This window comes from Nostoc sp. PA-18-2419, from assembly GCF_005869855.1.
GTDB lineage: Bacteria > Cyanobacteriota > Cyanobacteriia > Cyanobacteriales > Nostocaceae > Nostoc.
The window spans coordinates 1-57671 of the sequence record NZ_SZNH01000006.1; the positions used below are offsets into that span (position 1 = coordinate 1).

The window sequence follows — 57671 nt, forward strand, 5'->3', positions numbered from 1 at the left end:
GGGAGGCGTGGCGGTAGGCGTGGCGGTAGGCGTGGCGTTAGGCGTAGCGGGAGGCGTAGCGGGAGGCGTAGCGGGAGGCGTGGCGGGAGGCGTGGCGGGAGGGGGAGGCGTGGCGGGAGGCGTGGCGGGAGGCGTGGCGGGAGGCGTGACGTTCGGCGTGGCGTTCGGCGTGGCGGGAGGCGTGACGACGGGAGGCGTGGCGGTAGGCGTGGCGGTAGGCGTGGCGTTCGGCGTAGTGGGAGGCGTAGCGGGAGGCGTAGCGGGAGGCGTGGCGGGAGGCGTGGCGGGAGGCGTGGCGGGAGGCGTGGGAGTCACGATCAATTCATGGCGACCTATTTTATCCTTTCCATTTCTCATTGTCTGGAATTATCTCCTCTATAGATTAGACAAAGGGCGTAATGGTAAAAACCCTTGTTTGTTGCACTATCACTCTGCCTTCTGGGATGAGTGGCAGCGTTCACATCTACCTGGTTTGGATAAGCATCTCCTGTTAATAATCGAAAATAACCCAGTTGAAGGCAAAGCTGCTTTAGAATATCTCAGTACCAGCCCCCAGCACTGGGCAGCACAAGCTGCACAGATTGAACTGGATGCACGTAGTCTACAAGCCTGTGCCGATGTAGAAGCTATCCGTGAAGCTCATCGCAGTCTGTTAATTGACGAACTAAGGAGTGAAATTAGCCCTCTATTACGAATCTTTAACCGTATCAGCGAAGATGTTGATGCTGCTCTCAATCAAGCAAGTGCTTATAACCAGCGTTTACTTCTCAGAGATGTTGCAGATAAATTAAATCTACAGTTGCAGAACTTTGCTCGTAGCAGCGACAAATATACAGTTCGTTTCCGCCCCATTATCAAAAGTTGGCGTGAGATAGTCACCAACTATATAGATGAACTGACTAAAATTACTGAACTCCACCAAGAAATTGACTCACCTTACATCATCGGCGTACCGCTGACACTAGAGCAAGAAATTTTCACAGGGCGTGATGACATTGGCTTACGCATTGAGCAGTTGCTTTTAGATCGCCGTCGTCCATCTCTGCTACTCTATGGTCAGCGACGTATGGGTAAAACTTCTCTCCTCAATAACATCGGAAAGTTACTACCCAATTCCATCATCCCCATGTTTGTGGACTTGCAAGGCGCACCTTCATCCGCCAGTGACCATGCAGGTTTTCTCTACAACCTTACTAAAGAGATGGAAAAGTCAGCAAAAAAGCAAGGTGTAACTCTCCCGTCCCTAACCCGCGAAGTGTTAAAATCTGACCCCTTCACCTATTTCTATGAATGGCTAGATAAAGTAGAACAGGCTCTAGAACAAAATACCGCCTTACTAGCGCTAGATGAATTCGAGGTGCTAGACAAGGCCATAGCCAAAGGTCGCTTTGATGAACAGGATGTTTTGGGGATGCTGCGTCACCTCATCCAACATCGTCCTCGCTTCAAGATTTTACTAGCTGGCTCCCATACCATCGAAGAATATCAACGCTGGGCTAGTTATCTCATTAATATTCAAGTAGTGCATATCTCCTACCTCAAAGAAGCGGAAGCACGACAATTAATTGAATATCCCGTCAAAGATTTTACCCTCCATTATGAACCTGATGCTGTTGAGCGAGTGCTACAACTCACCCGTTGTCACCCGTTCTTAGTACAACTACTCTGTGCGGAAATAATTGTCCTTAAAAACGAACAAGACCCCTGTATCCGGCGATTGGCAACTTTCGCAGATGTGGAAGCCGCGATACCAGAAGCTTTGCAAAGTGGGGGCTTTTTCTTTGCTGATATTCAAAACAACCAAGTAGACGCCACTGGACAAGCGATTCTACGTTTTATCGCCGCTCAAGGGGAAGGCGCTACAGTCAGTTGCCAAAGTTTATTACAACAGTTTCCTGATGCTGATATTACATTTAGTTTGCTGTTGCAACGGGAGTTAATTGAGGAAGTTGACGACGGCTATCGCTTCCAAGTAGAGTTAATTCGTCGCTGGTTTGTCTGAATTCACGCCTTACCCACATGATTTGTATCAGAATTTATTCAACCCAGCAGAACGACGATAAAGTAACCAGATAAAYAGYGGTGAACCSAGCAAGGCGGTRACGGAACCTACTGGTAGTTCTACTGCTCCTAATCTAGAGAGTAARTCTGCAAAGGTGAGTAACCATGCACCTGCAAGGGCGGAAAGTGGCAAAACAAAGCGGTGATCTGTACCAACGAGCAACCGGACAGCGTGAGGAACAACCAGGCCGACAAATCCAATTAAGCCGCTGATACTGACTGCACCTGCGGCTAATAATGTGGCGACAGCACCAATTAATAGGCGCGATCGCGTTAATGAAAGCCCCAATCCCACAGCCAAATCATCACCCAAAGCCAAAACGTTTACCGATCGCGCTAGCAAGCATCCGCCGATCAATGCAACGATGATGTAAGGACTTGCAGTAGAAATTTCTTGCCAACCCCGTCCGTTGAGGCTACCAATTAACCAACTCAGCGCAATTTGTATTTGGCCGTCTTCAGCTAAAAGCAGCAAGGTACTTTGCACAGCACCGAATAAAGAACTCACCGCCACGCCGCCTAATATCAACCGCTCAACTGAAATTCCCGACCCCGCGCGACCGAGTAAAATGACGATCGCCGAAGTTAAGATTGCACCTATCCACGCCGCTAAAGGAATGGCGATCGGAAATATATGCCAAACAATTGTTAAAATCACAATTAATCCTGCACCCGCAGAAATGCCAAGAATAAAAGGATCGGCAAGACTATTGCGTAACATTCCTTGCAGCAGAGCTCCTGACATACCTAAAGCTGCACCAACGATTAGAGCCGCACAAATCCGGGGGAGACGCAAATCCCAGAGAATTGTCTGTTTAACCGGATCGCCTTGTTGAAGAATGGCTTGCCAAAACTCAGACATACTCAAAGGTACTGCTCCTTGGGAAAGTGACAGCGCTACTGTGAACGCTAATCCTACACCTAACAGTAAAACAGCCCAAACTACACGGTATTCACTGAAAATTGTTTGAAATAGTCTTTTCATTAATCGACGGAAAGATTAGGGAACAGAGGAGTAAAGGGGCACAGGTGCAGGGGGGCAGAGAGGAGAATTTCTAACTCCTAACTCAGCACTCCTAATAGTCCCTCGATCAAATTAACCATAAGCACCGCTGGGAAGGAATCCTAACAGTTGCTTCAATTTTGGGTCTGCTTGTTCATAGCAGTGACTAGGCATTTGATAATTCATAAATGGTGCGTATTTATGCCCAACCAGCCTCTTGGCGTAAGTAATCTGGGTAATATAGCGAGCGAGTGAGGAAGAGTTTCTAGAACCTCTATGCCATACCTGATTGTTAAAACAAACCGCAGAACCCATTGCTCCCAAGCAGCTATAAACTCGCTCTTCATATCCTGAAATATCATCGTTGCACAACTTACCAAACAGATGAGATCCTGGAATCACCTGAGTTGGGCCATTTTCTTGAGATAATACATCTGTTAGGTAGTAATTCACCGTGAATGCAAGAACATTCAAGCGAATATTAGTTAAGGGTTTCCCATCAAGCGAAATTACATGCGGTGTATCGTCTTGATGCCATGCATTTTTGGCTAATCCGTCAGTTTCGGGAGGAATTTTAAATGAGTTATTGTGGATAACGTGAATTCTATTAGCATTAGGAATACCATCATCTATTGAGTAGCCTGTTCCATTTGCTCCACCAATTAAATATTCTGCAAATGTCACGATTGGCTCTAAAGCAAAAAGCTTCAAATTTTGCTGAGAATACTCAAACATTCGCTTGATTATTTTCTTTGATTTTTGATAATCTTTACCTTCTGTCTGCTTAAGAGTTTCATCTAAATCATTTCTTAATAGCTCACACTGCTCGGGTGTCAATACATTGTGAATCACCAGAAATCCATTAGTATGAAAATATTCAATCCATTCATTTAGTTGCTCTGTAGTTGGCTGCTTGCCAGTTAGATATTCAGACATTTTCTTACTTAACTTTTATTAATATTGATATCCAAAAGAGGCTTGATTTTTGAAGCTGTTACTTTAAGTTTGAAGAATAAATTTAAAATTAGCTTCACTATAATTATTAACTTTTATTCATAAAAATTCAGGATATAAGATGAATTACTGCCCAATTCTTTGATGAATATTGGTTAAAAATCTCGTTGATTCTTGGGTGAAACAAATCCTTTAAAGATAGCTGTACTCAGTAAACACTATTTTATAATGCCTAAAAAGATAAAGTGCGATCGCACTTTCGCTTGACCAGCTTCAAGATTTACAGCTTAAATCTTATTGACTGGTAATATTTACAGGCGGATTAGCGCGTATGGGCTATCAGTAGTGGTATTAGACTCGACAAGGCTGCCTTCCAAATTGGGGATGAAGTTTTAACAGTTATGCGTTACTACTGTCAGGTTAAACACTTGTCATTGCGTTCGCCTTTGGCCTTTGCTAAGGTAGGAGTTTTCGGTCTACTGAAATTAATTTAGTATCAAAAAATGCTTTAACTCTAGCTTATGCTTACCTATAAGTTTTGTAATGCTAATTTGAAAATTATTCGTTTTTTGCGTAAAGTTCAAAACTTGAAGTGAATAGTATTGTATAACGATATTAATTATGCATAAACGGGAGACAACACTAAAAGTCTCCCATATAATTTACTTCTATCAAACACTGCTCTAGCTTTCGTCTAGGGCAGTGTTATGTTATTAAGCCTTTATGATTAGCATTATAGACGCCTGTCAACCGCTTAAGACAGTTGTGATTTAGCATTTATGCATAATAAGCTCTCTTTATGAGAGTACTTCTACGTCTCAACAATATTCTTTTGTCGTTAAGTGTCAGTTGTTGCTTGCGCTATTGCAACTGCACAGTGGTAGTACTAGGCATCTATCTAATCCTACTCTCGCTCTTATTGTGCAAAATTCTAATGGGCTGCTGCATTAGTTGCTTTAACTTTTTTGCAGAATAACAAAGCTAGCCCGGTGAGCAACAGTGCAAAGCCAATCAGGTAAAAACAATCGTTGTACGCCATAATGTAAGCCTCGCGTCGCACAACGTTAGCGATTTGCTGAACTGCCTGATTGTAAGCAACACTTGCTTCTGAACCGTGACTAATAAAATATTGAGTCAGTTGGTCAATCTGCTGCTGAGTTTCCGGTCTATAAAGTGAAACGGCATCGCCAACGCGATTGGAGTGAAATTGTTCTCGTCGAGTTAGGAGTGTAGACAGTGCTGCAATTCCCATTGAACCGCCCAAGTTTCGCATCATATTAAACAGCCCAGAGGCGGAACCAGCTTGTTCTCTTTCAATATTGGCAGTTGCGATCGAGGTCAGTGGCAGAATCATCAGCGGTTGTCCAAGTGCGCGAACTAGCTGCGACCAGCGCAACTCGTTGATGCCAGTATACTGCGTCATGTGGGAGTTCATAAAACAACTGACAGCAAATAGACTGAATCCAACCGCAGCCATAAAGCGGACATCAAAGTGCTTCATCAGTCTGGGTACAAATGGGATGAGAAAAAGTTGCGGGATGCCAGACCACATTATCACTTCACCAATTTGCATGGCGGAATAGTTCTGGATTTGAGCAAGATACAGAGGCAGGATGTAGACAGAGCCATACAATCCTAATCCCAATGCCAAGCCTGCTATACTGCCAATACCAAAATTACGGCGAACTAATAAGCGCAAATTGATAAACGGTCTTTTGCCAGTAAGTTCAAGCCAGAGGAAAAGAGTGGTGAAAACGGCAGCAACGATCGCCAAACGGACAATCAAGGGCGAACCAAACCAATCTTTGCGGTTTCCTTCTTCTAATACTACTTCCAACGACCCTAAACCAAGCGCCATTGAGACAATGCCCAACCAGTCGCCTCCTTTAAGCCGATTCAATTGCAACGGTTGAGGCTCGATCGCATACCAGACCATTCCTATCAACAATATCCCTGGAATAATATTTAGATAAAAGTTATACTGCCAGGCAAAGTTATCGGTTAGCCAGCCTCCAATTGTCGGCCCAATCGATGGGGCAAAGGTGGCTGTAATCGAAAATAGCGCCAAACCGATTGTCTGTTTCGCAGCAGGTAAGGTTGTCAGCACAATGGTGAATGCCATCGGGATGAGTACGCCTCCGGTTAGTCCTTGTCCGGCTCGAAACACAATCATCGAGGGCAGGCTCCAGGCAAAGGCACAGCAGATAGAAAAGAAAATAAACAAAACAGCGTTCCCTAGCAAATACCATCGCACCGAAAACACCTGCGACAGCCAACCCGTCAACGGAATCACCACAATCTCCGCTACTAAATAAGCCGTCGAAATCCAGGAACCCTCTTCGAGCGTCGCACCTAGAGCGCCTCCAATTTCTTCGAGAGAGGAGCTGACAATCTGGATATCTAATACTGCCATGAACGCGCCCAGCATTGCTCCAAAAAGACCGATCCAGGTCTTAACAGGGACGTGATCGTCGGCAAAAGGTGGGCCGGAAGGAGGTTGCATTTGCCATTGTTTTTTAGAGTTTTTACTCACAGCGTTGTTTGTGTTTTTACTGGACTTATTTGATATTTACGGTGACTATGGCTGACATAGACAACTGATTTGTTTGAAAATAATAACCATTGGTTAATTTTACACCTTAACTATTTAGTGTAGGTATGAATAGGAGGTAAAAGGATTCAGTCTTTAGAGTGAATTTTTAATAAAAAATAATAAATATGTCAGTCACTAGAATAAGAAATTTAATTTATTGCAATTGCTCTTATATTACTTATTATTTACCACAAAATAAAACAGTTCCGCACTGCCATAAGGACGATTTTAAGTACTTCTGGCGATTAATTTTTTAATAAAAGAAGACCTAAATTCTGCTGAATAATATCATGTTTGCTTGAATACTTATGATATCTGTGAGGGTCGGCAATAGGTAATGGTTGATGGTGAAGAAAAATATAATTTTTCACCTCTTGGCAATTACCTATTACCTATTACCTTTTTCCCAATTACTAATGTTCACCTATCACGCATTACCAATTACTTTTTTCCAATTTCCAAAAAGACCAACCATATTGTAAGTAATTAGCCGAGCTTGATATTAGTGCCAAATACTGAGAGCTTAAAGTCTCTGCACTGAACAAAATTGTTGTGAAGGAATTTCCAAAAAATAAATTATTTCAAACTATTTCCATATTTATAGAAGCGGAAACCTTATGCTTCCGCGATGGAATATTTTTGTCACTAGAAGTCCCTAACTTCTGTTGTCATTGTTTTGTCTTCAAGTTTCTAGCTTACGACCAACCATATACCACAAACCGACAGCATAGGGAATGTATTTGAGTTCTGTAAAACCTGCTTTGGCAAACTCATACTCGAAGTTGAAATGGATAAAGTCATCCAACCACGGTTCTTGAAAAGAAGCGCTCAGAGCGTATTCACCACGATATGTGTCAGCGTATAGTATCCAACCTCCGGGTTTGGTTATCCGGTACATCTCCTTAAGAATCTTAGGCGTCCACTCTTTAGGCGTCTCGTGAAAGAGTAGTGATGATGTGACAACAGTAAATGAGTTGTCAGGGTAGCCAGTATAACGAGCGTCCACCTGCTCGAAGGAAGCCCGGTGACCAAATCCAAGCTTATTAAACTTGTGCTGAGCGATTACCAGCATGTAAGGCGAAACATCTGTAATGTGAAAAGTCGCTTGGGGAAATCGCTGTGCTAAGGCCAGCGCTCCGCCACCCGTACCTGCACCAAGCTCCAGCACCGTCTCAATTTCAATGTCTTGAGGAATTAGTTCAGCCATTTTTTCGCGCAACTGCTGGCAACTAACATTGTGGCTGAGGGGAATAATGGCATCCATAGCAGCATCCCAACTTAAGCAGGATTGAGAGTTGGTATAGGAATCGCTTATCCCATGAATAGGAGCGTGGATGTAGTCAGGGTAATATTCATGGTCGGTACGGTAGCCTTTGAGTTCCTCCGTCCAATTAATTGAGGCATATTCCTGCATTATTGAGGGCATTGCTGCGGTAATGCGTTGAATTACCTCGGTTCGATAGGCTTGTTTTTTCTCTGCGTTCCATCTCGGCATAAATCATCTCCTGCTTACATTCGTTACTGGCGTTTCTATACTCAAACTTGAGAACGAGAAATAAGCTGCAAATACAATATAGTGTAGCCTCAATTTATATAAGGTGCGATCGCAACAGGATTTACGGCTTGGCCAAGTACGAAAATAGCGATCACTGCCTATAAATTAGAAACTATGGGTCTGATAAAACTTGAAGTAAATCAGGCAATGCCTAGCTATGAATTGCAATTTGATAAAATTTTATTACCAATTTACCTTGTTAATTTGAGAAAAACTAGTACAGGCGCATATTATTAAAAAATGGGAAGCGAAGGATGAGCTAGAGCATTTGAAAACAATCCGCGATCGCTCTAGTAACGAATGCGTACTGAGTAAGATATCAGCTTTAAATACCTTGTGATTTTTCCTATTAGGAATATGGCTAAGTCTATACTGCGGATGAAGTAGATTCAACTAATTTTTTCAATTTCAGGTAAGCTTCTTCTGGTGTCAAAGGGACTGAACTTTTTTGGTCGGGGATGTAAAATTCCCAGCTATCAGGGAAATGATGAACAACAAATGAAGGAATTAGTCCCAACTTCATTGCTCTTGTTCCAAACTCTTCTGCTTTTTCTGCTAGGCTGATTTCGTCGTGAAATGAATGCTGGTTCATAGAAATAACTATTTAGTTAAGTGTTTTGATTAAAATCAGATACCTTAGAAGTACTAAAGTTTATTTATAGCTATTATTAAAAGCACGTTTCTAAAAGAGACTTGTTTGAGTCACTTAAACAAATACAATATTTATCCTCAATTATCAGTGAGTACTTAGATAATACCATGTGGTGTAACCTAAGACCAAAGCGGATATAGCGGTTCCCAATCAGATCAGTGCAGAAATTTGTCGGGGCACATAGCTATACCCCCTTTGAAAAGTTTTGATCAATCTTCTGTTCGCAATAACCAAAAGCCGCTGTAAGTCATTCCAGAATCATCAGGCTGCACTAACAAAAAATGTAATCCTTGGCTTTGCTGTTTACGTTGTTCGTATGCTTGGGCTGCTGTTGTAACTTCTGGATCTTCAAAAGTCGCAACAATCCATCTATCTACTAAGCCTGCTTCTAATACTAAGCCATTCGGTGCGCCAGAAATGTAGTTCAATGCTATGGGACGGGCTTGCTGTAACCAACGTGCTAAGTACATCGATCGCCGTCCACCATAAATTACCACACCGGGAACAGCTATCGTTGACGCCAAACCTAAATCGATTGGTTGAAGATATTCTGGGATGTGCAAAATGGGAATCGGGCGTTGTGCAAATACATCCACGAGTTCACCAGCTTGGAGTGTGGCAAAACGCCATTGTTCTCCCCAGAGGTTTTCTGGTAATGGTGCGGGGGGTGGTTTATCCAGCACTGAAGGATATTGCTTTTCCTGTAACCACTGTTTGAGTGCGAAAGTGCGGCGAGTCGGTTCGACATTAATATTTAAATTGCGTCCAGCCGCTTCAATTAAACTCAAAGACTGAGGACGAAACACCTGAATTATATCCGGCAATTTTTCATCAGCTGCTAGTTGAAGTTGAGTAGCAACCCAATTAGAATTTGCTGCTGACTGAAGACAAGTAGCTTCATATTCAAAGCTGCGAGTTGGATCACAAATCAACAACTCCCAGAAAACTTGTCCAGATGCATCTGGTAATGGACGACGATAAAAATCAGCCTGCCAAATTTTCATATCTGGGAAACGGGGAGGTGGGGAGATGAGGAGATGGAGAGATGAGGGAGAGTTAAAATTGAAAGTTTCAAGGTGAGAGGTTCAACTTTGAGCTTCAGAGGTTCAACTTTGAGCTTCAGAGGTTCAACTTTGAGCTTTAGAGGCTCAACTTTGAGCTTTAGAGGCTCAACTTTGACCTTCAAAGGTTCAACTTTGAGCTTCAGAGGTTCAACTTTGAGCTTCAGAGGTTCAACTTTGAGCTTTAGAGGTTCAACTTTGAGCTTCAGAGGTTCAACTTTGAGCTTTAGAGGTTCAACTTTGAGCTTCAGAGGCTCAACTTTGAGCTTCATCTCCCTCATCTCGGATACTTAATTCAAAAAGCCTGAATCCATTCTTTGATAGAATATTCAGTCCAGATGCCATTTTTCCAATATGGATCATTTTCTATTAATTCGCGGACAGTGGCTTCGTCTTCAGCTTCATAAAGTCCAAAAACTTTTGTAACATCTTTGGTGGGGCCAATGGTAATCAGCACACCAGATTCTTTCTGTTTTGCTAATCCGTCTAAATGAGCTTGACGGTGGGGGACGCGTTTTTCAAGAACGTCTTCGCAGTAAGTTCCCCAGAGTACATATTTAGGCATAGTCAATTAATTCAAAGTTCAAAAGGATTAATAAGGATTAATACAGAAATGGGGAGTGGGTAGAGACGCGATTCATCGCGTCTGTAAGCAGTGCGGGAGATGAGTGAGATGAGTGAGTGTCGGTAGATTATAAAAAGCTTTTCATACCTTCCACACTGCCAATGCCCCATGCCCAATGCCCACTCCCATAGCTAACTTCTCAGGTTAACGCCGAATTTTTCCACTAAGGCTTCGCGGACTTTATTGTGTACTGGTTCGACTTCAGCATCAGTGAGGGTACGATCGCTTGCCCGATAAACTAGGCGGAATGCTAGACTCCGCTGACCTTCGGGGACGTTTTCGCCACGATATTCATCAAACAATTCCACTGATTCGAGTAAATCTTTGCCAGCTTTGGTAATTGCTTTTTGCAGTTCGCCTACTGAGACTTTTATGGGTGCGAAAAAGGCGATATCGCGATCGCTTGCTGGGTAGGTAGAGTAGGGAGTAAATGTGGAGATAAGAATTCCATCTTCGTCTAAAGAATTTAAAAGTACATTTAAATCTAACTGGAAAACGTAGACTGAATCTGGTAAGCCTTTTTCGCGCCGCAGTTGGGGATGAATTTGTCCAAAAATACCTAGACTGTTACCTCTAATCCATAAGGAAGCGGTGCGTCCTGGATGTAAGCGTTCATCTCGGCGATCGGGTTGATATTCTACTTGCAAGCCGAGTTGGCGAAATACACTTTCTAAAATGCCTTTGGCTTCAAACCAAGTCAAGGGTTGTTCGCGACCACTTTTTGACCATTTGCCAACAGAGCGATCACCTCCCATAATACCAGCGAGGGCTTCTGCTTCTTGCAAACCGTCTTCTTGCCAGAAAATTTGCCCGATTTCAAAGCCGTTGAGGCCACCGTTACCCTGCTCTATATTATATTGATAGGCGTCAATTAACCCAGATATTAAATCAGTTCGCAGCGCTGAATATTCTACAAACAATGGGTTTGTTAATACTATTTGTCTGTCTTCTCCTGGTTTAACTAAAGAATAATGAATTAATTCTGTTAAACCTTCTGCTCGTAAAAAAGCTCGTAATTTGCGAATCACTTCCTGGTCTAAAGGCAGATAACCCGCTTCGGCTTTTTCTGGTAAGGTATCACAAAATCTGTTGTACCCATAAAGACGGGCGATTTCTTCAATTAAATCGATTTCCCGTTCTAAATCGCGGTAACGATAGGGTGGTACAGAAACAGACCACGTGGGTTGAGGTGTATTGTCTTGTCCTAAGACGTTGCCTGAAGGAGTCACCTGACATCCTAATGCAGTCAGAATCCTTTCAATGTCTTGTCCTTGGAGTTCTGCTGTCTCTTCTCCGAAATCGATTGGCCCAAGTACCTGATTAACTTTTTCTAAACGCAGTGCAATCGAACGACTCCAGGTAGATGGGTCGGGGCGAGTGTCGGCAATTTCCTGCTGGACAATAATTCCACTCGCTAATTCGCCAATTAAGGACAAGGCGCGGCGATTTGCAACTTCCAACTCAGCACGGTTAACTCCTCTTTCGTATCTACCAGAAGCTTCACTTCTTAAGCCAACACTGCGAGAAGAACGGCGAATTGCCACGGAATCAAATAAAGCGGCTTCTAAAACTAGGCTTTGAGTACCTTCATGGACTTCGGTTTCTTCTCCACCCATAACTCCTGCCAAGGCCACAGGTTTGTCGTTAGCAGTAATTAATAAATTTTGGGATGCTAAAGTGCGAGTTTGTCCATCCAGGGTTTTGAGGGATTCTCCAGCAGTGGCGAAGCGGACGCCGATGGTTAAACTTTCGCTAGTTGCAACTGATTTTAGGCGATCGCGATCAAAGGCGTGTAGTGGTTGTCCCCATTCCAACAACACGTAGTTAGTGATGTCCACCACATTATTTATTGGACGTACTCCAGCAGCCCGTAAGCGCTGTTGCAACCATTCAGGAGATGGGGCAATTTTAATTTGTTCGATTACTGTACCAATGTACGCGGGACAAGCTTGGGTATCGGCAATTTTTAAAGCTAAATTTCCTGGATTTTTGCTAATTGGCACTTCACCGGGTACAGGAATGCTAAGTTTTCCACCAGTTAAGGCTGCGACTTCCCGTGCTACGCCTACCATACATAGAGCATCAGCACGATTAGCGGTTGCTGTGAGATCTAAAATTACATCATCTAAACCCAACAATGGACGCACATCGCTACCCAAGGGTAAATTTTCTTGGGGAAAAATATGAATTCCCTCTACGTCAGTGGGCAAACCGAGTTCTTTTAAAGAACAAATCATGCCTTGAGAAGGGACACCGCGCAGTTTTGCAGGTTTAATTTTTAAATCAATGTTGGGTAAATAAGTACCTGTAGTTGCTACCGGCACATAGATATCAGCCTTGACATTAGCGGCACCACAGACAATATTTAAAGTCTCATCTGCGCCAATATCCACTTGACAAACACTTAATTTATCAGCATTAGGGTGTGGTTGACGCTCAAGCACTCTTCCCACAACTACGCCATTTGCCCAAGTACGGCGGTCTTCAATATCTTCTACTTCAAACCCCGCCATCGTCAGGGTTTCGGCCAATTCTTCTGGACTAAGTTTTATCTCTACTAGTTCGCGCAGCCAATTTAGAGAAATACGCATGGAATGTGCTTGTTTGAGGAATCGTCTGTTGCTCTCATTTTAGAGTGTTTGCTAGCAGCAGAAACAATCACCTGCAAAACACAGATGAATTTTTCTTTGACAAACTCAGCAATTACCGCAGAAGTTGTTTGATCACAAAAGTCTACTGTAAAACCTGTACCTTAAAACCGAGCTGTTTACCAGAGCGATCGCTTTAGCTTCCAGTTTAGCTACTTCCTCAAAGATTTTTTGTAGATAACAATATAACTACTTCCAGCAATTTTAAATTTTAAATAGATAGATAAAAGTCCGATTTTATAGCAGGAGGCAGAGGGCAGGAGGTAAAAACCTTACTATCACTGAGATTCACGCTTGTCATTATGTCCTAATCTACCTGGCAACTGCTATTTTTATGAAAAAATCTAAGTATCTGTGGTAGCGTATCAAAGCTAAAGTAGTACATGAGCTTGACTCTTGTGGGATGGGCGTCTCGCCCGTCTGAGGCAGGCTTTCCTGCCCACCCCACAATAAATTTTATTGCAATATTTAAGGCTTGCCACGCCACTATGTATATTTCAGAAATCAAATATGAGTCCTATAGTAAGTTCAAAATAAAAAAATTACTCCTACTTGAGTAATTTTTTATTGGTAATTTGTAACATTCCATCACTCCGATAAAAAATCAGACTCAATTTTTAAATTTTAGATGTATTAAGGGTTTGAGAGTTAATTTTTTGACTAAATAGCTAAAATCGATATTTTTTAAACCATTGTGGCACAATGATTTATAGATTATTATCTCTTTACATCCCTACTACTTACAAGTCTATATATCAATGAATTTAAGTTAAATGCATAAAAACTATTTTTAGTAATTCGGCGCGAGTAAACGGTTTTGTCAAATATCCAGATGATCCGACTAATCTCGCTCTTACTTTATCTACAATTCCTTTGCTACCAGTGACAAAGATAATAGGAGTCTGCTTAAACATGGAATTATTACGGATAATTCTGCACAATTCATAACCATCAATTCCTACCATGTTTAAATCCAGTAAAATTAAGTCTGGTTTGTGCCTAATAATTGACAAAACAGCTTTTAATGGATCGTTAATAGTCACTACAGAAAAATTTTCACTTTCTAAGAAATAGCTAATTTCTTTAAGAACTGTCGGGCTATCATCTACAGAAACGATTTTATGAACTTTTTGTGTAGTTACAGTAGCAGCAGTTACTTTTTGGGAAGCTGAATTTATGTTATCTGATATTGTTGGTTCCTGAAAGTCTGCTTTTGGAGGAGTAGAAATCTCTGGTAATTGCTCAACAGTACCTATGTTCTCTTCCGGAATATCTGAGTAAATATTGACTTTATCTTCGGTATCAATTGATTTTGTAGTCAATTTTGGGAAATGTGCTTGCTCTTCAAATATCTTTGGTAGTTTATCAAATGGTGGATCTGGTTCATGTAAGATAATTCTCCCTTTAACGATGTAAGGGTATAATTGGCGAGCCAGTTGAATTTCATCTTGATTTAAAATTGCCGCTAAATGACAAAGACTAAAACCTTTCATCCAGTTAATTAAATTCGGCTGGAGGTTTGATAAATCTTTTTCTTCCAACTGGCTGTTAGCCAACAGATATGGGCGTTGATATGGAGAAGAAATATGTGGTATAAAAGACTGCCAATTTTCTAATTTTATTTGGCAACGTTCTAAAATTTTTTCTGTATCAAACCTGCAAATTTTTGCCATTCTACTAAGTGGTTCTGTTAATTCATAAGTACCTTCTTTGATTAGCAAAAATGATTCAATTACCTCTTTAACTAATTCTTGAATCACTACTGCTGCTTGGGTAGAATGTAGATATTGTTGACTGATAAGCCAGTATATAGCTTGATATTCAGGAGGCTGGTTTTTGGATTGACTGTAATGTTCGATTAACTGAGTGTGTGAGTCAGGTTCAAACATCAGACGAACCTGAATGCGAACCTCGTTGGTAAGTAGTGGAATTTGATGGCTTAAGCGACGCAAATGCCGTTCTAACCTATCGAACGGTTCTACTGAATGGGTTGCGTAAGTTATTTTGCCCTGTTCTAAGTAAATCGACCAAGAAACTGAGTTACTCAATGTTTGTAAACAAGTACTTTCAGAGCAATTAGATAACTGTCTTAACAAACTTAAAGGACGTAATTTATTGAATGCACCTGAGTTATTCATATTTTTCTACTTTTTTGCGGAATCAGCAACCGAACATTTGTAAATTACAAATATCAGCTATGAAGTCTTTTGTTGTTTATAATTTTTATCCATGTATAAAATATTTATTTTAATATGTATATATATTAATAATTATAAATTTTTAAAATTTTAGTTATATTTTATACTTTTTAATCAGGTTTTAAAAATAATATAGTTGTCTTTAATTATGTACACTATGGATGAAACAACTTCTTTTTTGTTTTATTCCTGACTTTTCAACTGAGGTAAGCATAAATTAACAAATGTAAAGACCATTAGTAAATAGAATCTCAGTACATGTTAGTCACTTTTAACTTAACTGACCATTGATAAATGTAGACTTAAGTCCTTAATAATCTATATCTTAAGTTTTGCTAATTCACTTAAAAAGCAGTGATTCAAACTTCGCGCGATAACAGAGGTACACTTGAAAAGCTAATGTTCTTAATTACGCTTAATTACTTTTCTATAAAGAAACAATTATCCTATATAAAATCTTTAAAAACTTATGTAGGAAAGCCTAAGTATTTATTGTACTCTAGGTTTGATAGATATAAATTTTGGAGAGATTTACTACAACAGCTAATGCTGGGTTTTGAAAAACTCTTTTTTACCCAACTAAATGCTGCTAAAGCTCTCTTAAAATATATAGAGAACTCGATTAAGATTATATGTTTGATGACAGTTAGAGCATTTACCATTAAATACTATATCTGTAGTCACCCCAGTGGCTGAATTACATACTTTGAAAGGGAAATAAAACTTTGGACTTTAACATAACACAAAAAGTTATGCATGACACATTAAGACTTGATGAAGTTGTAGAGTTTGCAGAAAATCCAGAACCGCGTTGTCCGTGCGTACTTCTACTAGATACATCTGGCTCGATGCAAGGAGATCCGATTGAGGCTTTAAATCAGGGTTTATTAAGTTTAAAGGATGAATTGATTAAAAATTCCTTGGCTGCCAGACGGGTGGAAGTGGCGATCGTAACTTTTGATAGTAATATTAATGTAGTACAAGACTTTGTAACTGCCGATCAATTCAATCCGCCGATTTTAACAGCTCAAGGATTGACGACGATGGGTGCAGGAATTCATAAAGCTTTAGACATTATTCAAGAGAGAAAATCTCAGTATCGTACCAATGGGATTGCTTATTATCGTCCTTGGGTATTTATGATCACCGACGGAGAACCGCAAGGTGAGTTAGATCATGTGGTGGATCAAGCAGCCCAGCGTTTACAAGGTGATGAAGCAAATAAAAGGGTAGCATTTTTTACAGTTGGTGTGGAAAATGCCAACATGACGCGCTTAAATCAAATAGCTGTGCGTACTCCGCTGAAACTTAAAGGGCTAAACTTTATTGAGATGTTTGTTTGGCTCTCAGCTAGTATGTCAGCTGTTTCGCATTCCCAGGTGGACGAACAGGTAGCACTACCGCCGATTGGTTGGGGGACTGTTTAATTAAAGATGGCAGCTGGCTGTTGGAACAAAATCTTATGAACCTATCAAAACAGATTGCTCAATGGCGGATTGTGGCTGCGTCAGTATGTGGTACAAGTCACTTAAAAAATAAACAGTTATGTCAGGATGCTCATCACTGGCAGCTCTTGTCAGATAACATTTTAGTGGCGGCAGCAGCAGATGGCGCGGGTTCTGCAAGTCTTGGGAAAGTAGGAGCGATGGTTGCTGTGGAGACAGCAATCGAAAACATTTGTACTAAACAATTAACCCGAAGCACTTTGACTAATGATGCTCGTGTGCGATCGCTCTTAAATGATGCCATACTAGCTGCTAAAAAAGCTGTGGAGGATGAAGCTTTTGGTTGTGACAAACAGCCTCAAGACTTAGCAACTACCTTAATTATCATGGTTGCTACACCAGAAGTTGTGGCTGTAGCTCAAATAGGTGATGGTTTGGCAGTAGCAAAAGACCAAATGGGTAACCTCCTAGCACTGACTATGCCTGATAGCGGCGAATACATCAACGAAACCACCTTTTTAACTTCGCCCACTGCCTTAGATACAGCACAGATGAGATTATGGCGTACAGACATAGTAAATGTTGGTATAATTACTGACGGGTTACAAATGCTGGCTTTAAATATGGTTGTTGGGGAACCTCATAAACCGTTCTTTTTTCCGCTGTTTGAATTTGTAGCTAATAGCGAGGATAAGACAGCAGCAAAAGAGCAGTTAGTAAATTTCTTACGCTCAGAGCGAATTACCCAACGCACTGATGATGATTTAACACTGATTGTAGCTGCGTTTAATGACTCATAAGCATTAATTTTAAAAGTTTGAGATTTTAAATACTCTCGTTAGCGGTAATTTGACTATGCAGGTACTACGTTGTTCTCCTAAAAAAGAAATCCTCAATTTGAGTATCAGTTTGGGGCGTGGTGGTGAAGCTTGTGTTTATGCACTGCCATCCGATGGTAATTTGGTGGCAAAGATTTACCACAAGCCAACCACTGGTCATGCTGAAAAACTCCAAGCGATGCTGGCTAACCCGCCGGAAAACCCCACAGCTAGTTTGGGGCATATTTCCATTGCTTGGCCAGAGGATTTATTACGTGCCGCAGATGGTAGCAATGATATCCTAGGGTTTTTAATGCCACGCATTCAGGGAATGCGTCCAATCATTGACTTTTATAACCCGAGAACCCGTCGCCAACACTGCCCGTTATTCAACTATCAGTACCTGCTCCGTACGGCTCGGAACCTGGCGGCGGCTTTTGCAGCCTTGCACGCTAGTGGATATTGCATTGGCGACGTGAATGAGTCAAACATCCTCGTCAGTGACACAGCGCTGGTAACTTTAATAGATACTGACTCTTTCCAAGTACGCAACCCAAACACCAACCTTGTTTACCGTTGCTCAGTCGGTAAACCAGAGTTTACCCCACCAGAACTACAAAATAAAACTTTTGCCGAACACGATCGCGAAATTTCCCATGACTTATTTGGGTTAGCAGTACTGGTATTTCAACTGTTAATGGAAGGTACGCACCCATTTTCCGGGATTTTTCAAGGGGCTATGGAGCCACCGCCCTACGAAGCACGCATTGCAGCTGGACACTTCACTTACAGCCAAAAGCGACGGGTACCCTACCTACCTACACCCATCGCACCTCCTTGGGAAATTCTTCATCCCAGCTTACAACAACTATTTATACGTTGTTTTGAAGACGGTCACAACACCCCACAGGTGCGGCCGAGTGCCCAAACTTGGCTTTCAGCAATATCCGAAGCTGAAGATTCCCTGATTACTTGCACTACTAATCCCCAACATCGTTACAACAACCATTTAGATCTTTGTCCTTGGTGCGAACGTACCGTGCGATTAGGTGGACGCGATCCTTTCCCATCGCATCGGGCGATAGAAGCCAGAGAACACTTACAACCGCGAATTAAACCGAAAAAACGCCACACCCAAGTACCACGCTTGCCACAGCGAGTCATGTCATCGCACCTAGGGAATTATTGGCAACCATCAATAATTACCCCAAACGGTTCATCTTATAGACGTTCCAAGAAGTCAAAATTGTACCCGATTGTTTTTTGCTTGTTGGGTTTTGGTTTATTGGGATATGCGGACTTAATGATTAAATTCACCGAGCCGTTGGTTTCCCACAATGCTTACACTCAACAAACATTAAAATCTGGTCAGATAAATAACAAACTTAGCTTTGAAGATTATTTTCAGCAAGGTCATGCTGCTTATAAACAGCGAGACTATGAAAAAGCAGTTGCAAATTATAGCGAAGCGATTGAACAACAACCACAACATGTCAGAGCAATTGTAAATCGTGGCAATGCTCGTTATAACTTGAAAGATTACGAAGGAGCAGTTGCAGATTACACCCAAGCTTTGAAAATCAAGCCCAATCAAATCAAAGCACTTGTGAATCGGGGGAATGCCCGGTTTATGCTTGCTGAATTGAGCAACGATCCTGATACAGAATACAATTTAGCAATTGCCGACTACAATCGCGCTATCGGCTTCGAGCCTAATGAAGTCGAAGCTTATATTAGACGCGGGATTGTTCGCACCCAAATGGCTAAATACAGCGGTGAATCTCAACAAGTTTATCGAAAAGCGATCGCAGATTTTACTCAAGCAATCAAGCTGAATCTATACAAAGCAGAAGCTTACTTCCAGCGCGGTATTGTCTATTATCAAATTGCCCAATTTAGCAGCAATTATGAGCAAGAATATAATCAAGCGATCGCTGACTTTAACCAAGCATTAACTATAAGCCCCAAACTAGCGAAAGTCTTTCTCAAACGAGGTATGGTTCGTTATGAACTAGCACAATATGGTGGTAAAGAATCTAACCAAAATCAAACAAAAGCGGTTGCAGATTTACAGACAGCCGCCAAAATTTTTCTTGAGCAAAATGATATGGATAATTATCAGCAAGCACTCAGTAACATGTGTGTAGTTATCGAAAACAAATGTGACCCTTTATTCCAAGGGCCGAGTAGTGTAGAAAAAATCAACTAAAAACAAGTRAGTTTTATTACCTGTAGGTTATTGGTTTTAATTCAATAAATCAAATCTGACTAGGATTAGAGGAAGTTAATCCTAGTTATTTTATATGTGACATTTTTATTTAATTGAGTAATTTGGGAAAATTTCAGTTTAATACTCAGATAAAAACATTGATAGGCGTGCAGCAAGGTTACTTAGGATAAATCTGTATATGTCAGGATTTCTGTAAAATAGAATCAGAATTGAGAAGGAATTTTTTACCTATAATTAGCTGGGGTTTTATAATTGCTTGTGATTCTTGAATTCTACTGTATAGATATTCATAGAGCTTTTATATTGAAAAGATTTTAATTTATGTCTGCTTCATAATTTTGTAAAAAAATATAGTTAGATTATTGACTGAGAAAATAAATCAGAAAAAATTTTCTCCATGTAAGTGCATCCTCTTCATCTTCAGAAAGATAAATAATATCCCTACAAATCTCCGAGGTAATTTGATGAAAGCGGTGATTTTGGCCGGAGGTCTTGGTACACGCCTCAGCGAAGAAACTAGTATTAGACCCAAGCCGATGGTTGAGATTGGTGGTAAGCCAATTCTATGGCACATAATGAAGACTTACTCTGCTCATGGCATTAATGACTTCATCATTTGTTGTGGTTACAAAGGTTACGTAATTAAAGAGTATTTTGCTAACTACTTTTTACACATGTCAGATGTTACCTTTGACATGCGATTTAATCAGATGAACKTACATTCTGGATATGCTGAACCCTGGCGTGTCACCTTAATAAATACGGGCGATTATACAATGACAGGCGGGCGTTTAAAGCGAATCAGTGAACATCTGGGAAATGAGACTTTTTGCTTTACTTATGGTGATGGTGTAAGTGATATTAATATCACCGACTTAGTTAAATTTCATCAACAACAAAATACCTTAGCAACACTGACAGCTGTTCAACCAGCAGGACGTTTTGGTGCCATTTCCTTAGGATATGAGCAAACTAAAATTACCAGCTTTCGGGAAAAACCTGAAGGCGATGGTGCTTGGATTAATGGCGGTTATTTTGTGTTAGAGMCAGAAGTGATAAACTTGATTGCTGATGATTCAACAATATGGGAGCAAGAGCCATTAGAAAAGCTAGCTGCTATGGAACAGCTATCTGCTTTTAGGCATTATGGTTTTTGGCAACCAATGGATACTTTACGCGATAAAAACCACCTAGAGGAGTTATGGAAAAGTAATCAGGCTCCTTGGAAGATATGGTAGAAAGAGAGTTTAAAATTAAGAGTCAAGAGTTAAGAGTTGAATGACAAATGACAAATGACTTTATTGATTTAGTGTAACTTTAACTACGATAATACTGATGTATGATTTTGCAATTATAGGTGGGGGAATAGTTGGACTCTCTACGGCGCTCGCTTTAGGAAAACGCTATCCAAACGCACGTATTTTAGTACTAGAAAAAGAGAGTCAATGGGCATTTCACCAAACTGGCAATAATAGCGGAGTAATTCATTCTGGTATTTATTACAAGCCAGGGAGTTTCAAAGCGAAATTTTGTCGTGATGGTTCTCGCTCAATGGTAGAATTCTGTGAAAAATATGGAATTGACCATGAAATTTGTGGTAAAGTAATTGTTGCAACCGAAGAACAAGAGCTACCACGCCTAGAAAATCTTTACCAACGCGGTTTAGAAAATGGCATAGAAGTCCAGAAAATCACTCCTGAGGAAGTCAAGGAAATTGAACCTCATGTTAGTTGTATGGGTGGAATTCGGGTATTTTCAACTGGTATTGTTAATTACAAGCAAGTTTGTTTGAAATATGCCCAGCTGATTCAACAGCAGGGGGGACATTTACATCTAAATACAAAAGTACTGAAAATCTCGCCAAGCGGTAAAAATCAGGTACTAGAGACGAACAAGGGTAGCTTTGAAAGCCGATTCGTAATCAATTGTAGTGGATTGCATAGCGATCGCACTGCTAAATTAGCTCAAGTTGAACCCCAAGCCAAAATTGTGCCATTCCGGGGAGAATATTACGAACTCACACCAGAAAAACGCTATCTAGTCAAGACTCTAATTTATCCAGTACCCAACCCAGATTTTCCCTTCTTGGGCGTCCACTTTACTCGGATGATTGATGGTAGCGTACATGCAGGACCAAACGCGGTTTTGTCTCTCAAACGTGAAGGTTATAAAAAAACTGACTTTGACTTGAGCGATTTTGTGGAAGTCGTTACCTATCCTGGTTTTTGGAAATTATCAATTAAACACGCCCCTGAAGGCATCCAAGAAATTATTCGTTCCTTTAGTAAAGCAGCCTTCGTTAAAAGTTTGCAAAAACTAATTCCCGAAGTCCAAGCAGAAGATTTAGTTCCCACCCATGCAGGAGTCCGCGCTCAAGCTTTAATGAACGATGGCAAGCTTGTAGATGACTTTTTGATTGTTTCCGGTCAAAACTCTATTCATGTTTGCAATGCTCCTTCCCCTGCTGCTACTTCTTCTTTAGAAATTGGCAAAGCCATTGTGGCGCAAATTCCCCAACTCTTGCATCTAGATAGTGTAGTAACTGCATAGATAGGGTAGTTGTCACTTACAGTGCTGCTGAATTTGGATGTGAAACCTCACGCAGAGGCGCAGCGGAAAGTCTGAGCATCGGTTTCCGGCGGTCAGAACTTTCCAAGACAGAGTCGCAGAGATATTTTAATAACTACTCAAGATTGCTGAGTTATGAGGTAACAGTAGTCAAGTTTCTCTGCATCTTTGTGTTCACCGAAGTTTTGCTCGGCAAAAGCCGCTGCTCAAACTTCTCTGTGTGTGAATAAAAATAAACCATCTACATAAACATTCCTCTAACTTAGTTGCATAACGCACTCTTCAATACAAAGGCATTAACCACAATGAAAATATTAGTAACTGGCACAGAAGGCTATCTGGGTTCATTATTGCCACCTCTGTTAATCGAACGGGGACATGAAGTTATTGGTATAGATACTGGTTTCTATAAAGTTGGTTGGCTGTACAACGCTAGCGATGTCACACCTAAAACCCTCAATAAAGATATCCGCAACATCACCCCTGATGATTTGTCAGGCGTGGAAGCAATTGTTCACATGGCAGAACTCTCCAACGACCCAGCCGGACAATTAGCACCGAATATTACCTATGAAATCAATCATGTAGGTTCAGTTCGTCTGGCTAGCTTGGCTAAGGCTATGGGCGTGCGTCGTTTTGTGTATATGTCTTCGTGCAGTGTCTACGGCGTTGCTACTAAAGGCGATGTGACAGAAGAATCGCCAGTAAATCCCCAAACAGCTTATGCAGAGTGTAAAACTCTCGTAGAAACAGATGTTGCACCATTAGCTGACGATGACTTTTCACCTACCTTTATGCGGAATGCTACTGCTTTTGGTGCTTCTCCCAGGATGCGCTTTGATATTGTTTTAAACAACTTGGCAGGGTTGGCGTGGACTAGCAAACAAATCAAAATGACCAGTGATGGTACACCTTGGCGTCCATTAGTCCACGCATTGGATATTTGCAAAGCAATAGTCTGCGCCTTAGAAGCACCACGGGACATTGTACATAACCAAATCTTCAATGTAGGAGATACAGCCAATAATTACCGGGTTAAAGAAATCGCTGAAATTATTGCTGATATTTTCCCAGATTGTAAATTGTTTTTTGGCAACAACGGCACAGATAACCGCAGCTATCGGGTATCCTTCGAGAAAATCAACACAATTCTACCAGGATTTAAATGTGATTGGAATGCTCGACTTGGTGCCGAACAGCTATTTGATTTATTCAGTCAAATAGATATGGCTGAAGATACTTTCTTATTTCGAGGATTTACCCGTTTGAAACAGCTAGAGTATCTGATTCGTACCCAGCAAATCGACAAAGATTTCTTCTGGAATAAAAAGTAGCTAGAGTTGTCTGGCAGCGAACAAACAATTTAAGTTCCCGAATCAATAATATTTGATTCGGACTTATTTCATATAGTAATTTGTTCACTATTTATAGGGCTTGAAATTATGGCGATCGCCAAATGTCGTTTCAATGGTCAACCTTTACACCAAACCTTTATTGATTTGGGAATGTCACCTTTAGCCAATGCTTATTTGAAACCAGAACAGCTAAATCATGCAGAAAAATTTTATCCTCTGCACGCTTATATTTCTGAAGACACTCTCTTAGTTCAATTAGAACAATTTGAAACTCCAGACAAAATTTTTAGTGACTATGCTTACTTTTCTTCCTATTCCGCAAGCTGGCTAAGACACGCTAAAAGTTACAGCGATATGATGGTAGAAAAGTTTAACTTTAACCATCATACTCAAGTTATTGAAATCGCTAGTAATGATGGCTACTTACTGCAATATTTTTTAGAGAAAGGTATCCCCGTTTTAGGAATAGAACCAGCAGCCAATATAGCCAAGGTTGCTGAAGATAGAGGTATTCCTAGTATTAACAAGTTTTTTGGAGTTGAAACTGCTAAAGAACTAGTTATGCAAGGAAAACTAGCTGATTTGTTGATAGGTAACAATGTTTTAGCTCATGTACCAGACCTAAACGATTTCATTGCTGGCATGAAACTCATCCTCAAACCAAATGGCATCTTGACGATGGAGTTTCCTCATATTTTGCAACTCATTACCCAAAATCAGTTTGATACTATTTATCACGAGCATTTTTCTTACTTCTCATTCCTCACAATTGAAAAAATTTTTGCAGCACATAATTTGCAACTTTTTGATGTAGAGGAATTACCAACTCATGGCGGTTCATTAAGAATTTATGCTAAACATGACTACGCCAAGCATCTTAGCATTAACAAACGAGTTAGCCATCTCAAAGAAAAAGAAATTGCTGCTGGACTACATCGAATAGAAACTTACGTCACATTTGCAGAAAAAGTTAAAGCAACAAAACACAAATTATTAAGTTTTATCTTAGCAGCTAAAGCCCAAGGTAAATCAATTGCTGGTTATGGCGCACCCGCTAAAGGTAATACTTTGCTCAATTACTGTGGTATTGGTAAAGATTTTATCGATTACACAGTAGATTGCAATCCCTATAAGCAAGGTTTATTTTTACCTGGAACTCATATCCCTATTTTCTATCCAGATAAAATTCGTGAAACTCAACCAGATTATCTTTTTATTTTACCTTGGAATCTGAAGGAGGAGATTATAGAACAAATGGCATTTATTGGCGAATGGGGTGGACAGTTTGTAGTGCCAATTCCGGAAGTTAAAATTTATCCATGTCCTGTTCCTGATAGGCTTTTAATAGCATTGTAATTACTAAATATAAGCAAAACGCCTTTGATTACTATTGTTGATGCTCACAGTAATTAATAATTAAGTAATTCCCAGGCGTATTTGCCATCAAAATATTTTTAGTCTAATCATCAATAAGCTATTCATAAATTTCATGACTCTCATATGCCTAAATTATTAACCATTGCTATTCCTACTTATAATCGAGCTGAATTATTAGATAAACAGTTAGCATGGCTAGCTCAAGCTATCAAAGGTTTTGAAGAGGACTGTGAAATTTTAGTTTCTGATAATTGTTCAACAGACAATACTCAACAAGTAATCCAAAAATGGCAAAAAATCCTTAGTCCTATTACATTCAAATCAAATAAAAATTCCCACAATTTAGGTGTAGTGAAAAATATTATGTATTGCCTAAATTCTGTAACAACAAAGTATGTTTGGACAATTGGTGATGATGATCCAATTCAGGATAGAGCCATTAGTTATGTTATCAGTAAACTCAGACAACACGAAGATTTATCATTATTGTTTCTCAACTTTTCTGGTCGCAATCAAGTTACTGGTGAACCAGTTCATCCACCCACAATTATTGGTAACCGCTGGTTTGATATAGATAATGAAGATGGTAATGGCGATAGTAAAGCTATATTTGAACATTGTTTTTCCAAAAGTGTCGGTGCAGTCATTTTTTTGACGGCTACAATCTACCGTGCTGATTTAGTAAAACGCGCTTTACAAATTTGGCGAGATGCTGAAAACAACTGGATATCTTTAGCATATTTAGCTGGATATTGTGCTGCCAATGGTAATGTAATTGTCACCAAGGAGACTTATTTAGAATGTGTTGTTGGTGTGAGTTATTGGCAGAAAGAACCAAAATCTGCACTGTTAATGCAATATAAACACATACCAGAAGTAATTTTAAAATTACAAGAAAATGGATATTCTAAGCAGTTTTGTAGACGGATGCTTTTACAAAACGGCAAAGAAGTCAACTGGAAAGTTTTCTTAGGTGCTTTAAGAAGATGGCCGATGTCCGCTATCAAGACAGTAATTCCATTTTTGGCTTTAATCAGCTTGTCTGCTTTCGATGTGATGGTTTCTAAAGACTTGAAATTAGCAGAGTCAAATGAAATATCTAGTCAAGAAATGCGGAGTTATAAACCATAAACTAGTCAATATTTGAGAATTATACATCAAAAATTAGGAGGTCTTGATAAAATGTTGAGTGCAATTAAACGTAAAATATTTACATTGTATTCTGATTTTGAATACTATGTAGCTCGTTGGAAGCATAGCAGGAAATTGCCGGTATTAGAAGCAGGCGATCGCCAAATCCTAAATGCTCTCAAAAAAGACGGTGTTTATATTACAACTCTTGCAGATTTAGGGTTAGATTCTAATTCAGAATTCCTAAAGGCTGCTTACCAACAATTATCTCAGATGGAAAATCCAAATAATGTCCATCTAGATGAAAGATTGCCACAAATTTATACAGTGACATGTATACCAGAGATTTTTAACTGGGGAAAAGAGCAAAGACTACTCAATATCATTGAAAATTATATTGGTCTTCCTGTTGCTTTTCATGGCGTACATTTACGCAAAGATTTTCCTAGCAAACATCAATTTGGAACATTGCTATGGCATAGCGATGCGGAAGACCGCCGGATTATCAAAATCTTCATTTATTTAACTGACGTAGAAAAGAAAAGTGGCCCCTTTGAATATATTCCTCGTTCCTTAGCTCCTGTATTCAGTTGGAAATATATTCAGCTTTACTACAAACTTTTCAAGTCAAATTATATGGGTATTGATGATGAACAAGTGAAACCAATTATCCCGAAATCAGCTTGGAAATCCTGCCCAGGCCCAGCAGGTACAGTGATTATTGTAGATACCAAAAATGCCTTACATCACGGCACAGTGCGTACAGAAGAACGGTCAACATTATTCTTATGTTACACAGCGAACCCTCCAGAAAGACCAGACCTTTGTACGCAATATTGGGATGATACTTATCACAGAGTAGAGTTACGTTCTGCATTAGATGAAGTTAAAGCTTAGGTTTCATATACAGACGTAGCGGAAAGTCAGAGGGGAGGAAACGTCCGCTCAGAACTTTCCAAGACAAAGGCGGACAGACAAGAGTGAGTAAGTCAAGATTTATCTTAAAGGAATCAATATGATTTTTAGTGAAACTGAACTTAAAGACGCATTCATTATTGACTTAGAAGAAAAACCAGATAGTCGTGGTTTTTTTGCCCGGACTTTCTGCGCTCAAGAATTTGAAGCACGGGGTTTGAAGCCGACAGTTGCCCAGTGTAACTTGTCTTTTAACTATAAAAAAGGCACTATTCGGGGAATGCACTATCAAAGTTCACCAGCAGCAGAAACAAAATTAATTCGCTGCACTAAGGGCGCTATCTATGACGTAATTATTGATATGCGTCCTGAATCTCCTAGCTTTTTATCACACATTGGTGTAGAACTAACTCCAGAAAACCGCCGCGCTTTGTATGTTCCAGAAATGTTTGCTCATGGCTATCAAGCACTCACAGATGAAACCGAAGTTGTATATCAAGTAGGAGAATTTTACACACCTGGATATGAGAAAGGTCTACGCTATGATGACTCTTTTTTTAACATTAATTGGCCTCTAGATGTGACTGAAATATCCGAAAAAGACTTAAATTGGCCACTTTTAAGAATGATGACTGTCGGGGCCACAACTTCCAATTAATCTCACCTCCTCTGTGTGAAAAAAAATTAATTAAGGTAGAAATAAATGCCAAATAATATTCTATCTCTTATTAACAACACCATCTCTTTTATCACCAAAAAAATCCAAACTCGTATTAATTACGCCAAAACCTTACAAGTTGTTTCCCTCAAACCCAAACAGCCTTCTCAAGGAAATGTTCTTCTTTCTTATCGAATTGAGCCATTTTTATTAAAACCAGGTCAGCCAATGCCTAATGACCATACTTGGTATTGGGAAGTTAAGCAAATAGCCCAAACTTTTTTAGATTTGCGCTACAACGTTGATGTCATCCAGTTTCATAATGATAAATTCGTTCCTCAAAAAGATTACGCATTTTTCATTGATATTCGTCATCGGATGGAAGCACTGGCGCCAAAACTGAATAAAGATTGCATCAAAATTTTTCACGTTGACATTGCAAATATGGTGTTTCGGAATGCAGCTGAATGTAATAGGCTTCTAGAACTCCAACAGCGCAAAGGAATTACCTTACGTCCACAGCGATTTGAAATGCCTAACTTGGGAATTGAATATGCTGATTGTGCTACAGTTTTGGGCAACGATTTTACAGTTGGTACATTCAAATATGCCAACAAACCGATGTATCGTATTCCCATTTCTTCACCTGTTGTTTATCCCTATCCTGAGAAGAAAGATTTTACAGCAGTCAGAAACAATTTCCTCTGGTTTGGTGGTAGCGCTCTAGTTCTTAAAGGATTAGATTTAGTTTTAGATGCCTTTGCTCAAATGCCAGAATACCATTTAACGGTTTGTGGCCCGATAAGTAATGACAAGGAATTTGAGCAGGCTTTCTATAAAGAACTCTACCAAACACCAAATATTCATACTTACGGTTGGATTGATGTTAGTAGTCCTGAGTTTATAGAGGTGACAAATAACTGTTTAGGACTTGTTTATCCTTCGGTTTCCGAAGGACAATCTGGAGCAGTAATCAGTTGCTTACAAGCAGGATTAATTCCGATTTTAAGCTACGAATCTGGTGTGGATATTTGCGATTTTGGTGTGATTTTTGATAACCTTTCCTTAGAAGAAATTAAAACAAAAGTTAGAAGTATTTCTAGTTTACCTGTAGAAGACCTGAAAGTTATGTCTCGAAAGGCATGGGAATACGCAAGAACAAATCATACCAAAGAACAGTTCACTCAAGCATATAAAAATGCTGTGCAACAAACCATCGAAGACCACAAATCTAAAAAACAGAGTTATTTCATAGAGTCTAGTAAACAACTAATTAGTAGAACTTAGCCCCGAGGAATGTAAATTGCAGCTATACAAACTAAGTCTGTCTAGCAGACTCAGAGAGTGGGAAACCGAAGTTAAGAGGGTTTTGCCTGTATAGCTGGGATTTATATTCGCTTGGTGGAAGATACCACTAATACCAATTACCTCTGAAAATGTACTTAATAACTATTTGTAACTAATTATTAAGTGCAAAATTATTCGGAATTTGTAACACAACAAACAGTTCTATAAAGGAGTTTAGTTCATGATTATTATCGATCGCGCCTTACAAGCTAGAGCAGCAGCAGGCAATCCTATTAAAGTTGGGATGATTGGTGCTGGTTTTATGGGTCGAGGAATTGCCAACCAAATTGTCAATTCAGTCCCAGGAATAAAGTTAGTTGCTATCTTTAATCGTCAGATTGATGCAGCTAAACAAGCTTATTCAGAAGCAGGAATTGAAGATATTCAAGTTGTTGCAACTGTTGGCGAATTAGAAGATGCGATCGCCAAAGGTAAATATGCAGTCACAGAAGACGCTAAGTTACTGTGCCGCGCCGAGAGTATCGATGCACTCATCGAAGTCACAGGTGCGATCGAATTTGGCGCTCAAATCGTCATGGAAGCGATCGCCCATCGCAAACATGTGATTATGATGAATGCCGAACTTGATGGCACCATTGGCCCCATCCTCAAAGTCTATGCGGATAGAGCAGGCGTCATCCTCAGCGCTTGTGATGGCGATCAGCCAGGGGTGCAAATGAACCTCTACCGATTTGTCAAAAGCATTGGTTTAACTCCCTTATTGTGCGGTAACATTAAAGGACTTCAAGACCCCTATCGCAATCCCACCACCCAGGAAGGATTTGCTAAACGTTGGGGTCAAAAGCCCCACATGGTGGCTAGCTTTGCCGATGGAACCAAAATCTCCTTTGAGCAAGCGATCGTTGCTAATGCCACAGGCATGAAAGTCGCCAAACGCGGAATGCTCGGATATGACTTCAACGGCTACGTTGATGAAATGACCCAAATATATGATGTTGAACAACTCAAACAACTGGGTGGTATCGTCGATTATGTAGTTGGAGCCAAACCCGGCCCTGGCGTATATGTATTTGCGACTCACGACGACCCCAAGCAACGTCACTATCTCAACTTATACAAATTAGGTGAAGGTCCGCTTTACAGCTTTTATACTCCTTATCACCTCTGTCATTTTGAAGTTCCGCTTTCCGTAGCGCGTGTAGTTTTGTTCGGCGATGCAGTCATGTCTCCCCTAGCAGGCCCCTTAGTAGATGTTGTCACCACCGCCAAAATTGACCTGAAAGCCGGAGAAACCTTAGATGGCATCGGTTACTACATGACCTACGGACAATGCGAGAATTCCGATATCGTCCAACAGCAAAATCTTCTACCAATCGGTTTAGCCGAAGGATGTCGCCTCAAACAAGACATTTCTAAGGATCGAGTCCTCACATACGAGGATGTAGAATTACCCGAAGGCAGACTTTGCGACCAACTACGAGCCGAGCAAAATAGCTATTTCGCCCCAGAAAAAATTCTGGCGACAGTTGGGTAATAGGGTTTCATATTGTAGACGCCGGGATGAGGAGATGGGGAGATGGGGGAGAAATAATTATTCCCCATTCCCCATTCCCCAGTCCCCAGTCCCCAGTCCCCAGTCCCCAGTCTCCATCTTCTTTGAATTCATGAAAATTGCTCTAGTCCACGATTATTTAACCCAGCGGGGTGGGGCAGAGCGTGTATTTGAACTGCTTTGTAAGCGTTATCCCGAAGCAGACATTTTCACATCTGTGTACGATCCGCAAAAAACTATTGATTTAGGCGATCGCATAGTCAACACAACTTTATTACAAAAAATTCCCTATGCAGCAAAGTATTTTAGGTCAATGGCACCTTTATACTTTCCTGCTTTTCGTGCCTTAGATTTACAGGACTACGATTTGATTATTAGTAGTAGCACCAGCTTCGCTAAAGCAGTGCGAAAAAATCCCAATGCTCGCCACATTTGCTTTTGTCATAATGTTACCCGTTTCTTATGGGATACGGCAACTTATTTAAAGGAATATGGAGACTATAAATATTTTGCTTCTTTAATTGAGCAAGTATTCCAAGTCATGAGAAAGGTAGACCTGAAATATGCACAGGAGCCTGACCTTTATATTGCTAATTCTAGTGTTGTTGCCCGCCGAATTGAAAATATTTATGGCAAACAGGCAATGATGGTTAACTATCCCATCGATACGAGTAAATTTGTTTTTTCTAATATTAAAGATGAATATTATCTCGCCTCGGCTCGGATGATTAGCTATAAACGTCTTGATATCATAGTCGAAGCTTTTAATTGGCTAGGCTGGCAACTGTTAATATCAGGTGATGGCCCAGAGCTAGAACATTTAAAATCCAAAGCCTTACGAAATATTCAATTTTTGGGACACGTAAGCGATCACAGACGCAAAGACTTATTTTCTAAAGCCAAATCAATTATTGTAGCAGCTCTAGAAGACTATGGATTAGTTCCAGTAGAGGCTAATGCTAGCGGCACACCAGTTATTGCCTATGGAGCAGGTGGAGTATTAGATACTCAAATTCCTGGTGAAACAGGAGTCTTTTTTAAAAGACAAACACCTGAATCTTTGCAAGTTGCATTACTAGAGGCTAAGGGAATTTCTTGGGATTATGATCGCATTCGTAATCATGCAGTTACAAACTTTTCTGAAAAGGCATTTTTTAGTAAAGTTGAGCAAATTATTAATCAAGCTTGTGGTATATATCATCCTAATTTGGAATTTTAGATTTTGGCTGACAATTTTTTACTAGATGATTGTTAGATAAATTTACAATCATCCTATCTATTCAAATTTGGTATCAACACATTTGATATCTTAACTGTTAGTGTAGATTGCCGTTGGCATAGCCTCTCGTAGAGAAGACAAGGATAATAAAAATGGTTCAAACTAGCCTAAGTTCTCAGATAACTCCAGTTTCGGAAACTGAACCAAGTTATGGACAAATGTTTAGCGTCTTGGTTCGGAGATTTCCTTGGTTTTTAGTAGTATTTATTGGTTCTATTACTATTGCTGGTATGGTAACTTTAAAGACTAAACCAACTTACAGAAGTTCGATGCAACTGCTAGTAGAACCTAACTATCAAGGTAAGACAGAAGCAGGTGGAGTAGAAAATGAGTTTACCGACTCTAATGTGGTAATAGATACTGCAACCCAGCTTAACTTGATGCAAAGTTCGGGTTTAATCCAAAAAGCAGTTGATAAACTTCAGTCTGAATATCCAGACATCACTACAGATGAGATTAAAGGTTCTTTGGTCTTAAGTCAATTAAGAAGCAAAGAAGATAATGTTGCTACTAAAATATTTCAAGCTGAATACACTGATAAAGACCCACAAAAAACCCAAAAAGTTTTGGGCGCAATTCGACAAGTTTATGTTGAATACAACAAACAACAACAGGATTCGCGTTTACAAAAGGGTCTGCAAATTATCCGAGAACAGTTAAGTAAAGCCAGTGAAGAAGTCAAAGCAGCTGAGACAAACCTCCAAAGATTTCGCAGAAACCAAAATTTAATTGATCCAGAATCACAGGCTAAAGCAATTGAGACAGCTTTAAACAATATTGCCCAAGAACGTCAGACAACTCGTTCTCAATATGGTGAAGCTTTAGCACGTCAAAAATCTTTAGAAGAACAACTTAACCGTACTCCACAGAATGCTTTAGTAGCTTCGCGTCTGAGTCAATCTACTCGCTATCAAAGCTTACTCAACGAAATTCAAAAAACAGAACTAGCGCTATCACAAGAACGCTTACGCTTTACAGATGCAACTCCTAGCGTGCAAAAGCTCAAAGAACAGCTTCAGAGTCAGAAGGAATTATTGCAACAAGAGGTAGGAAGAACTTTAGGCACAAAGTCTGCTAGTACATTTATTTCTGGAGACTCTCTGTTAGAAAAAGGACAGCTTGGTCAAATTGACCTCAACCTTGCTAGTCAGTTAGTAGAAACTCAAACAAATTTAGTTGCTTTAAGTGCCCGCGACCAAACTTTGGCTAAAAAAGAGAATGAACTGCGTTTTGAAATCAAACGCTTTCCACCTTTATTGGCTTATTACAATCGGATGCTACCGCAGCTACAATTTAGCCGTGAAAGATTAGAACAGCTTTTGAGGGCAGAACAACAATTACGGCAAGAACTTGCTAAGGGTGGATTTAATTGGGAAGTTGTAGAAGAACCTCAAAAAGGCGCACAATTAGGCCCTAATCCCCAGCAGAATTTGCTCTTAGGTGCAGTGGTTGGGTTAATGTTAGGAGGAATTGCTGTCTTTATTCGGGAATCGATTGATGATTCAGTTCATACTACTGCTGAGTTAGAGAAGCAAATACCCCTACCATTGTTAGGAACAACTCCCAAATTACCGCCAGCCAAACCGAGAGAATCAATGATTAAATTGCCTTTCGGCAAGCCAGAAGTTCTCGCACCTTGGACAATTCAAGTATTACAATCTCCACCGCGTTGGGAATCGCTCGATCTGATTTACAAAAACATCGAACTTTTAAATACTGTTTCTAATTTAAAATCTTTGATGGTCACTTCGGCTTTGCCGGATGAGGGGAAATCAGCTTTAGCGTTGGGTTTGGCAATGAGTGCTGCGCGTTTACATAAAAGGGTACTGCTAATTGATGCCAACTTACGCGATCCTAGTCTGCACGAACAGTTGAATCTTCCCAACGAACAGGGGCTTTCAACTCTATTGTCTAGCGATGCTACTCTACCCAACCAGATTAGTATTCAGTACACAGGTTCAGCTTACATCGATATTTTGACCGCTGGGCCAAAACCTGCTGATCCGGCTAATCTGTTGAGTTCTCCTCGGATGATGCAATTGATGGCAGCATTTGAGGAAAACTATGATTTGGTACTCATAGATGCTTCCCCAGTTCTCGGCATGGTGGATGCCATGCTCACTGCATCATCCTCTCGTAGTGTGGTTATGGTGGCAAGCATCGGTATTGTGACCCGAAGCCAGTTGACTCAAGCCACAGCTATGCTCAGCAAGTTAAACTTGATTGGAGTTGTAGCAAATGGAGTATCAAACTCTAGCAGTAATTACGTACCTTATATGAAACAACAGCAATTAGCCCTGCGCCAAGCTGTGGAAAAATAGATTAGGCATGGGGTATTGGTGAGCCGGTGCGATATCTACAATTTACGCCAGAACACATATCTTTTTAAGTAGGGTAGCACAGCTGTGCTACCCTACAAATGTATCAAAATATATAAAAATTTCAATTTATTACTATCAGGAAAAATTCTATATATTTATGCTATCTTTATAAGTTTGCAGAAGAATTACTGACTAATTAAAGACTAAATAAAGAATTTATTTGAGCGCTCGCTATTTCTACATCCTCTTATATTCTAGAGATTAAAGCACTTCTAAAAAGTTAGAACACAAGAGTGGATTGGTTTTGTTACTATCGACCCAAGAAACACCTCAGGATAATTAAGATATAGATTCATGGGTAATTTTTCTCTACACTCTACTACCAGTAGTTACTTAAAAAATTCCGATTACCCACGCATCTGGAAATAATATTGCTCGTAATTAAGCATAAGATTTCAGACCCTTATCTCCACAGATAGCTTAGTTTTAGATAGAGTCTAAATCACTGTCTTTAACATAATTACGAATTAGCTTGATAGCTTTTGATAACACCTCAGCAATTCACTCTTGTATCAACGCGAAGACATTATGACGACTTCAATAATTCCAGTTATAGAGAATTTTTATGATCTAACCCCACAACACCAAGATAGTTGCTTTGGAGAATGCACGCTTTTGTGGCGACGGGGTAAACTGTTGGTGAAGCCACCAGGACTAGTCAAACTACCATATTTGGCTTCATTAAATAGTCAGCGATCGCTAGTAGAATGCTTAAAACATTCTCCTGTAAATTTAGTGAGCATAGATGTAAAACTGGGTAAAGATTTACTACAGTTTTGGGCAGATGCCTGCGAACAAGCTCATAAGCCAATATTCTTACGCATACCCGCTAACAAGAAACAGCTAAAACAAGGTAATCAAACCTTGAGATGGTTACAGCAAATAATTGATTGGATTGTTGCTTTTTCGTTGCTGTTATTACTCAGTCCAGTTATCCTAGGATTGATTATATTGATGCAAATTTACTCACCAGAAACACTTTTTTGCCATGAATGGCGTGTTGGAGAAAGAGGTAGACTTTTTCGAGCCGTTAAATTTTCCACGACACTAAACGACAACATCACACCGTTAGGGCGTTGGATGCATAAATATAGTCTCAACAATTTACCATTGTTACTTAACGTACTGCGCGGTGACATGAGTTTGATGATATCTCGTTGTTGGACTTTAACAGATGTAATACAACTAATTGAAGAAGAATACACAATTGAAAATTCAGAAATTTATCTGTACGGTAATTGATTGATGGTTTCACCGTCAGGATTCAGAATCTAGAATTTACAAGACTTTAATATCCAAGTTGAAGAATTTCAATAGAATCAAGCAACTGTGTTATTAATTCTAGATTTTCTAATTATTCTGAATTCTGACTTATGAATTCTGAATTTTCAGTTTTTATATGCTAAGTTATTGTTAAAAAAATTCATGCTTTTCAAACTTCCTCAATCAATCAGCAATCTGCTCAAAGCTACAAATTTTTGGCAAGAAAACTATTTAATATTGCGAGAATTTACACACTTTCGCAAAATAGCAACGTTAGCTCTAATATTCTCAATTTTTGCAGCAACATTTGAGGGTGTAAGTATTGGCTTCTTGCTCTCATTTTTACAAAGCTTAACTAGTCCAAATGCTCAACCTGTTCAAACAGGAATAGAATGGTTTGATATTTTGATTTTGGGAGCAAAGACATCTGCACTTAATCGTCTATACCGGATATCTTCGCTGATTTTATTGAGTACTTGGTTACGCGTTGCTTTCAATTATTTTGCCCAAGTTTACATTGAATTATCTCAATTGTATCTTGGCGATCGCTTACGTAAGCAAATTTTTGAACAGCTGCAAGCATTATCGCTAAGTTACTTTGCCAAAACTCGCTCTGGGGAGCTAATTAACACAATCACCACAGAAATCGAGAGGATAAGACAAGGCTTCAGTGCCGGAGCTTTTTTGATTACTAGAGGACTAACAACTTTTGTCTACTTAATATCAATGTTTTTGATATCATGGCAATTAACTTTGATTTCAGCATTGATATTTACCCTTTTAGGTGTAGGATTATCGAATTTAAATGCCAGAGTCAGAGAATCAAGTTTTGGCATGACAACTGCTAATGCTAATTTTACATCGACAGCCGTAGAGTTTATTAATGGGATTCGCACAGTTCACTCCTATGGTACTCAAGAATTTGAGCGCCAGCGTTACTACAAAGCTAGCGATAAAGTAGTAAGTACTACAACTAAAGTTGTTTTCACTTGGACACTTGTCAAGCCAATTGCCGAAGGGGTAGCTACTACGGTATTGGTGGGAATGATTATTTTGGCATTCACTAGTTTAGTTAGTAATGGAACACTACAAGTCGCTTCTTTATTAACATTTTTCTTTGTACTATTTCGTTTTATCCCATTTGTTCAAGATATTAATGGCACCAGAGCATTTCTTAGTACTTTACATGGCTCAGCAGACAACATTAAAAATTTGTTGAAAAGTGATGATAAAAATTATTTTCAAAATGGAAATATTAAGTTTAATGGGTTAAAAAGGTCAATAAATTTAGTATCTGTGGATTTTGGCTACGACGAGAAAAATTTGGTGTTGCATAATATTACCCTAACCATCGAAAAGGGAAAAATGACAGCATTAGTCGGAGCTTCCGGTGCTGGTAAAACAACCCTTGCAGATTTGATTCCCCGATTTTATAATGCCACAGAGGGGAGTATTTTTATCGATGAAATTGATATCCGACTGTTTGAAATTAACTCCCTGCGTCGCAAAATAGCTGTTGTCAGTCAGGATACTTTTATCTTCAATACCACAGTTTGGGAAAATATTAGTTACGGGACTAAAGAAGCTACAAATGATGAAATTCAAGAAGCTGCTAAATTAGCAAATGCATTAGAATTTATTTTAGAAATGCCAGAAGGTTTTAATACCCAATTAGGAGATAGGGGTGTTAGATTATCTGGAGGGCAAAGACAGCGAATTGCTATTGCACGGGCGCTACTACGGAACCCAGAAATTTTAATTCTGGATGAAGCAACGAGTGCTTTAGATTCTGTATCCGAGCGCTTAATTCAAGATTCATTAGAAAAGCTATCTGTTGGCAGAACAGTAATTGCGATCGCTCACCGTCTTTCTACTATTTCTAAAGCAAATAAAGTTGTGGTATTGGAAGCAGGGCGGATAGTAGAGCAAGGCAAATATCAAGAACTACTTGGACGCAAAGGGAAGCTTTGGGAATATCACCAAATGCAATACTATAATTCGTAATTCGTAATGCTCACTGGAGGCGAGAAGCAAGCTACGTAATTCGTAACGATGCTTGTTCCTCGCTAACGTAATTCGTAATTTATTAATTATGAATTGGTTATTTTGCTCAATTAGTTATAGGTTTAAAAAGAAAAAACAATGGTAAATTTAGGCTACCATACTGCTAAAACTCAGGGTAAATTTAATCGCTCTTTATATAAAGCAGTGCTTTCTCAAATTGTCAGTATCCCGATAAAACAAACTCAGCAAGTTCCGATAAGTGTCTATGCTTTATCATGTGAACGCGATTTGCCAGAGCAAGTGGCAAGTATCCGCTCATTCATTCATCATGTTGGCGTTCCAGATACATTCACAGTGGTTTCTGATGGCAGTTACACTGATTCTAGCTGTAATTTACTCTGTCGCATCCATCCCTGCGTTCAGGTAGTACTTTTACGAAACTTTGTGAGAACAGATTTACCTCAATGTGTTGTTGATTATGCCCAACTACATCCGATGGGTAAAAAATTGTCGGCATTAATGTCAATTCCTATTAATGGAACTACAATTTACACTGATTCAGATATTTTATTTTTTCCTGGAGGCATAGACTTAATTAATTTAAGTAACTCAGATGATAAATTCTCCCTTTATTTAGCTGATTGTTCTATGTCGCTAGACAAACGAATTATTTATGATGAGTCTGAGAAATTAAATCCAGTCAATGGGGGATTCATCTTATTTAGACAGGAATTTGACTGGGATTTTGCTATTAAACGTTTAGCAAATCTTCCAGAAGCTCCTAGTTATTTTACTGAACAAACAATTGTACATTTGACAATGCATCACAATCATGGTCAGCCTCTATGTCCAAAAAAATATGTTCTCAATGTAGAAGACCAGTTTATCTATCCAGATAAATCTGCAAGTAAAAATATTGCTCTTAGGCACTATGTTAGTGATGTTAGGCATAAATTTTGGTTCAATGTTGGTAGATAAACTGATGAGATAGAGCTTATATACACGAATAACTAAATTAATAATTATGTGGAAATAATTAAAAATTAATGCCTAAAATAATTAATAATCTCAAGCCAAATAAATTGTACGGAGAAGTTTTTGCAGAAAACCTGATTTATCAATGCTCCAATTTTGAAGTAGGTGAAGGCGGAGGTGTTGAAACTTATTTAGGTTCTTTGTTTGAACATCGTTCGTCTGATATTAGCGATCGCGTGATCAAATTGCTCAATAATCTTGACCAAAGCCAGTTCAAATTACTGCATCTCCACAGTCCAGATTTACTATTGCAGCTTACAGGTGAATGTCCTACAGCTTTTAGCGTTCATAATCATGCATTGTATTGTCCTAGTGGTACAAAGTATTTAGCTGGAGAGCGGACAATCTGTGAGCGCAACTTTTCTTATTTAGGATGTACCTGGGGTAAATTAGTAGATAAATGCGGTAGCCGTAAACCTTTAAGAACTTTTAGAGAAATTCAAGGTACTCAACAATTTTTAAATATATTAAAAAATCTAAAAGTTACCTTTATTGCTAATAGCGAATATATCCGTCAAGAGTTAATTAAAAGCGGTATAGCAACCGAGCAAACTGTCACAGTACATTGTGGAATTTCTCTGCCCAAAATACCAACTGCACCCCTAAACTTAGAAGTCCACCAAAATCAAAGAATTTTATTTGTTGGTCGGATTGTTTCTGATAAAGGCTTAGAATGGTTGATTAAAACCTTAATACATACAAATCGGCAAATTCAACTTGATATTGCAGGTGAAGGTTGGGAACGACCACGCTTAGAAAAATTAGCAAATACCTTGGGATTGAGTAACCGAATTACTTGGCATGGTTGGTGCGATCGCCATCAATTAAATCAACTATATCAACAGTGTTTTGCAGTCATCTTTCCCAGTGTTTGGCCTGAACCTGCTGGTCTTGTGACTCTTGAAGCATATGCTCGTTATCGACCTGTAATTGGTAGTGCAGTCGGAGGTATTCCAGAACATTTACATGATGGAGAAACGGGTATTCTTGTTCCGAGTAATAACATTAAAAAACTAGCCCAAGCCATTAATTGTTTGTCTACAGATTATCAAAAAAGCCGAGAGATGGGTGTACAAGGTCATGCTTTATTGATAAAAAAATTTACAATGGATACTCATATAAAAAATCTGCAAACAATTTATGCAAAAACAATAGCCGAATTTTATTCTCCAGATAAAAAATTATAGAGGATTCCTCAAGAAATTAATAGAGAAAAATATGTCATTGCATCAACAACCATTAGTCAGCGTTATTATTCCTACTTATAATCGACCGGAGTATCTCAAGCAAGCGATCACTAGCGCTGTCGAACAAACTTATCGAAATATTGAAATTATTGTTTCTGATAATTGCAGTCTCGAAAATCCCCAAGCCATTGTCACATCTTTTGACGATTCACGCATTCGATTTTGGCGACATCAGCAAAACGTCGGTATGCTTGCTAATCAGCAACATGCCTTTAAAATGGCGCAAGGTAAATATGTTGCTAGCCTTCACGACGATGATATGTGGAATCAAGACTTTTTAGCAAAACTTGTACCACCATTAGAACAAAACCCTGACTTAATTCTCGCTTTTTGCGACCAATATATTATAGATGCAAATGGTATAATTAATCATATTGGAACTGAACAGAATACACGCAGTTACAAGCGTGACAAACTTAGACCAGGAATTCATCAACCTTTCTCCAAAATTGGATTGATAGATAAAAGCATACCCACTGCTGCATCTTGTGTAATTCGTAATAACTTTGTTGATTGGGATAGTATTCCCCTAGAAATTGGTGGAATGTGGGATTTATATTTAACCTATCTCTGCTGTATATCTGGTCATGGTGCTTACTACTATCCACAAAGACTAACGCGATATCGTGCCCACGAGCAAACTGATACCATGCTTAGTGGTAGTCGAGATGTACAGGCAAAAATTCGCAAAGCTAAAAACGAAATATTTTGTTATCGAGCCTTAATGGAAGACACTCGCCTACAAGAATTTAGCACACACTTTCAACAAAAATGGTTAGAAGCTAATACCACATTAGGAATTGGTTTACTGCGAAACGAACAAATAGCGGCAGCACGTTCTTATTTTTGGCAGGCATTGAAAAAACAAAAATTTAATCTGCGAACTATCGCTGCACTGACTCTCAGTTTTACTCCGCGAATTTTCACAAATAAATTAATCGGATTCTCGAAATAATATATAAGCTGTGATGAATTATATAGTTATTATTAACGAACTACAAACAACATAAATAAAACTCTCCTCAACTCTCTCTGTGCCTCTGTCTTGGAAAGTTCAGATGCCTGCGGCAAGCCGCAAAGCGTCTACGGAGGAAACCTCCGCTCAGACTTTCCGCTGCGTCTGTGCGTGAGCTTTTCTTCCTAAAAAAATAGTGTATGAAACTTTGCATTATTACCCACAAAATTAAAAAAGGTGATGGTCAAGGTCGAGTAAACTACGAAGTTGCCCAAGAAGCAATCCGTCGTGGTCATCACCTGACATTATTAGCCAGTGAAATTGCACCAGAACTAGAACATAACACTCAAGTTGATTGGATTCAAATTCCAGTCAAAGGCTATCCCACCGAACTTATTCGTAATTTCATCTTTGCTCAAAAAAGTGCAAATTGGTTACACAAACATCGCTCTAACATTGACTTAATCAAAATCAATGGCGCGATTAATATGGCCGCTGCTGACGTGAATGCTGTACATTTTGTCCATAGTTCGTGGTTGCGATCGCCAGTTCACATTTCCCGCAATCGCCGAGATTTATATGGTTTGTATCAGTGGCTATTTACTGCTTTTAACGCCCGTTGGGAAAAACAAGCTTTTCAAAAAGCTCAAGTCGTTGTAGCCGTATCCGAAAAGGTAGCCCAGGAATTAATTAACATTGGCGTACCCCGTTCTCGCATTCAGGTAATTGTCAATGGAGTAGACCTCGAAGAGTTTACCCCTGGTACAAGCCACCGCCAACAATTAGGTTTACCAGAAAATGTCACCCTATCACTTTTCGCCGGAGACATCCGCACTCCCAGAAAGAACTTAGATACAGTCCTGCACGCCTTAACCAAAGTTCCCGATTTACATCTGGTAGTGGTGGGTCACATCGAAGGTAGTCCCTTCCCCCAATTAGCCGCTTCCTTGGGATTAAACGAACGCGTGCATTTTGTGGGATTTCGCCGTGATATCCCCGAAATTATGCGGGCAGTAGATTTATTTATTTTTCCTTCCCGATATGAAGCTTGCAGCCTCGTATTGTTAGAAGCACTTGCTTCCGGACTGCCGGTAATTACTGCCACAGCTACCGGAGGTGCAGAGTTAGTAACACCACAATGCGGCATCGTCTTACCCGACTCAGATGATATCGATGCATTGGCAATGGCGCTGATGTCTATAGTAAGCGAACAAGCGCTGATGCAACAAATGAGTCAAGCTGCTCGTTCTGTAGCAGAACAACACAGCTGGACTACTATGGCACAAACTTATGTGGATCTATTTGAGGAGTTAAGCAAGAATGCGGAACACCGTTCTCATACCAACTTATCGCCGTCCACAAGACCTCTCACGCTGCCTTTTGGCGCTACAGGAGCAAACTAAACCAGCCCATCAGGTGATAGTGGTTGTCCGCGACACTGATGCAGAAACTTGGGAATTTCTCTCTACCAGACGCTATACGAACGCCCAATTCAAAGCAGACATACCACTCCAAACTGTGAGAGTCACCCAACCGGGGGTAGTAGCAGCCCTCAACGCCGGACTGGCAGAGGTGGAGGGCGATATTGTTTCCATTACTGATGATGATGCTGCACCCCACCCCGATTGGTTAGAGCGCATCGCCGCTTACTTTACCTGTGATAGTCGCCTTGGCGGTCTTGGTGGGCGTGATTGGATACATCATGGCAACAAACTAGAAGATGACTCCCGCCTGATAGTTGGTCGGTTGCAGTGGTTTGGGCGCGTAATTGGCAACCATCATCTAGGAGTAGGAGAACCCCGCGAAGTCGATGTTCTCAAGGGCGTAAACATGAGTTTTCGCAAAGAGGCTATTGGGCAATTGCGCTTTGACGAGCGGATGCGAGGTACAGGAGCGCAAGTACACTTTGAAATGGCATTTACGCTGGCATTAAAGCGAGCTGGTTGGAAAATAATTTACGATCCTAACGTTGCTGTAGAACATTACCCAGCACAACGTTTTGACGAAGACCGACGAAACAACTTTAATGAAATTGCCTTAATTAATTTAGTTCATAATGAAACCCTAGTTTTATTAGAACATCTATCATTTATCCATCGAATTGTATTTTTATTTTGGGCAATATTAGTTGGAACTTGCGATAGTTTAGGTTTAATCCAATGGCTAAGATTTCTACCCAGCCAAGGACAATTAGCAACTAAAAAGTTGTTAGCATCTTGGTCTGGACGGTGGCAAGGATATAAAAAATTCGTAATTCGTAATGACGCTCGTTCCTCGCTACCGCTTCGCTAACGTAATTCGTAATTGATATTGAATGATTTCTAAGCAGATACTTTTTAATAGTTTTTCACAAGAAACCTATTCTCCCGAAGAGCGATCGCTACAGGGTTGGATGGCGATCGCCGGATTTATCTTATTAACTGTAGTTTGTTATTTTGCTGGTGCTACTGCTGCATTGCGCTCGATTTTTCCGGTGACAGCTTTAATAGTAGCTGTGTTTTTATACTTGCGTCATCCGATTCTCTACATCGGCTTTACTTGGTGGATATGCTTTCTCACACCTTTAGCTACCCGCTTAGTTGATTATCGGGTGGGGTGGGACCCTACCCGTCAAATGCTGATTGCACCATATTTAGTGGTGTTTGTTACCATAGCAACTTTTTTCCGACGTTTTAAAAGCGCTTCTCGTCAGGGGGGTTTACCGTTTGTTTTGGCTTTTATCGGAGTCTTCTACGGCTTTTTAGTAGGTTTAATTTACAACGCACCAATCCCCGTAGCACGTGGTTTATTGGATTGGTTAGGCCCGGTGATTTTTGCTTTTCATTTATTTATTAACTGGCGAGATTATCCCAGCTATCGCCAAAATCTTCAGCGAACATTTCTGTGGTGTGTGTTAATTTTAGGAGCTTATGGTGTATATCAATTTGTTGTTGCTCCTGAGTGGGATAGATACTGGCTGATACAATCAAAACAATTCATGAGTTCTGGAAACCCTGTGCCTTTTGGGATGCGCGTTTGGAGTACGTTGCATTCAGTCGGCCCTTTTGGTTCCGTCATGCAAGCTGGGTTGTTGTTGTTATTTACCAGTTCCGGAAGTTTAATTTTTCCGGCTTCAGCTGTTGGTTACCTATCATTTTTGTTAACACAAGCCCGTACTAATTGGGGGGGATGGTTATTAGGAATCCTTATGATTATGGGTTCAGTCAAGACGCGAATTCAGATGCGCTTAATAACCATAATTGTGGTGATGGCAATTTGTGTTATACCATTGACAACCATTGAGCCAATTTCTCATGTTGTGTCAGATCGGCTGCAAACTTTTTCTAATTTGCAAGAAGATAACAGTTTTAAAGATAGATCCCAAAGTTATGACAAAAATCTCAGTTTAGCTCTTTCTAATGCTTTAGGTAATGGATTAGGAAATATTTGGAAAGTTAACGAAAAAACCGGTCAAATCGAAGTAGTGGTAATTGATAGTGGCATTTTAGATATGTTTTTTACCCTGGGTTGGTTTGGAGCCATCTTTTATATGGGTGGATTAATCTTGTTAATTATTAATGTTAGCAAATATAATGAAGGTCGTTTTGATAGTTTTATCAGTGCTGCCCGTGCCATTGGTATTAGCTCTGCTACACAACTAGTTATCGGTAGTGGCATGTTGAGTGTAGCAGGTATGATTCTTTGGGGATTTTTAGCTATGGCTATGGCAGGACATAAATATTATCTTCATCAACAAAAGTAAGAGAAAAAATACTTTTAATAAACAGATTAAAATTATGAAAGTAATTATTGTAATGCCACTAGCCGAACAACGAGGCGGCGGTGAAATGATGCTCTGGGATTTGATGCAACAGGGACGTAATGCTGGTGTAGAGTGGCTAGTGATATTTTTAGAAAACGGCCCGATGGTAAAACAAGTAAAGTCCCTTGGCATTGATGCACAAGTTGTGGAAATTGGACGTTTACGACAAATTCACCGTTTTTTTGCTGCTGTTTTGCAGATAGCTGCGATCGCTCGCCAGGAACATGCAGATATAATCGTTAATTGGATGTGGATAACGCATATATCTGGAGGTCTGGCGGCAATGTTGGCGGGGTTACCTGCTGTGTGGTATCAGCTAGAAGTGCCTAGTGATAAAACTTGGTTGGTGCGACTTGCTACTTTAATCCCAGCGCGGGCAATTATTACTTTATCTGAAGATGGCAAGCAAGCACAAGCGCAGATTTGGCCCCACAGACCAACACCCTTAGTCTATCCTGGTGTAGCACTAGAGCGATTTGAACCTAATGCTTTACCTTCTCCTCAAGAAGCACGCCGAAAGTTAGGTTTACCTTTGCACGGACCGTTAATTGGAATTGTTGGACGATTGCAACGATGGAAGGGAATGCACGTATTAGTACAAGCAATGCCCAAAATTTTACAGCAGTATCCCGATGCCCATTGTGTAATAGTTGGTGGTAAGCACGATTTTGAACCGGATTATGAAGACTTTTTAAAAGCAGAAATCGCCGCTTTAGGTTTGAAAGAGCAAGTAATTATGGCTGGGTTACAGCGCAATATTCCAGAGTGGGTGCAGGCGATGGATGTATTCGTTCATGCATCCGATAAAGAACCGTTTGGCATTGTGATTATTGAAGCGATGGCATTGGGAAAACCTGTGATTGCTGGCGATGCAGGCGGGCCAACTGAGATTATTACAGATGGAATGAATGGACTATTAACACCTTACGGCAATGCAGATAAATTAGCGATCGCTATTCTCCGCTATCTTGATGAGCAAGAATTCGCCCAAAGTGCTGGAGTCGCTGCACGACAACGCGCCCTCGATTTTTCAACCCACAGTTATGCTCAAAATTTTATCAACGCCGTTCGCTCTGTAATACCAAGCGTTTCATAAATATAAAATAGCATCAATTCTTGTCGCGCCTTTTAGGCAATTTTAAAAAAGTAAAGGGAATTTCTAAGCGTTGAGCTATATACTGCACTTGCTCTAAAGTTTTGTGGGAACGAATTTGCCGTTCCCCCTTGTTGTTGTGATGCCTGCGGTATTTCATTTATCTGTTTGCCTTTTTCTTACATAAAGATGTGAAAACCAAACTATTTAACTCGTTGATTATCCAACGTATGAAATATCATGCGATCGTAGTAGTCTAAATTGTATCTGGGTCAATATTTAACTCTCGCAATTTTGCTGCCAAACGTTGTGCTTTTTGTTCTGCTTGTTCTAATCTTTTTTCTGCCTGTTCTGCTGTTTCTTCAGGTGTTGGTACTAGTTGACCATCTGGTGTAAAAAACCGCAATAGTCCCTGATGAATTCCTAAATATAATTCTAACTGTTGACTCCACAAATATCCTTGCTCATTTAGTTGTAAAGGTTGATATTTTCCATCTACTAAATGAAATCCGGCAAATTCTAATGTATATGGGTCGAACCAAAAATAATCTAAAGTGCGGAAAGTATCTTGATAAATTTCTTTTTTTAAACCTCTGTCTGTCTTCGCCGTTGAATCTGACAAAATTTCTAGAATTAAATTTGGATATTTGCCATCTTCTTCCCAGACTACCCAACTTTTACGGGTTTTGCGATCGCATCCCAACACTACAAAAAAATCTGGCCCTCGAAAGTATTCTGATTTGAGTTGGCGGGGACTGTAGTAGATAGTCAAATTTCCAGCTGTATAGAAATCATTTCTATCTCGCCACAGCCATTCTAGACATGTCAAAAGTAAAATTATTTGCCGTAAATGTAGTTCAGTTTCCAAGGGAGGCTCATCACTATATAAATCACCAGGGGGAAAAATTACATCACTACGGATGCCTTCTTGAGCATCTAATTCTTCAGCTATGGTCATAGAATGAATAGAGCATCAATTAGTTATGGATTTATTTTAGCAGTGTTGTAACTGATATCGTCCTCTAGCATCGTCTATTTACTTAAAAATGCCTTAAAATAAGTGACATTTCGCCCTAGTCAGGTGAAGTATATTAAAAATTTATTTTTATAATTGAAAATTTTATTTTCTTTTTCAGTTAAGTAACTTTTACTATTTGATATGTATCTTTTAGTAAAAATTTTAATTAATCTATGTATGATTTATCATTCAATATTATTTATTATTCACATTTATTACCTATTTTTCGTTAGCATTTAGGAAAGAGAGCATTTATTTTTAAAACATAATCAATTACTTACTTAGTAGTCATTTATTAATGAAACTTTAGAGTTTTGATAAGCGTACTCTGTTCTAGACATCAGCTAAGCTTTTACTACAAAAAGTATGAGGCATTATATGAATAGTTAGCTTTTTGATGGCACTATCCAATGTCTAAAGACTTATTAATTTCCTTTCAGTCGGCATACAGCAATCTCGAACTGTTTCCGTTAATGGAACGGAACGAAATGGAAAGATTTAGAGTCGAATATGGTGATGATTTAATAGCAGACCTCAACCAATTAGTTGAAGACAGTCCCAATGGAGATAGTAAAATTGTCTTTACAGGACATCGTGGTTGTGGTAAGTCAACTTTGTTAGCTGAGTTTAGTAGACAAATTCAAAATAAGTATTTTGTAGTTCTATTTTCTATTGCTGATAAAATCGAAATGTCAGCAGTTAATCATATTAATATTCTGTTTGCTATTGCAGTTAATTTAATGTTAGAGGCAGAAGCACGCCGAGTTGATATTCCTCAAAGTACTAAAGAAGCTCTTTATAAATGGTTTGCTACTCGCACTCGCACTGAAGAATACAATTGGCACGCTGAAACAGAGATAGGTTTTAACCTTCTTAAGTTGATTAGCTCTAAATTAAAAGCTGATGCTACCGTTAGGGATGAAATCAAGCAAGAGTTTGAACGCCAAATATCAGATTTAGTCGCCAGAATTAACGAAATTGCTGCTTTGATTCAAGTTGCTACTCAACAAGATATTTTAGTTATTATCGATGATTTAGATAAACTCGATTTAAGCAGAGTCAACGAAATTTATAAGGATAACATTAAAGCTCTTTGCCAACCGAATTTTCGGATTATTTACACTATCCCGATTGCAGTCCTTCGGGAAACATTTATTAGTACAATACTTACTACAGAAACTAATGACCAAATTGTAGCAATGCCTGTTCTCAAAATATTTGAAAAAGGGAAAAATCGCTTTCCTAATGCTCAACCGCGTCCAGAAGCGACAAAGATTCTCGGTGAAGTTTTATGCAAGCGAATTCCTGTAGAATTAATCTTACCACAAACTGCTGAAAAAATTGTGATTTCTAGTGGCGGTGTATTGCGAGAGTTAATTCGCATTTCTAAAGAATGTTGCCGTATTTGTTTGCGGATGATTCGCCGAAATCCTACTGCTGAAGTTGTTATTAATGATGCAATTCTCACCCAAGCTATCAATAAAATTCGTAATGATTTTTCGATACGTTTAGGAAAAGTTGATATAGACATCTTGCAAAGTGTTTATGAGCAATTTATGCCCAACGATCCCAAACAAGCTGAGTTTTTAGATTTGCTACATGGTTTATATGTTCTAGAATATCGCACTGAAGAAACATGGTACGATGTTCATCCAATTATTATAGAAAGTTTGAGCAGACAGGGAGCTATTGATGTTCGATGAAGATTTTTTAGATGATGAAGGAGAAAATCAAGATGCGTATGATGATTTAATTGTTTCTATTGAAGCTCAAACGCAGGGATTAAATTTACTAATTGCAGTTTGCGACGATCCTAACTTTCGTGATGAAATTATTGCTCGGTATGAGGTCGAACTTCAACCTAATTTTCGTGCATATCGAGTGATTTTAGCACGTCCGGAACCAAGTTTGAAAGCTGCTCTCAACCAACTTGTAGAACAACAAGAATATCTGCGTCAGCGTCAGCCAACTGTAATTAGTGTAACGGGTGCAGAACAACTTTATTTTCTTAGATTAGGAAACGAACAATCAGAACAGGAAAAATTTTTTGGTTACTTACAGTGGACTAGGGAAGGATTGCGCGACTTTCCTTTTGCAATTGTCCTTTGGGTAACTAATCAAATTTTAATCAATTTGATCAAAAAAGCTCCTGATTTTTGGAGTTGGCGCAACGGTGTATTTCGGTTTACATCTAAAAAGACAAATGCTGTTGCTGGTAAAGAATTAGAACCTATACGCTTTGTTTTTCGAGACACAGAATTAGCCAGCACAGATACTAATGAAAATAACTACTTTTCCTTACCTATCCAAGATTTACAAAGGCTAATTGAAAATATTCAACAGCAAAGAGGAACTAAAGACCCCAGCTTGGCTACTTTATACTCAAGATTGGGTGATATTTACCGCAGCAGATTAGAACGTGGGGAGTCTCAGAATTATCAAGAAGAACAAGAATTAGCAATTAAGTATTGGCGTCAAGCGATTGAATTGCAAAATGAATTAGGTTTACAAACAGATTTAGCTGCTAACTTGAATAATTTAGCAGGATTATATCGTGTAACAGGACGCTACACTGAAGCAGAACCACTATATCAACAAGCTTTGCAATTAATAAAATGTTTGTTAGGAGAAAACCATCCTGCTTTTGCTACTAGCCTGAATAATTTGGCAGGAATTTATAAATCTACAGGACAATATAATAAAGCAGAACTTCTCTATCAACAAGCTTTGGAATTGAGAAAACGCTTATTGGGAGAAAATCATGCTGATGTTGTTGCTAGTTTAAATAATTTGGCATTATTATATGACGAACAAGGACGTTATGATCGCGCAGAACCTTTGTATCTGCAAGCGTTAGAACTTGCCAAAAGTTTGCTTGATGAAAATCATCCTTCTCTGGCTTTAATATTGAATAATTTAGCCCTACTTTATTATCATCAAGGACGCTACAGTGAAGCTGAGCCTTTGTCCCAACAAGCAATAGAATTAGATAAGCAATTTTTAGGAGAAGAAAATTCTGATGTGGCAACAGATTTGCACAATTTAGGTTTAATCTACCGCGCTCAAGGACGCTACAATGAGGCGGAGTCTTTGTTTTTACAATCTTTGGAATTGAAGCAACGTGTATTACAAAAGGCGCATCCACTTTTAGCAGATACTATCTATGCTTTGGGTTATTTATATAAAGAACAGGGACGCTACAAGGAAGCGGAAACTTTATCTATCAAAGCCTTGGAACTTGATAAGCTGTTGTTGGGAGAAAATCATCCTCATGTTGCCGAAAGTCTGAACAATTTGGCGGAAATTTATCGGGCAACGGGGCGTTATAGTGAAGCCGAATCACTTTATTTGGAAGCTTTAGGAATTTGTGAGCGAGTCTGGGGGGTTGAGCATGTTCGGTGTGTGGCGATGGGGGAGAATTTAGAAAAGATTGGGGTGGAAAGAAAAAGGAGTTAGAAATAACGGCGTTGCTTAATTCAGGTATGAATTTATTTCACGCACATACGCAGTGGAAAGTCTGAGCAAAGGAAACCTCAGCTTGGAACTTTCCAAAACAGAGGCGCACAGAGCAAGAGTTTGAGATATTGAGTTTTCAAATTTCATACTTCAATTCAGCAACGCCGTGGTGATGTGGTAGCAAAAGCCTGGTTGAAAGTTACGATGGAGGCCAGACATAAAAAATTGGGCAGTCGTTGATTGAATTCGGGCATTCGTTGATTGAATTCGGGCAGTCGTTGATTGAATTCGAGCGGTTGTTTATTGAATTCGGGTAGTAAGGATCTGGTGCGTTACACTGTCGCTAATGCACCCTACTGGTGTGGCAAGGCTAAGATGTTGTAAAAAATTTTCTTGTGGGATGGGTGTCCTCACCCGTCTGGGCGGATAAGATGTCCACCCCACAAGTAGTAGTAAGCGATCGCTCTCCCGATGCAGCATGGATATTACAAAATGGTTGGTCTTTTTGGTAATAGCGAAAAAGGTAATTGTCAAGAGGTGAAGAGTTATGTTTTTCTTACCCATTACCCATTACCCATTGCTGACCCTCACAGATATCCTAAGTATTCAACCGGACATGATATAAAATCTCAAATCCAAAATTGGCTCATTTATTGGCTTGAGCAACCCGCGCTTCAATATCTTCCAAAGTTTGTAACAATAAACGCCTTGCTTGCAATTGCCAACCCCATTTCTGAATTCTGTAAGCTGATACAGTTCCAGCTACAGCGGCTAACAAGCCTATGGGTTGATTTAAAGAAATTCCTAGCAATAAACCTAACCCAGCAATTCCCCAAAATGGTAAGGCTGCTGTTTGTCTTTGTTCTTCAACAATTTGAGTAATTATATTAGATTTATTTGTCGCTAATAATGCTTCTTTAACTTGTCGCTGTTCGGCTGCCGATACTGATAAACCTATTTTACGGCGTAGTTTTTCCATTTTGCGAGCATCAGTACTGTATTCAGTTAGCTCGTCTTCTGCCATCAGCAGGAGTCTTTCTAATTGCGCCATTGTCGATTGTATCTAGGATTGCTATACAGCCATTATCTCGAATAATTGTTATTTTTGGACTATAGCTTGGCATTTAATTGCACAATCTAAAATCACGCTACTCTGACAAGATTGGCGGCAAAATCTAAAATTGAATATGGAAAAATATCCTACTGAAAGCTGACACCAGTCGCAAAAACCGCCATAGGTTAGAAACCTATAACTAATGGCGAAAGTCCTTTCAAAAGGACTAAACCCTGTTAGTAGTATATTTCTCAGTCCAATTGAGTGGACTTGGACTAAAAGCCTGTGAAATTTATTTCTTGGCGGGAGATTAGGCGGGTGCAAGATATAAAACTACTAATTAGGCATTCATAACATATCAACTCAAGAGGTAATACAGATGACGATAGTATCTCCAAGCACTTTATCTCAATCTGACAAAGAGCGATCGCTTGTCCTTTGGTTTGATGAAGTTGGTATTAGTGATATTCCCTTAGTCGGTGGAAAAAATGCATCACTGGGAGAGATGATTCAACAATTAACACCCAAAGGCATTAATGTGCCGACAGGATTTGCTACCACTGCTTATGCTTACCGTCATTTCATCCAATCAGCCGGATTAGAAGCAAAGCTACGAGAATTATTTGCTGACTTGGATGTTGAGGATGTAAAAAACTTACGAGAACGGGGAAAAAAAGCGCGATCGCTATTAATCCATACTCCATTTCCTGTAGAATTGCGAAAAGCGATCGCCGCAGCTTATGAAAGTCTTTGCGATCGCTACAATGCAGAGACAGATGTTGCAGTCCGTTCTAGCGCCACTGCTGAAGACCTCCCCGATGCGAGTTTTGCCGGACAACAGGAAACTTACCTCAATGTTGTCGGCGTGGAAGGAGTTTTAGCAGCTTGTCATAAATGCTTTGCTTCCCTATTTACCGATCGCGCCATTTCTTATCGTCATACCAAGGGATTTGACCACTTTAGCATTGCCCTTGCCGTTGGCGTCCAAAAAATGGTGCGTTCTGACTTAGCAACCTCTGGGGTGATGTTCTCCATTGACACAGAAACCGGCTTTAAAGATGCAGCACTGATTACAGCCGCCTACGGTTTAGGTGAAAACGTTGTCCAAGGGTCAGTAAATCCAGATGAATATTATGTTTTTAAACCAACTTTAAAAGCAGATTTTCGCCCAATTATCGATAAAAAATTGGGCAGCAAAGAACTGAAAATGATTTATGATGACGGCTCAAAATTTACTAAAAATGTCTCTGTTCCTTTCAGAGAAAGAGGAAAATTCGCCCTCAGCGATGCAGAGATTTTACAATTAGCAACTTGGACATGTTTAATTGAAGACCATTATTCCCAAGTCCACGGCATTTACACCCCAATGGATATCGAGTGGGCAAAAGATGGAATAACTGACCAACTTTTTATCGTCCAAGCACGTCCTGAAACTGTGCAATCTCAGAAGACCGGAAATGTGCTGCGGAGTTATCGGTTAGTCTTAGGGACTGGGGAAAAATCTTCAGAATCCTTAGTTCCTCTTCTCACCGGACGCGCCATTGGAGAAGCTATTAGTCAAGGAAAAGTACGTTTAATTTTAGATGTTCATAAACTCGAACAGTTTCAACCAGGGGAAGTTTTAGTAACAGAAAGAACTGACCCTGATTGGGAACCAATTATGAAACGTGCCAGTGCAATTGTTACCAACTCTGGTGGTAGAACATGCCACGCCGCAATTATTGCGCGAGAATTGGGTGTACCTGCGATCGTGGGAACTGGGAATGCTACAGATGTTTTGAAAAACGGTCAAGAAATCACAATTTCTTGTGCTGAAGGCGAAGAAGGAAAAGTCTACGCAGGTTTATTACCTTTTGAAGTTGCAGAAGTCGCCTTAGAGAATTTACCCCGCACCCGCACGCAAATTTTAATGAATGTGGGTAATCCTCAAGAAGCATTAAGTTTATCGGCAATTCCTAACGATGGAGTCGGTTTAGCGCGGACAGAGTTTATTATTGCCAATCAAATCCAAGTTCATCCAATGGCATTGATTCATTATGATTTGTTAAAAGATGAATTTGTGAAAAATAAAATTGCTAAACTTACCGCACTTTATGAGGATAAATCTCAATATTTTGTAGATAAATTAGCCCAAGGCGTCGGTAGAATTGCCGCAGCATTTTATCCAAAACCAGTGATTGTGCGAATGTCAGATTTTAAGAGTAATGAATATGCAAATCTGTTAGGTGGTCAACAATTTGAACCCAATGAAGAAAACCCTATGCTCGGTTGGCGGGGGGCGGCACGTTACTATGATGAAGGTTACAGAGAAGCTTTTGCCTTAGAATGTCATGCCTTGAAGCGGGTGCGGGAAGAAATGGGTTTGACAAATGTTATCCCAATGATACCTTTTTGTCGCACTCCCGATGAAGGGCGGTTAGTGTTAGCAGAAATGGCAAAGAATGGTTTAAAGCAAGGTGTTAATGACTTGCAGGTTTATGTGATGTGTGAATTGCCCAGCAATGTAATTATGGGTGAAGAGTTTGCTGAGGTATTTGATGGCTTTTCCATTGGTTCCAATGACCTAACTCAATTAACACTCGGGTTAGATAGAGATTCCGGCTTAGTAGCACGGTTGTTTGATGAACGCAGTGAAGCTGTGAAGCGAATGGTGAAAATGGCCATAGAAACCGCAAAAAAATGCGATCGCAAAATCGGCATTTGTGGACAAGCACCCAGCGATTACCCAGAATTTGCTCAGTTTTTAGTTGAACAAGGAATTGATTCTATTAGTTTAAATCCAGATTCAGTGTTAAAGACAATGGTGGAAGTGGCAAAAGTTGAAGGCACTAATTTATAATTCGAGAATTTTATGCCAGCTAAAGACCGCTATCACCGAAACTTAAAGAATGCCCTAATAATTTTGTTTAGTCAAAGGTAAGATGACAAACTTGTTAGAAACCGATCGCTTAACAATTCGCACTTGGATACCCGAACGCGATGCCAAACAAGCGTTTGCTATTTATAGTGACCCAGAGGTTACCTATTTTCTTGGTAATGGTTCTCGTGTGACGAGTATTGAGTCACAGCGTCAACGTTTAGTGGATAATCTAGAGCGATCGCACCGACGCAACAATGGTACCGGATCTTGGGCAATTATCGAAAAGGAAACCACAACAATTGTCGGAACTATTCTTCTCAAACAACTGCCCGACAAAGACGGCTTACCCACTCAAGATTATGAAGTCTGCTGGCACTTGGGGCGAGTATCTTGGGGTAAAGGGTATGCAACCGAAGCAGGACGAGGTATGCTCGACTACGGATTTAATGTCTTGAATTTGCCAGTAATTTATGCAGTAGTCAAGCCAGAAAATCATGCCTCAATCCGTGTAACTCAAAGACTAGGTATGAAGCCAGTAGGGCAGACAAAGAAGTATTACGGTATTGAATTGCTCCTATTTGAACAACATGCATCTGAAGGTAGGGAGTGGTGAGTGGGGTGATGAGAAGATGGGGAGACAATGACAAATGACAGATGACAAATAAACTAATGACCAATGACAAATGACAAATGACTAAAAAATGGTTCCGAATTGGAATAGCGGGTATATTTATCTTTTCACTTGCCTTACGGTTTTGGGGACTGGAGCGATTCAACACCCTGGTATTTGATGAAGTTTATTTTGCCAAATTTGGTAATAATTATCTCACGCATACGCCATTTTTTAATGCTCATCCACCGCTGAGTCAATATATGATTGGTATCGGCATTTGGATTGGCAGTCACATTCCTTTTTGGCACGATACGGTAAATGGGTTGACAGGTTCATTACGATCGCCTTGGACTTATCGTTGGTTCAATGCCCTGACTGGCTCATTTGTTCCTGTAGTTGTGGCTGCGATCGCTTATCAATTAAGTTATCGTCACAGCTTTGCTTTACTTGCAGGTTTGTTCACAGCTTGTGATGGCATATTTCTTGTTGAATCTCGCTATGCTTTAAGTAATATTTATATTGTTATCTTTGGTTTATTAGGACAGTGGTTTTTATTATTGGCATTGGATAACCAAAATCGCCGACGTTCATTTTGGTTAGTTCTTGCTGGTATTAATTTTGGTGCCTCAGTTGCTACTAAATGGAATGGTTTATGGTTTCTTTTAGGTGCTTATCTCATTTGGATAACAGCATGGTTAATTCAGGGAATGCATTCTTTCCCTAACCCAAAACTTCTTTTTAGATCCCCCTCTTTGAAGAAGACAGAGGAACAGGCGGATAAGTACTCAGGAGTTAGTACTTATTCTCCCTTATCTTCCCATCTCCCCATTACCCCATCCAGGACACCATTACAAAACCTAACTCAATTAAATATTTTCCAGATGTTCTTTTTTCTGGGAATAATTCCAGCTTTTATCTATAGTATTATCTGGATTCCTCACCTTCAACTAGATAAAAGATATGGATTTATCGCAGTACATCAGCAAATTTTGAAGTTTCACTTGCATTTAGGTGGTAATAGTTCGGACGTGCATCCTTATTGTGCTGCTTGGTACAAATGGCCTTTGATGACTCGACCGATGGCATATTATTATCAAACGGCCGAAAGTATCAACGAACCAATACCTGTTATGGGGCCGCCTTTGCCTGCTGGTGCTGGACAAGTTATTTATGATGTTCATGCAATGGGCAATCCATTTTTATGGTGGTTTGGTATGGCTGCCATGTTGTTTTTAGTTGGAATGTTGGTGTCGCAAGTTGTGATTGCTTGGGTGAAGGAAAAGCGTTTTTCTGTACCTGCAACCGTTGGTGTTGATACTTGGATTGCTTTATATATAGTGATAAATTATGCCGCTAATCTATTACCTTGGATAAAGGTAACGAGATGCGTTTTTATCTACCATTATATGTGTGCAGTGATATTTGTATTTATAGCGCTCGCTTGGTTTGTTGACCAGTGTCTTCGCAGTTATTATCAACAACTCCGGGCTTTAGGCGTCACCATCACCTTTATCATCTTAGTAGCTTTTATTTTCTGGATGCCCGTTTATTTAGGTTTACCCCTCTCCCCTCACGATTACAAATTGCGGATGTGGTTTAACTCTTGGATTTAGCTCACATAAAATAGTTACTAAATAGTAACTTTTTTGAAAATTACTCCACAATTCCTAATTCACCAGAGTAAAGCTATGAATTCTCCGTTTCCCGGAATAAATCCTTATTTAGAAAATCCTGTGTTTTGGGCAGAAGTGCATCATCGATTGATTACAGCCATAGCAGATAGTATTGAAGAAAATATTCCGCCAGAATATCGAGTTGCAATTGAACAACGTACTTATTTAAGTGATGAATCCGATTCTGTACTAGTTGGGATACCTGATGTTTCCGTTTTTACTAAACAATCATCTCACCAAGATTCAGCAGCTATTAGCGAAACATCAATTTCAGATGGTGTCACAGTTATGATACCATTACCAGAACATATTACAGAAAATTATTTAGAAATTAGAGAAGTTTCTACAGGTTTTGTAGTTACTTGCATCGAAGTTTTATCTCCTAAAAATAAACGTTCTGGGGAAGGGAGAAAAGCCTATGAACTCAAACGCAAACAAGTCTTAGCTAGTCTTTCTAACTTGGTTGAAATTGATTTTCTTAGAAGTGGAAAACCAATGTTAGTTTTAGGAGAATTTGCGGTGACAGATTATCAAATTATTGTTAGTAGAAGTATTACACGTCCTCAGGCTAAGTTATACGGTTTTAGTATCAGAGAAGCAATTCCTGTATTTCCATTACCTTTGCAGTCAGAAGATGAAGAACCAATTTTAGATTTGCAGTCTTTATATAATAGTATATATAATCGTGCCAGATATTATTTAGCGATTGATTATAATCAAGAACCAGTACCAGCTTTAAAACCAGAAGATGCCCTATGGTCTGATACGCTTTTACGCCAAAAAGGGTTAAGGACTAAGCTGTTACATATTTAAATTACACTGTAACTAATGTTTGTGCAGTGTCTTTGTTAAGAAAAGGCTGTTCTTTGTGTTTTTATAGACATTGATTAATAACGTGTTGGCATACTCGGTCATTTGATAGGCGATCGCATTTCAAATTACCAATGTAGAAACAGGCTTAAATCGAGTTTTGGGTAATTAAGCGAATAACTATGAGATGAAAGTTTGTTACAGCATATTTTGGCCAATTTACTTAACAATGCTATTAAGTAGAAGGTGTCAAAAAATAAAACTATGTTAAGAAAAATTAAATAGGCTTAAACCCTCTCCCCTCCTGCATTCCGTCTCCTGCCTCTTGCCCAATCTCAACCATAAAATATTTACACTGACCTACTTAAGTATTCATTACCAAGCGGTATGGTGCGCTTTGAAATAATTAGGCAGAAAAAAG

At 39.6% G+C, this 57671-nt stretch carries 44 protein-coding genes; 30 read left to right on the forward strand and 14 right to left on the reverse strand.

Annotated elements, in window-relative coordinates:
* The coding region (locus FCR06_RS08145; RefSeq protein WP_138498438.1) for an AAA family ATPase at nucleotides 1–2002 on the forward strand (2002 nt) is incomplete at its 5' end.
* Nucleotides 2003–2029: 27 nt separating this feature from the next.
* Here FCR06_RS08145 and FCR06_RS08150 read toward each other — a convergent pair.
* The 10 genes from FCR06_RS08150 to FCR06_RS08195 form a co-directional block, all read right to left on the reverse strand.
* Nucleotides 2030–3046 carry a FecCD family ABC transporter permease gene (locus FCR06_RS08150; RefSeq protein ID WP_138498440.1) on the reverse strand — a complete coding sequence of 339 codons (1017 nt, stop codon included), beginning with the start codon at nucleotides 3044–3046 and terminating at the stop codon, nucleotides 2030–2032.
* Nucleotides 3047–3157: 111 nt separating this feature from the next.
* Complete coding sequence (locus FCR06_RS08155) at nucleotides 3158–4000, reverse strand: phytanoyl-CoA dioxygenase family protein (protein WP_138498442.1); 843 nt, start codon at nucleotides 3998–4000, stop codon at nucleotides 3158–3160.
* Nucleotides 4001–4949: 949 nt separating this feature from the next.
* On the reverse strand, nucleotides 4950–6551 hold the full coding sequence (locus FCR06_RS08160; protein WP_223280075.1) for an MDR family MFS transporter: 1602 nt from the start codon (nucleotides 6549–6551) through the stop codon (nucleotides 4950–4952).
* Between the two features lie 742 nt (nucleotides 6552–7293).
* Nucleotides 7294–8106, reverse strand: a complete 813-nt coding sequence (locus FCR06_RS08165) for a class I SAM-dependent methyltransferase (protein WP_138498444.1) — start codon at nucleotides 8104–8106, stop codon at nucleotides 7294–7296.
* A 427-nt stretch (nucleotides 8107–8533) separates the two neighbouring features.
* Complete coding sequence (locus FCR06_RS08170) at nucleotides 8534–8758, reverse strand: hypothetical protein (protein WP_138498446.1); 225 nt, start codon at nucleotides 8756–8758, stop codon at nucleotides 8534–8536.
* 269 nt (nucleotides 8759–9027) lie between these two features.
* Nucleotides 9028–9822 carry a Tab2/Atab2 family RNA-binding protein gene (locus FCR06_RS08175; RefSeq protein WP_138498448.1) on the reverse strand — a complete coding sequence of 265 codons (795 nt, stop codon included), beginning with the start codon at nucleotides 9820–9822 and terminating at the stop codon, nucleotides 9028–9030.
* Nucleotides 9819–10151: a hypothetical protein gene (locus FCR06_RS08180; RefSeq protein ID WP_223280076.1), complete on the reverse strand. Its 333-nt coding sequence runs from the start codon at nucleotides 10149–10151 to the stop codon at nucleotides 9819–9821. Before FCR06_RS08180 ends, FCR06_RS08175 begins: the two co-directional genes overlap by 4 nt.
* Before the next feature lie 23 nt (nucleotides 10152–10174).
* Entirely contained in the window at nucleotides 10175–10444 is a 270-nt protein-coding gene (locus FCR06_RS08185) for a YciI family protein (RefSeq protein ID WP_138498452.1), read from the reverse strand.
* 191 nt (nucleotides 10445–10635) lie between these two features.
* On the reverse strand, nucleotides 10636–13095 hold the full coding sequence (gene pheT / locus FCR06_RS08190; RefSeq protein ID WP_138498454.1) for a phenylalanine--tRNA ligase subunit beta: 2460 nt from the start codon (nucleotides 13093–13095) through the stop codon (nucleotides 10636–10638).
* A gap of 821 nt (nucleotides 13096–13916) precedes the next feature.
* On the reverse strand, nucleotides 13917–15290 hold the full coding sequence (locus tag FCR06_RS08195; protein WP_138498456.1) for a response regulator: 1374 nt from the start codon (nucleotides 15288–15290) through the stop codon (nucleotides 13917–13919).
* 812 nt (nucleotides 15291–16102) lie between these two features.
* Here FCR06_RS08195 and FCR06_RS08200 point away from each other — a divergent pair.
* The 23 genes from FCR06_RS08200 to FCR06_RS08310 all read left to right on the forward strand — a co-directional run bounded on the left by FCR06_RS08200 (nucleotide 16103) and on the right by FCR06_RS08310 (nucleotide 45769).
* Complete coding sequence (locus FCR06_RS08200; protein ID WP_138498458.1) at nucleotides 16103–16777, forward strand: vWA domain-containing protein; 675 nt, start codon at nucleotides 16103–16105, stop codon at nucleotides 16775–16777.
* A 35-nt stretch (nucleotides 16778–16812) separates the two neighbouring features.
* Nucleotides 16813–17595: a PP2C family serine/threonine-protein phosphatase gene (locus tag FCR06_RS08205; protein WP_138498460.1), complete on the forward strand. Its 783-nt coding sequence runs from the start codon at nucleotides 16813–16815 to the stop codon at nucleotides 17593–17595.
* 55 nt (nucleotides 17596–17650) lie between these two features.
* Nucleotides 17651–19822, forward strand: coding sequence for a tetratricopeptide repeat protein (locus FCR06_RS08210; RefSeq protein WP_138498462.1), 2172 nt, complete (start codon nucleotides 17651–17653; stop codon nucleotides 19820–19822).
* A gap of 485 nt (nucleotides 19823–20307) precedes the next feature.
* A complete protein-coding gene (gene rfbF, locus FCR06_RS08215) occupies nucleotides 20308–21081 on the forward strand; it encodes a glucose-1-phosphate cytidylyltransferase (protein WP_138498464.1) in 774 nt (257 codons plus the stop codon).
* 97 nt (nucleotides 21082–21178) lie between these two features.
* Nucleotides 21179–22393, forward strand: a complete 1215-nt coding sequence (gene lhgO, locus FCR06_RS08220) for an L-2-hydroxyglutarate oxidase (RefSeq protein WP_138498466.1) — start codon at nucleotides 21179–21181, stop codon at nucleotides 22391–22393.
* 323 nt (nucleotides 22394–22716) lie between these two features.
* Nucleotides 22717–23745: an NAD-dependent epimerase/dehydratase family protein gene (locus tag FCR06_RS08225; RefSeq protein WP_138498468.1), complete on the forward strand. Its 1029-nt coding sequence runs from the start codon at nucleotides 22717–22719 to the stop codon at nucleotides 23743–23745.
* Between the two features lie 108 nt (nucleotides 23746–23853).
* Nucleotides 23854–25122 carry a class I SAM-dependent methyltransferase gene (locus FCR06_RS08230; RefSeq protein ID WP_138498470.1) on the forward strand — a complete coding sequence of 423 codons (1269 nt, stop codon included), beginning with the start codon at nucleotides 23854–23856 and terminating at the stop codon, nucleotides 25120–25122.
* A 144-nt stretch (nucleotides 25123–25266) separates the two neighbouring features.
* A complete protein-coding gene (locus FCR06_RS08235; RefSeq protein WP_138498472.1) occupies nucleotides 25267–26274 on the forward strand; it encodes a glycosyltransferase family 2 protein in 1008 nt (335 codons plus the stop codon).
* Nucleotides 26275–26325: 51 nt separating this feature from the next.
* Complete coding sequence (locus FCR06_RS08240; protein WP_138498474.1) at nucleotides 26326–27171, forward strand: phytanoyl-CoA dioxygenase; 846 nt, start codon at nucleotides 26326–26328, stop codon at nucleotides 27169–27171.
* 118 nt (nucleotides 27172–27289) lie between these two features.
* Nucleotides 27290–27847, forward strand: coding sequence for a dTDP-4-dehydrorhamnose 3,5-epimerase (gene rfbC / locus FCR06_RS08245; protein WP_138498476.1), 558 nt, complete (start codon nucleotides 27290–27292; stop codon nucleotides 27845–27847).
* A gap of 45 nt (nucleotides 27848–27892) precedes the next feature.
* Nucleotides 27893–29134 (forward strand): glycosyltransferase, encoded by a 1242-nt coding sequence (locus FCR06_RS08250; RefSeq protein ID WP_138498478.1) that lies wholly within the window; start codon nucleotides 27893–27895, stop codon nucleotides 29132–29134.
* Between the two features lie 241 nt (nucleotides 29135–29375).
* Entirely contained in the window at nucleotides 29376–30689 is a 1314-nt protein-coding gene (locus FCR06_RS08255; protein WP_138498480.1) for an NAD(P)H-dependent oxidoreductase, read from the forward strand.
* A 130-nt stretch (nucleotides 30690–30819) separates the two neighbouring features.
* Entirely contained in the window at nucleotides 30820–31926 is a 1107-nt protein-coding gene (locus FCR06_RS08260) for a glycosyltransferase (protein ID WP_138498481.1), read from the forward strand.
* Nucleotides 31927–32078: 152 nt separating this feature from the next.
* Nucleotides 32079–34307 carry a GumC family protein gene (locus tag FCR06_RS08265; RefSeq protein WP_138498483.1) on the forward strand — a complete coding sequence of 743 codons (2229 nt, stop codon included), beginning with the start codon at nucleotides 32079–32081 and terminating at the stop codon, nucleotides 34305–34307.
* Between the two features lie 588 nt (nucleotides 34308–34895).
* Nucleotides 34896–35609, forward strand: coding sequence for a heterocyst development glycosyltransferase HepC (gene hepC / locus FCR06_RS08270; RefSeq protein WP_138498485.1), 714 nt, complete (start codon nucleotides 34896–34898; stop codon nucleotides 35607–35609).
* A 183-nt stretch (nucleotides 35610–35792) separates the two neighbouring features.
* Nucleotides 35793–37634, forward strand: coding sequence for a heterocyst formation ABC transporter subunit HepA (gene hepA, locus FCR06_RS08275; protein WP_138498487.1), 1842 nt, complete (start codon nucleotides 35793–35795; stop codon nucleotides 37632–37634).
* A 138-nt stretch (nucleotides 37635–37772) separates the two neighbouring features.
* Nucleotides 37773–38612, forward strand: a complete 840-nt coding sequence (locus tag FCR06_RS08280; protein WP_138498489.1) for a hypothetical protein — start codon at nucleotides 37773–37775, stop codon at nucleotides 38610–38612.
* Nucleotides 38613–38680: 68 nt separating this feature from the next.
* Nucleotides 38681–39856: a glycosyltransferase family 4 protein gene (locus FCR06_RS08285; RefSeq protein WP_138498491.1), complete on the forward strand. Its 1176-nt coding sequence runs from the start codon at nucleotides 38681–38683 to the stop codon at nucleotides 39854–39856.
* 31 nt (nucleotides 39857–39887) lie between these two features.
* Nucleotides 39888–40871, forward strand: a complete 984-nt coding sequence (locus tag FCR06_RS08290; protein ID WP_138498493.1) for a glycosyltransferase family 2 protein — start codon at nucleotides 39888–39890, stop codon at nucleotides 40869–40871.
* Between the two features lie 200 nt (nucleotides 40872–41071).
* Complete coding sequence (locus FCR06_RS08295) at nucleotides 41072–42274, forward strand: glycosyltransferase family 4 protein (protein ID WP_138498495.1); 1203 nt, start codon at nucleotides 41072–41074, stop codon at nucleotides 42272–42274.
* Nucleotides 42192–43163 carry a glycosyltransferase family 2 protein gene (locus FCR06_RS08300; protein WP_138498497.1) on the forward strand — a complete coding sequence of 324 codons (972 nt, stop codon included), beginning with the start codon at nucleotides 42192–42194 and terminating at the stop codon, nucleotides 43161–43163. The genes FCR06_RS08295 and FCR06_RS08300 overlap by 83 nt, the downstream gene beginning before the upstream one ends.
* Nucleotides 43164–43185: 22 nt before the next feature.
* Nucleotides 43186–44613, forward strand: coding sequence for an O-antigen ligase family protein (locus FCR06_RS08305; RefSeq protein ID WP_138498498.1), 1428 nt, complete (start codon nucleotides 43186–43188; stop codon nucleotides 44611–44613).
* A gap of 34 nt (nucleotides 44614–44647) precedes the next feature.
* Nucleotides 44648–45769: a glycosyltransferase family 4 protein gene (locus FCR06_RS08310; RefSeq protein ID WP_138498500.1), complete on the forward strand. Its 1122-nt coding sequence runs from the start codon at nucleotides 44648–44650 to the stop codon at nucleotides 45767–45769.
* A 13-nt stretch (nucleotides 45770–45782) separates the two neighbouring features.
* On the opposite strand, the gene FCR06_RS32460 is transcribed toward FCR06_RS08310, so the two are convergent.
* Both FCR06_RS32460 and FCR06_RS08315 read right to left on the reverse strand, forming a co-directional pair.
* Nucleotides 45783–45926: a hypothetical protein gene (locus FCR06_RS32460; RefSeq protein WP_189523352.1), complete on the reverse strand. Its 144-nt coding sequence runs from the start codon at nucleotides 45924–45926 to the stop codon at nucleotides 45783–45785.
* A 96-nt stretch (nucleotides 45927–46022) separates the two neighbouring features.
* On the reverse strand, nucleotides 46023–46724 hold the full coding sequence (locus tag FCR06_RS08315; protein WP_138498502.1) for a Uma2 family endonuclease: 702 nt from the start codon (nucleotides 46722–46724) through the stop codon (nucleotides 46023–46025).
* Nucleotides 46725–47194: 470 nt separating this feature from the next.
* Between FCR06_RS08315 and FCR06_RS08320 the strand changes: the two genes are divergently transcribed.
* Nucleotides 47195–48487, forward strand: a complete 1293-nt coding sequence (locus tag FCR06_RS08320) for an ATP-binding protein (protein WP_138498504.1) — start codon at nucleotides 47195–47197, stop codon at nucleotides 48485–48487.
* Entirely contained in the window at nucleotides 48477–50240 is a 1764-nt protein-coding gene (locus FCR06_RS08325) for a tetratricopeptide repeat protein (RefSeq protein WP_138498506.1), read from the forward strand. Before FCR06_RS08320 ends, FCR06_RS08325 begins: the two co-directional genes overlap by 11 nt.
* A gap of 300 nt (nucleotides 50241–50540) precedes the next feature.
* Here the strand turns inward: FCR06_RS08325 and FCR06_RS08330 are convergent, their stop codons facing one another.
* Nucleotides 50541–50804, reverse strand: a complete 264-nt coding sequence (locus tag FCR06_RS08330; RefSeq protein WP_189523353.1) for a hypothetical protein — start codon at nucleotides 50802–50804, stop codon at nucleotides 50541–50543.
* An 82-nt stretch (nucleotides 50805–50886) separates the two neighbouring features.
* Entirely contained in the window at nucleotides 50887–51291 is a 405-nt protein-coding gene (locus FCR06_RS08335) for a hypothetical protein (RefSeq protein ID WP_138498509.1), read from the reverse strand.
* A 382-nt stretch (nucleotides 51292–51673) separates the two neighbouring features.
* Here FCR06_RS08335 and ppsA point away from each other — a divergent pair, with 382 nt between their 5' ends.
* The 4 genes from ppsA (at nucleotide 51674) to FCR06_RS08355 (ending at nucleotide 57253) form a co-directional block, all read left to right on the forward strand.
* Nucleotides 51674–54133 carry a phosphoenolpyruvate synthase gene (gene ppsA / locus FCR06_RS08340; RefSeq protein WP_138498511.1) on the forward strand — a complete coding sequence of 820 codons (2460 nt, stop codon included), beginning with the start codon at nucleotides 51674–51676 and terminating at the stop codon, nucleotides 54131–54133.
* Between the two features lie 82 nt (nucleotides 54134–54215).
* Entirely contained in the window at nucleotides 54216–54767 is a 552-nt protein-coding gene (locus FCR06_RS08345; RefSeq protein WP_138498513.1) for a GNAT family N-acetyltransferase, read from the forward strand.
* 77 nt (nucleotides 54768–54844) lie between these two features.
* Nucleotides 54845–56380 (forward strand): dolichyl-phosphate-mannose--protein mannosyltransferase, encoded by a 1536-nt coding sequence (locus tag FCR06_RS08350; RefSeq protein ID WP_138498515.1) that lies wholly within the window; start codon nucleotides 54845–54847, stop codon nucleotides 56378–56380.
* A gap of 75 nt (nucleotides 56381–56455) precedes the next feature.
* Nucleotides 56456–57253: a DUF4058 family protein gene (locus FCR06_RS08355; protein ID WP_138498517.1), complete on the forward strand. Its 798-nt coding sequence runs from the start codon at nucleotides 56456–56458 to the stop codon at nucleotides 57251–57253.
* The last annotated feature ends 418 nt before the right edge of the window (nucleotides 57254–57671 follow it).

Excerpts from the sequence above, each read along its gene's own strand:
- FCR06_RS08290 (WP_138498493.1), top strand. The coding sequence starts at position 39,888 with ATGTCATTGCATCAACAACCATTAGTCAGCGTTATTATTCCTACTTAT.
- hepA (WP_138498487.1), top strand. The coding sequence starts at position 35,793 with ATGCTTTTCAAACTTCCTCAATCAATCAGCAATCTGCTCAAAGCTACA.
- FCR06_RS08345 (WP_138498513.1), top strand. The coding sequence starts at position 54,216 with ATGACAAACTTGTTAGAAACCGATCGCTTAACAATTCGCACTTGGATA.
- FCR06_RS08165 (WP_138498444.1), bottom strand. The coding sequence starts at position 8,106 with ATGCCGAGATGGAACGCAGAGAAAAAACAAGCCTATCGAACCGAGGTA.
- FCR06_RS08325 (WP_138498506.1), top strand. The coding sequence starts at position 48,477 with ATGTTCGATGAAGATTTTTTAGATGATGAAGGAGAAAATCAAGATGCG.
- FCR06_RS08265 (WP_138498483.1), top strand. The coding sequence starts at position 32,079 with ATGGTTCAAACTAGCCTAAGTTCTCAGATAACTCCAGTTTCGGAAACT.
- FCR06_RS08310 (WP_138498500.1), top strand. The coding sequence starts at position 44,648 with ATGAAAGTAATTATTGTAATGCCACTAGCCGAACAACGAGGCGGCGGT.
- FCR06_RS08355 (WP_138498517.1), top strand. The coding sequence starts at position 56,456 with ATGAATTCTCCGTTTCCCGGAATAAATCCTTATTTAGAAAATCCTGTG.
- FCR06_RS08320 (WP_138498504.1), top strand. The coding sequence starts at position 47,195 with ATGTCTAAAGACTTATTAATTTCCTTTCAGTCGGCATACAGCAATCTC.
- FCR06_RS08205 (WP_138498460.1), top strand. The coding sequence starts at position 16,813 with ATGAACCTATCAAAACAGATTGCTCAATGGCGGATTGTGGCTGCGTCA.
- FCR06_RS08230 (WP_138498470.1), top strand. The coding sequence starts at position 23,854 with ATGGCGATCGCCAAATGTCGTTTCAATGGTCAACCTTTACACCAAACC.
- FCR06_RS08155 (WP_138498442.1), bottom strand. The coding sequence starts at position 4,000 with ATGTCTGAATATCTAACTGGCAAGCAGCCAACTACAGAGCAACTAAAT.
- lhgO (WP_138498466.1), top strand. The coding sequence starts at position 21,179 with ATGTATGATTTTGCAATTATAGGTGGGGGAATAGTTGGACTCTCTACG.
- FCR06_RS08350 (WP_138498515.1), top strand. The coding sequence starts at position 54,845 with ATGACTAAAAAATGGTTCCGAATTGGAATAGCGGGTATATTTATCTTT.
- FCR06_RS32460 (WP_189523352.1), bottom strand. The coding sequence starts at position 45,926 with ATGAAATACCGCAGGCATCACAACAACAAGGGGGAACGGCAAATTCGT.
- FCR06_RS08330 (WP_189523353.1), bottom strand. The coding sequence starts at position 50,804 with ATGGGTAAGAAAAACATAACTCTTCACCTCTTGACAATTACCTTTTTC.
- FCR06_RS08335 (WP_138498509.1), bottom strand. The coding sequence starts at position 51,291 with ATGGCGCAATTAGAAAGACTCCTGCTGATGGCAGAAGACGAGCTAACT.
- FCR06_RS08285 (WP_138498491.1), top strand. The coding sequence starts at position 38,681 with ATGCCTAAAATAATTAATAATCTCAAGCCAAATAAATTGTACGGAGAA.
- FCR06_RS08260 (WP_138498481.1), top strand. The coding sequence starts at position 30,820 with ATGAAAATTGCTCTAGTCCACGATTATTTAACCCAGCGGGGTGGGGCA.
- FCR06_RS08200 (WP_138498458.1), top strand. The coding sequence starts at position 16,103 with ATGCATGACACATTAAGACTTGATGAAGTTGTAGAGTTTGCAGAAAAT.
- ppsA (WP_138498511.1), top strand. The coding sequence starts at position 51,674 with ATGACGATAGTATCTCCAAGCACTTTATCTCAATCTGACAAAGAGCGA.
- FCR06_RS08255 (WP_138498480.1), top strand. The coding sequence starts at position 29,376 with ATGATTATTATCGATCGCGCCTTACAAGCTAGAGCAGCAGCAGGCAAT.
- hepC (WP_138498485.1), top strand. The coding sequence starts at position 34,896 with ATGACGACTTCAATAATTCCAGTTATAGAGAATTTTTATGATCTAACC.
- FCR06_RS08315 (WP_138498502.1), bottom strand. The coding sequence starts at position 46,724 with ATGACCATAGCTGAAGAATTAGATGCTCAAGAAGGCATCCGTAGTGAT.
- FCR06_RS08300 (WP_138498497.1), top strand. The coding sequence starts at position 42,192 with ATGCGGAACACCGTTCTCATACCAACTTATCGCCGTCCACAAGACCTC.
- FCR06_RS08170 (WP_138498446.1), bottom strand. The coding sequence starts at position 8,758 with ATGAACCAGCATTCATTTCACGACGAAATCAGCCTAGCAGAAAAAGCA.
- FCR06_RS08250 (WP_138498478.1), top strand. The coding sequence starts at position 27,893 with ATGCCAAATAATATTCTATCTCTTATTAACAACACCATCTCTTTTATC.
- FCR06_RS08240 (WP_138498474.1), top strand. The coding sequence starts at position 26,326 with ATGTTGAGTGCAATTAAACGTAAAATATTTACATTGTATTCTGATTTT.
- FCR06_RS08195 (WP_138498456.1), bottom strand. The coding sequence starts at position 15,290 with ATGAATAACTCAGGTGCATTCAATAAATTACGTCCTTTAAGTTTGTTA.
- FCR06_RS08235 (WP_138498472.1), top strand. The coding sequence starts at position 25,267 with ATGCCTAAATTATTAACCATTGCTATTCCTACTTATAATCGAGCTGAA.
- FCR06_RS08175 (WP_138498448.1), bottom strand. The coding sequence starts at position 9,822 with ATGAAAATTTGGCAGGCTGATTTTTATCGTCGTCCATTACCAGATGCA.
- FCR06_RS08305 (WP_138498498.1), top strand. The coding sequence starts at position 43,186 with ATGATTTCTAAGCAGATACTTTTTAATAGTTTTTCACAAGAAACCTAT.
- pheT (WP_138498454.1), bottom strand. The coding sequence starts at position 13,095 with ATGCGTATTTCTCTAAATTGGCTGCGCGAACTAGTAGAGATAAAACTT.
- FCR06_RS08185 (WP_138498452.1), bottom strand. The coding sequence starts at position 10,444 with ATGCCTAAATATGTACTCTGGGGAACTTACTGCGAAGACGTTCTTGAA.
- FCR06_RS08180 (WP_223280076.1), bottom strand. The coding sequence starts at position 10,151 with ATGAAGCTCAAAGTTGAGCCTCTGAAGCTCAAAGTTGAACCTCTAAAG.
- FCR06_RS08225 (WP_138498468.1), top strand. The coding sequence starts at position 22,717 with ATGAAAATATTAGTAACTGGCACAGAAGGCTATCTGGGTTCATTATTG.
- FCR06_RS08295 (WP_138498495.1), top strand. The coding sequence starts at position 41,072 with ATGAAACTTTGCATTATTACCCACAAAATTAAAAAAGGTGATGGTCAA.
- rfbC (WP_138498476.1), top strand. The coding sequence starts at position 27,290 with ATGATTTTTAGTGAAACTGAACTTAAAGACGCATTCATTATTGACTTA.
- FCR06_RS08210 (WP_138498462.1), top strand. The coding sequence starts at position 17,651 with ATGCAGGTACTACGTTGTTCTCCTAAAAAAGAAATCCTCAATTTGAGT.
- FCR06_RS08280 (WP_138498489.1), top strand. The coding sequence starts at position 37,773 with ATGGTAAATTTAGGCTACCATACTGCTAAAACTCAGGGTAAATTTAAT.